Source organism: Streptomyces sp. AC555_RSS877 (assembly GCF_019049245.1).
In the GTDB taxonomy this organism is placed as follows: Bacteria; Actinomycetota; Actinomycetes; order Streptomycetales; family Streptomycetaceae; genus Streptomyces.
Window position 1 is genome coordinate 227,865 of record NZ_JAGMUK010000001.1, and the last position, 57,671, is coordinate 285,535.

Below are 57,671 nucleotides of genomic sequence, written 5' to 3' on the forward strand. Positions count from 1 at the left end.
CGCCATTGAGGCCCTGATCAGCACCACGGCCGACCCGGCGGCGCTCATGGGACTGCTCCCGGAGCACCAGCGGATCTGCCATCTGTGCCGCGAGGTGAAGTCGGTCGCCGAGGTTTCGGCGCTCCTGGCCATGCCGCTCGGCGTGGCCCGCATCCTCGTCGCGGACCTCGCGGAGGCCGGGCTCGTCGCCATTCACCAGCCGGGTGGCGACGACAGCACCGGTGCTCCGGACGTGACACTGCTCGAAAGGGTGCTCAGTGGACTTCGCAAGCTCTGACGGAGGCAGGACGACCACCTCCGCGAAGATCGTGGTGGCGGGTGGCTTCGGCGTGGGCAAGACCACGTTCGTCGGCGCCGTCTCCGAGATCAACCCGCTGCGTACCGAGGCCGTGATGACGTCCGCGAGCGCGGGCATCGACGACCTCACCCACACCGGAGGCAAGACCACCACCACGGTGGCCATGGACTTCGGCCGTATCACGCTGGACCAGGACCTGATCCTGTACCTGTTCGGCACGCCGGGCCAGGACCGCTTCTGGTTCATGTGGGACGACCTGGTGCGCGGCGCGATCGGCGCGATCGTCCTGGTGGACACCCGCCGCCTCGCCGACTGCTTCCCCGCGGTCGACTACTTCGAGAACAGCGGTCTGCCGTTCGTCGTCGCGCTGAACGGCTTCGAGGGGCATCAGCCGTACGCTCCCGAGGAGGTGCGCGAGGCGCTGCAGATCGGTCCGGACACCCCGATCATCACGACGGACGCCCGCCATCGTTCCGACGCGAAGTCGGCGCTGATCACGCTGGTGGAGCACGCTCTGATGGCACGGTTGCGCTAGCACGAAATCGGCAGTGGTGTACGGAAGTTGTCGTAGAAGCTCCGGAGCCGGCTGTGTCCTTTGACACGGTCGGCCTCGGTGTTCATAACGTTTCGGCAGAGGAATCGGGTGGTACGGCCACTCGTCGCGGTCGGGCGGTGTCGCTGCGCGCACAAAGGCCCCGTCTTTTGACGGGGCTCGCTCTTTATGACCGTTTTATCTGGGGCTTACATCACTCCGGATCCCCGGCCTCCACTGTTTGGAACTGCGCAGGGCCACGTGCTGGAATGCCTGAACTGCCCAATAGTCAAAGACGTACTCCCCAGTCGATGACATAGCGGGCTCTGAGACACTGCGGCACAACGTAAGGTGCCGACCGCCGGAAGGTTGTTGGTCGAGTGAGGCGAAGCAAGAACGGTCCCGAGCCGTCGGCCCGGGGCAACTTCACCCCGCCGCCGCGCGGAGCGGCGTCCGCCCATGTGCCAGGTTCGGAGCCGATGGCCACGCCCGCTTCCAGTGGCGGCCGTTTCTCCCCGCGCAACTGGCGGGTGCCGACCCGGCTGAACGCGATCCTGCTCATACCCGTGGTGGTCGGCCTCGTCATGGGCGGCTTCCAGGTGAAGAGCTCGATCGACACCTGGCAGGAGGCCCAGGACGCGGAGAACACCGCGCGTCTGGTACGGGCCGCGCTGACCTACGGCAACGAACTGCTCGTCGAGCGCGACGTGACCGCCGCGCCCCTGCTCCAGGGCAAGGGCGAGAAGAACAAGACGGTCGTCGAGGCCCGTGCGAACACCGACCGGGCGGCCGACGCCTTCGACGAGGCCGTCCGGAGCATGCCGGACCGGCCCAACCTGGTGCGGCGCCTGGAGCGCTTCCGCGAGGTGGAGCCGGACCTGGCGAAGCTCCGCAAGGCCGCCTACACCAGCCAGCTCTCCGGCGTCGAGACGGAAGAGGGCTACGTCAACCAGGAGCACCGGCTGCTGGAGTTCGCCAACGAGCTCGGTCTGGGCACCGGCAACATCACCAGCTACGGCCGTACGGTCTACGCCATCTCGCTGACCAAGGGCGCGGTCTCCCTGGACCGCTCCATCGGCATGCACATGCTGATCAAGCCCGGCCCCGAGGCCACCGACCTGGCCAAGCAGCGTGTCGCCCTCTCCTCGTACGCGTACCTGGAGGGCATCGCCATCCAGGAGTACACGAGCGGCGGCACCGCGCAGGACGTCGCCAAGCTGACGGCGGCCAGCACGCAGATCAAGGCCGACGGCGCGAAGATGGCCGCGGAGGCCAAGGCCAAGGACCCGGACTACGTTCCGCCGCCCTCCGACCCCACCACGATGGTCACGAAGCTCGCCTCGCTGCCCTCCACGGACACGAGCGACCGCGCCGCCCTGGCCCAGGAGGGCATCACCGCGGAGAACTGGTGGGCGGTCACCACGCTCAAGTTCAACGCGTACAACGCCATCGAGAAGGACCTGGCCGACACCGCGGTGAGCGAGGCCTCCGACATCGCCGACAGCGCCAAGCGTGACGCGCTGATCACCGGTGCCGCCGTCGTGGTCGCCCTGCTCGCCGCGTTCATCCTGGCCGGCATGGTGGCCCGCCAGATGAGCCGTGCGATGCGCCAGCTGCGCAACGCCGCCTTCGGTATCGCCGAGCAGCGCCTGCCGATGCTGGTCGACCAGCTCTCGCGCACCGACCCCGGCCGCGTCGACACCCGTGTGCAGCCGATCCCGATCACCACCAGGGACGAGATCGGCGAGGTCGCCCGGGCCTTCGACCAGGTCCACCGCGAGGCCGTCCGGCTCGCCGCCGAGCAGGCCCTGCTGCGGGGCAACATCAACGCGATCTTCACCAACCTGTCGCGCCGCAACCAGTCGCTGATCGAGGGCCAGCTGACCCTGATCACCGACCTGGAGAACAACGAGGCCGACCCGGACCAGCTGGAGAACCTCTTCAAGCTGGACCACCTGGCCACCCGTATGCGCCGCAACGGCGAGAACCTCCTGGTCCTCGCCGGCGAGGAGCCCGGCCGCCGCTGGGACCAGCCGGTCCCGCTGGTCGACGTGCTGCGCGCCGCCTCCTCCGAGGTGGAGCAGTACGAGCGCATCGAGCTGTCCGGCGTCCCGGAGGCCGAGATCCACGGCCGCGCGGTCACCGACCTCGTGCACCTGCTCGCCGAGCTGCTGGAGAACGCCACCACGTTCTCCTCGCCGCAGACCAAGGTCCGCGTCACCGCGACCCGGCTGCCCGACGGCCGCATCATGATCGAGATCCACGACAAGGGCATCGGCCTCACCGCCGAGGACTTCGCGGACATCAACCACAAGCTGGCCAACCCGCCGACCGTGGACGCCGCGATCTCCCAGCGCATGGGCCTGTTCGTGGTCGGCCGGCTGTCCGACCGGCACGGCATCCGCGTCCAGCTGCGCCCCTCCGGCGAGCAGGCCGGCACGACCTCGCTGGTCATGCTGCCCGACGCGATCACGCACGGCGGCAGCGGCGGCGAGCAGCAGCGCGACGAGTTCACGGTCTCGCAGATCATCCCGGAGCAGCAGAACTTCCAGGGCGAGAACTTCAACAACGGCCTGCCGATGCGCACGGCCGCGGAGCTGGGCTTCGACGACAGCCGCTACACCGAGGTCCCGGACGACATCCGGGAGCTGGACCCGGTGGGCCGCTCGCTGATGCGCGAGGAGCGCCGCGCGGCCCTGGAGTCCCAGGGCCCCCACGGCCAGCCCTCCGACCACCAGTCCGCCGAGTACGCCGAGAGCTTCGACGGCCCGGGCGGCTACCAGGAGCAGCAGCAGCCGTCGTACGACCACCAGACGGCGTACGAGGAGCAGCGGCAGCCGACGTACGAGGAGCAGCAGCAGACGGCTTACGAGGCCCCGCAGCAGCCCGCGTACGAGGAGCCGCAGCGCCCGTCGTACGACGAGGGGTACTACGCGCCGAACGGCGGCCTGCCGCAGAACGACGCCTTCTCCTCCAACGGTGGTTACCCGGAGCCGGCGTATCCGGAGCCGGTCCGCGAGGAGCCCGCGCGGGCCCATGCCGCCGCCCCGGAGACGTTCTCGGGCTTCGAAGAGCAGTCCTACCAGGACGACTGGCCGCAGCAGGACGGCTACCGCAACGGATACCCGGACCAGTACGCTCCGCAAGCGGAGTCCGTGCAGGCCGCTGACGTGAGTGAGCGGGACCGCGTAGGCTTCGAACGACCGGGACCGACCTCCTCCGCCAGCCACGACCTGACCGACGCCGGTCTCCCGCGCCGCGGATCCACCCCGAACGGCGCGAACGGCTCGGGCGGTGCACGGCAGGCGACCCAGGAGCCGTCGGCCCCTGCCGAGGGCAACGGCAACCCCGACTGGCGTTCGGCGAACGACGCGCGCTGGCAGCAGGCCTCGCAGCTCCGCAAGCCCAAGGCGGGCGGGGTCACCTCCTCCGGTCTGCCGCGGCGGGTGCCCAAGGCCAACCTGGTCGAGGGAGCCGCCGAGACCACCCCCCAGGGAGGCCCACAGGTCTCCCGCGCTCCCGAGGACGTCCGGGGCAGGTTGAGCAACCTGCGTCGCGGTGTCGAGCGGGGCCGCAGCGCAGGAAGCGAAACGAACGGTCAGGGCTTCGGTTCTGACAGCACCTACAACCAGGAGCGTTAGTGTGAGCCCGATGAGCCAGGCGGCGCAGAACCTGAACTGGTTGATCACCAACTTCGTGGACAACACCCCCGGGGTGTCCCACACCGTGGTGGTCTCCGCCGACGGACTCCTTCTGGCGATGTCCGAAGGCTTTCCGCGCGACCGTGCCGACCAGCTCGCGGCCGTCGCCTCCGGTCTGACGTCTCTGACGGCAGGCGCCTCCCGTATCTTCGAGGGTGGCAGCGTGAATCAGACGGTTGTGGAGATGGAGCGCGGATTCCTCTTCATCATGTCCATTTCCGACGGTTCGTCGCTCGCGGTGCTCGCGCATCCGGAGGCCGACATCGGCCTCGTGGGGTACGAGATGGCGCTCCTGGTCGACCGCGCCGGTACGGTCCTGACGCCCGATCTGCGTGCGGAGCTCCAGGGGAGCCTGCTCAACTAACAGACACACGGTGCGTTTTGGCGTCCCGAGGCCATAAGGTTTCGGGACGCGGCTCCACAGTGATGGGTGCGAGGCACAGTCGGAGGAGGACAGAAAGTGGCAACACCCCCAGGCGGTTCACCTTCGGGTAACTGGTCGTACGGCCCTGGCCAGGGCCAGGGCGACGGTTCCCAGAACCCCAACCGTTACAACTTCCCCTCCGCTCCGAGCCAACGGCGTCAGCAGCCGTACGCACCCCAGGGCCCCGGGCCGTCGCCGTACGACCAGCCGCCGGCCCCGCGCATCCAGCCCGTGCAGCCGCAACGACGTGCCCCTGAGCCCGCGCCCGCCGGGGCGGCGAACAACCCCCTGGTGCGCCCCTACGCCATGACGGGCGGCCGCACCAGGCCGCGGTACCAGCTCGCCATCGAGGCGCTGGTGCACACCACCGCGGCTCCGCACCAGATGCAGGGCCAGTTGCCCGAGCATCAGCGGATCTGCAACCTCTGCCGGGAGATCAAGTCGGTGGCCGAGATCTCGGCCCTGCTCACGATCCCTCTCGGCGTGGCCAGGATCCTCGTCGCCGACTTGGCGGAGGCGGGCCTGGTCGCCATCCATCAGCCCGGCGGCGACGAGAGCGCCGGCGGCCAGCCAGACGTGACACTGCTCGAAAGGGTGCTCAGTGGACTTCGCAAGCTCTAGCGGAGGGCCTTCCCGCTCCACCACCTCCGCGAAGATCGTGGTGGCTGGCGGCTTCGGCGTGGGCAAGACCACGTTCGTCGGCGCCGTCTCGGAGATCAACCCGCTGCGCACAGAGGCCGTGATGACGTCCGCGAGCGCGGGCATCGACGACCTCACCCACACCGGAGACAAGACGACCACCACGGTCGCCATGGACTTCGGCCGTATCACCCTGGACCAGGACCTGATCCTGTACCTGTTCGGCACGCCCGGCCAGGACCGCTTCTGGTTCATGTGGGACGACCTGGTGCGCGGCGCGATCGGCGCGATCGTCCTCGTGGACACCCGCCGCCTCGCCGACTGCTTCCCCGCGGTCGACTACTTCGAGAACAGCGGTCTGCCCTTCGTGATCGCCCTCAACGGCTTCGACGGCAACCAGCCGTACAACCCGGACGAGGTCCGCGAGGCCCTCCAGATCGGCCCCGACACCCCGATCATCACGACGGACGCCCGCCACCGCGCGGACGCGAAGTCGGCGCTGATCACGCTCGTGGAGCACGCTCTGATGGCACGCCTGCGGTAACGAGAGACTCCAACGGCCCCTGCGCCTCCCCCGGGAGGCACGGGGGCCGTTTGCGTCCCAGCGGATCTCCAGAGCCGCGCGGGCCCCAAGGGATGCGCGAAGGCCCCGGCCGCCCAAGGGGGCGGTCGGGGCCTTCGTCAGTTGTGCGCGGGGCTCAGTGCCAGCTGTGCGGGGCGCGGAAGCCGGGCTCGCGCTCCAGGCGGCGCCAGCCTGCCTTCGGGCGGCCTCGGCGGGTCGGGGCGGCAGGGGCGGCGGCCGCGCGGGCCAGGAGGATGGCCGTGATGGCGGCGACTTCCTCGGGCTCGGCGTGGCCCTTCTCGACACGAATGTCATGCGTGGTCATGGGTGTCAGTCTCCGTGAGAGAGGTTTCCGCGGGGGAACCGCAGAGGTTCCGCAGGGTTACTGCGGGGGGTTGCCGTGCTTGCGGGAGGGCAGGTCGGCGTGCTTGGTGTGCAGCATCGCCAGGGACTTGATCAGCACCTCGCGGGTCTCCGCGGGGTCGATGACGTCGTCGACCAGGCCGCGCTCCGCCGCGTAGTACGGGTGCATGAGCTCGGACTTGTACTCCTTGACCATGCGGGTCCGCATGGCCTCGGGGTCCTCGGCCTCGGCGATCTGGCGGCGGAAGATCACGTTGGCCGCGCCTTCCGCGCCCATGACGGCGATCTCGTTGGTCGGCCACGCGTAGGTGAGGTCCGCACCGATGGACTGGCTGTCCATGACGATGTAGGCACCTCCGTAGGCCTTGCGCAGGATCAGGGAGATCCTCGGCACGGTCGCGTTGCAGTAGGCGTAGAGCAGCTTCGCTCCGTGCCGGATGATCCCGCCGTGCTCCTGGTCGACGCCCGGGAGGAACCCGGGGACGTCCAGGAAAGTGATGATCGGGATGTTAAAAGCGTCGCACATCTGGACAAAGCGTGCAGCTTTTTCCGACGCCTCGATGTCCAGGACCCCGGCCAGGGACTGCGGCTGGTTGGCGACGATGCCCACCACCTGGCCGTCGAGGCGGGCCAGGGCGCAGATGATGTTGCGGGCCCAGCGCTCGTGGACCTCCAGGTAGTCGCCGTCGTCGACGATCTCCTCGATGACCTTGGTCATGTCGTACGGCCGGTTGCCGTCCGCCGGGACCAGGTCGAGCAGGATCTCGCTGCGGCGGTCCGTCTCGTCGCTCGGCTCCACCCGGGGCGGGTTCTCGCGGTTGTTCTGCGGGAGCATCGACAGCAGGTAGCGCACCTCGGCGAGGCAGGTCTCCTCGTCGTCGTAGGCGAAGTGCGCCACGCCGGACGTCTCGGCGTGCACATCCGCGCCGCCGAGGCCGTTCTGGGTGATCTCCTCGCCGGTGACCGCCTTGACGACGTCCGGGCCGGTGATGAACATCTGCGAGGTCTCGCGGACCATGAACACGAAGTCGGTGAGGGCGGGGCTGTAGGCGGCGCCGCCCGCGCACGGGCCGAGCATCACCGAGATCTGCGGGATGACTCCGGAGGCCTTGGTGTTGCGCTGGAAGATGCCGCCGTAGCCGGCGAGCGCGGAGACGCCTTCCTGGATACGGGCGCCCGCGCCGTCGTTCAGGGAGACCAGCGGGGCGCCGGCCGCGATGGCCATGTCCATGATCTTGTGGATCTTCGTGGCGTGGGCCTCGCCCAGCGCGCCGCCGAAGATGCGGAAGTCATGGGCGTAGACGAAGACCGTACGGCCCTCCACGGTGCCCCAGCCGGTGATGACACCGTCCGTGTACGGCCTCTTCGCCTCCAGGCCGAAGCCGGTCGCCCGGTGTCGCCGCAGTTGTTCGACCTCCCGGAAGGAATCCGGGTCCAGGAGGAGCTCGATGCGCTCCCGTGCGGTCAGCTTGCCCTTGGCGTGCTGCGCCGCGGTCGCCTTCTCGCCGGGGCCGGCCAGCGCCTGCGCACGGATCTCGTGCAGCTCGGCGACCCGTCCGCGCGCGTCCGTCGGTTCACCCGTCGGCTCGCCCGTCGCCTCGTCGGTCGACTCACCCGGCGCCTCATCCAAAACGGTCATGTAGCGACCTTACGAACACCACCAAGGAAAGCTCGCCGTCGACTCCGTACAGTCTCCGGACCGTTTCCTTGGTACCCCTGAACAGAACCGGGGCTGCATGCAGCCCTTCTGACTGCTCAGAGGGCACCGTGCTTGTAGGGGTCGTACAAACTCATCCGGTGAGAGTCACCTCACATTCATGGGTGGCACATGCCCTCCCCGGGGTGACACGCACACCCAGTCGGCGGCCTGTGGAGACCACCGACCGAGGGTCCGCGCGGATCACCGCGCCCATCGGGTGGTCCCAGCCGATCTCAGCGGCGCACCAGTGCGGGGCGGCGGCTCGCTCACGCAGAGGTTGACTTGCACCTCGGGCTGAAGCCCGAGGATTCTGGCCTTCTCGATCGTTGCTGTGCCGCTACGCGGCACGGGGTTCGGTCGGGAATCCGTGGCTTCCTGTTTCTTCGCAGTGTGCCAGAACGAGTTCTGGTCTTACCGGCGCTCCGCAGGCCGATACCGCCAGTCCGGCGGCCGTCTTCACGTTGATCGCGGCGTTGATGTCCCGGTCGTGGACTGTGCCGCAGGCGGCGCACGTCCATTCCCTCACGCCGAGGGGTTTGGGCCCGTCTTTGACGCCGCAGGTGGAGCAGACCTGACTCGTCGGCTCAAACCGGCCGATCTTGATCAGGGCCCGCCCGTACCGTTGTGCTTTGTACTCCCGCATGTTCACGAATGAGGCCCAGCCAGCGTCGTGGACGGACTGGGCCAGTCTGGTGCGTGCCAGTCCCGTCACCGACAGGTCCTCCACGGCGATCCCTTGGTTCTCGGAGATCAGCTTCGTGGAGAGCTGGTGGTGGAACTCATGGCGGGCGTCGGTGACCTTGACGTGGGCGCGAGCGACCTTGAGCCGGGCTTTTTCGCGGTTCTTCGAACCTTTCTGCTTGCGGGACAGTTCTCGCTGGGCCTTCTTCAGCTTCTTCTCCGCGCGGCGCAGAAACCGCGGGGAGTCGATCTTCGTACCGTCGGACAGGACGGCAAAGTGCGTCAGGCCGAGGTCGATGCCGATGGTGCGGTCGGTGGCGGGCACCCGCTCGGCATCCGCCTGTGGGTCGGTGTCGATGACGAAGGAGGCGAAGTACCGCCCGGCGGAGTCCTTGATGACGGTGACCGAGGTGGGGGTGGCGGGCAGCGTGCGGGACCACTTCACCTTCACCGGACCGATCTTCGGCAGGTTCAGCCGGCCGCTGTCGGTGAGGTGCCAGCGGGCGTTGGCGGTGAACCGGATCGACTGCCGGGCGTCCTTGCGGGACTTGAAGCGCGGGGCGCCCACCTTGGGGCCCTTGCGGGTGCCCTTGAGGGAGACGAAGAAGTTGCGGTACGCGGTCTCGACGTCGCGCAGGGACTGCTGCAGGACGACCGCGGAGACCTCGCCCAGCCAGGAGCGTGAGGTGGTCTGCTTCGCCTGGGTGATCAGGCGGGTGGACAGCTCGCCGATCTTCGGGAACGGCTGCTGGGCCTTGCGGGCGTCCTCGCGGGCGCGCACCGCGTCGTTGAACACGACGCGGGCGCACCCGAACGCCTTCGCCAACGCCCTCTGCTGGCCGGGGTCCGGGTACAACCGGAAGGCGTACCGGAGCTGCATGACGATCACGCTACATACTTGGGTTATGGGTGAGATGCAGAAGATCAGAACTGGTCGGCACATACTTTCGTGATGCATGTGCACTTGGTCTTCGTGACCAAGTTCCGGCACAAGGTGTTCACCGATGCCCACTTGAGGCGCATGGAGGAGATCATGCGGTCGGTGTGCGCGGACTTCGAGTGCGATCTGGTGGAGTTCAACGGCGAGAACAACCACGTCCACCTGCTGGTGAACTTCCCGCCCAAGGTCGCCGTCACCAAACGGGTCAACTCCCTCAAGGGTGTCTCCTCGCGCCGTCTGCGCCTGGGGGCACCTCCCGGCCGAAGGCTGGGGGAGAGTTCCCCTGCCTGGACGGCACTACTGGAGGGCCAACAAGCTGTGGTCCGGCTCCTACTTCGCCGGAACCGTCGGCGGCGCACTGCTCACCGTGGTCAGGCAGTACATCGAACAGCAGAACCGGCCGGTGTGAGCACAGCCCGGCTTTGCCGGGACCAGCGATCACGACGCTCCGCGCCGCGGGTGGTGAACATGCCGTGTCCGGCTCCGCCGGACCAGAAGCGGCGACGCTCCGCTCGCAACCATCAGATTCGCTTCACCACCGGGCTGAAGGCCCGATGCACTGCGAATGAACCCCGTAGCGGTGCGGCCTCGGCGGCGGGCCAGCACGCTCGCACCGGCGGACGCGGTCAGCCCGCCGGCCGTGCGGAAGCCGCGGGCGAGCTCGCCGGTTTCGGCGAGGCGGGAGGCGTACGGCTCGGTGGCGGGGTCGTAGCCGGTGCCGAGGGCGAGGTCGAGGTCGAGGTCGAGGTCGAGGTCGAGGTCGAGCCAGCGTCGGCGGAGGGTGTCGTAGGGGTCGGCGGCCGCGTCCGCAGGGAGCCGGGGGGCGGCGGCGATGGTCGTCGTGGTCGTCGCAGGCAGGGCGGCGGTGAGCAGGAGGGCCCGGCGGGTGGGGCCGGGCAGGGCGAAGGCTCGGCGCTGCGGATCCATGACCGTTTTGTCTACCACTTCCGCGCCATCGGCCCAGCACTCCGCCGAAAAGGTTGAAGCGTCACCGGAATAGGTCTACGGTCGTCTCTGTTGACCTGGTTGAACATTCAACATCACCCCGTCGATCCGCTAGGAGCACGTCATGGGCATCTTCGGCCGCAAGGACAGCGCCGACACGACCGCCGCGGCGCCCGCCGCCCTGAACCCCGACCTCGCCGCGCTGACCGGTGACTACACCATCGACCCGTCCCACACGACGCTCGGCTTCGTCGCCCGGCACGCCATGGTCACCAACGTCAAGGGCAAGTTCCTCGACTTCAGCGGCTCCCTGCACCTCGACGGCGGCGACCCGTCCGCGTCCACGGCGTCCATCGACGTCAAGATGGACAGCATCGACACGGGCTCCGCGGACCGCGACGGTCACCTCAAGGGCTCGGACTTCTTCAAGACGGACGAGTTCCCGACGATGACCTTCCGCTCGACCTCGGCCGAGGCCCTGGGCGGCGACGACTACCGCATCACCGGCGACCTCAGCGTCCTCGGCGTCACCAAGCCGATCACCATCGACCTCGAGTTCAACGGCGCCGCGAAGGACCCCTTCGGCAACGAGCGCGTCGGCTTCGAGGGCAAGGCGGAGATCATCCGCTCCGAGTGGGGCCTGACCTGGAACGCGGCGCTGGAGACCGGCGGCGTCCTGGTCTCCGACAAGATCAAGCTGAACTTCGACATCTCGGCGATCAAGAACGCGTGAGCCTGCCGGCGGCTGCCCCGAGGAGCCGCAACCCGGTGAGCCGTCGAGACACGTGAGCACCGAGCGCGCCCGCCCTCCGATCCCCACGGACCGGGAGGGCGGGCGCTCGGCGTGTCATCCCCGCGCCAGTCTGCCGACGGCCGCCGCCAGTTGAGCCTCGCGGCCCTCCGGCGTACGGGCCCGCAGGACGGGGAGCATGGCGAGGTACCGGTCCGTCTTGCCGAGGCGCTCGAAGGCGGCCTTGGCGCGGGGGTTCCGTTCCAGGGCGGTGATGAGGTCGTCGGGGACGGTGGCCTCGCGTTGCGACTCGTACGCGGCGGCCCATCTTCCGTCGGCCTTCGCGGACTCCACCTCGGCGAGTCCGGCGGGGCGCATACGGCCGCCCGCCGTCAGTTCCTCCACGCGCCGCACATTGACCATCGACCACAGGCTGCCGGGGCGACGCGGGGTGATCCGCTGCAGGTAGTGCGTGGCGTCGAGCGCCTTGCGCTGACCCGTGATCCAGCCGTGGCAGAGGGCCACGTCGTTGACGTCGGCGGCGGTGACGGAGGGCAGGCCCGAGGACTTCTTGGCGACCTTGACCCACAGGCCCGGGTGAGGGGCCGGGTGGGCGGTGAGCCAGTCGTCGAGGGCGGTCGTGGTGTCGAAGGCTCGGGGCTGCGGGTCCTCGGGGGTCATGGGGACACCGTAGGCGGCGAGCCGATGGGACGCGGCCGGTGAGCGCTGTGCGCGTGGCCGAATCCCACCCCTTGTGCGGGCGCTCACGGGGTTCTCATAATCCAGCAACAGATTTGACCTGCGCATGCCAGCAAGAGGCACTTCTTTGTTGCCCTTAATGACATGCGCGCGTCAATTTTGTGTCTCCTCGTACGTCTCGCACCGTCCCCAGGTCAACCCCCCACGGAAGGCATCACGTTGAAGAGACTCCTCACGGCACTCAAGAGATGCGCGGCCGTCGGTGCCGCCGCCCTCGCGATCGCCAGCCTTCAGCCCGTCTCGGCCGCCAACGCCGCCCCCGCCCCCGTCGTCGGCGGCACCCGTGCCGCGCAGGGCGAGTTCCCGTTCATGGTCCGGCTCTCGATGGGCTGTGGCGGCGCGCTGTACACCCAGCAGATCGTGCTCACCGCCGCGCACTGCGTGGGCGCGACCGGCAACAACACCAGCATCACCGCCACCGCCGGTGTCGTGGACCTCCAGTCCACCACCGGCCGGGTCCAGGTCAGGTCCACCAAGGTGTACCGGGCCCCCGGCTACAACGGCACCGGCAAGGACTGGGCACTCATCAAGCTCGCCGCGCCCATCAACCTGCCGACGCTGAAGATCGCCACGACCACGCAGTACAACACCGGCACCTTCACCGTCGCCGGCTGGGGCTCGGCCTCCGAGGGCGGCGCCCAGCAGCGGTACATGCTCAAGGCCAACGTGCCGTTCGTCAGCGACGCCACCTGTCGCTCCTACAGCGGCTACAGCGGCCTCGTCGCCGCCGAGGAGATCTGCGCCGGCTACGCGGCCGGCGGCGTCGACACCTGCCAGGGCGACTCCGGCGGCCCGATGTTCCGCAGGGACAGCGCCAACGCCTGGATCCAGGTGGGCATCGTCAGCTGGGGCATAGGCTGCGCACGGCCCAACGCCCCCGGCGTCTACACCGAGGTCTCCACCTTCGCCTCCGCGATCGCCTCGGCCGCGTCCACGCTCTGACGCACGCGCGCCTCACCTCGTCACCTCGTACGACCGGGCCCGGCGCTGTCCTGCGCCGGGCCCGTCCCGGAGCGTCAGAACCTGCGCCGGAGCGTCAGAACCCGCCGCCGAAGTCCCCGCCGCCTCCGCCGAAGTCGCCGCCTCCGCCGAAGTCGCCGCCTCCGCCGTAGTCCCCGCCGCCGAAGCCGCCGCCGAAGTCGTCGGTGTGGAAGTCCGCGCCGGACACGTCACCGCCCTCGTAGCCGCCGGCGCCGAAGTCGCCGTAGCCGGAGCCGTAGTCGGCGGCGTAGGCCGGGGTGGCCATCATGCTGCCGAGCATCGTGCCGATGAGCAGGCCGGGCAGGATGCCGCCGCCGAAGTAGCCGCCCGCCCAGGGACCGTAGGCGGGGCCCGCGTCCCAGTAGGGGCGGCGGCCCTGTTCCGTGTCGACCTCGCGGATCACCGGATCGCGGCCGTCCGTCAGGCGGGTCCGGTCAGCCGCGCAGACCGGGACCTCGCGCGGGGTGCCGTCCACCGGTGTCCAGGTCGCGTCGGCGACCGAGGGGCCGTGGCGCGGGTCGAAGAAGCAGGGGGCCCGGCGCTCGGGCAGCGGCCGGCCCTCGCGGCGGGCGGCGAGTCTGGCCAGTGAGAAGCGGCCGTCGTCGATGGACTGGGTGACGGCCCGGACGTCCTCCGGTTTCGCGGCCTGGGCCATGAACGTCTTCGCCTTCTCGTACGAGTCCAGCCCGCGTTCGTAGTCCTCGCGCATGGCGTCGGTGGCGCCCGGCTCCCCGGGATGGAAGTCGAGACGGTCCAGCTCCTCGCCGAAGGCGGTGATGTCCTCGTCGACCACGACGCGCAGCCTCTCCAGCGCGGCCCGCTGCGCCTCCTCGTGCCGGCGCCGCCTGCGCCGTACGAGCGCGTACGCTCCCCCGCCGCCCGCCACCAGGACCACACCGGCGGTGATCAGCCCGGCGGTGGACGCGCCGCCGCCGTCGGAGGTGTCCCAGCCTGCCGGGGCCGAGCCGCCCATGTTGGTCAGGGCGCGGTCGGTGAAGTCGTCGATCTGCGTCTCGGCGGCCTTCTCCGTCCCGACGCTGCTGACGAGATTCCGTACCGCCGTGGGCGACAGAACCGAGGAGTCGGCGCGGGCGTCGAAGTCGTCGCCGACGCGGATCGCGTACAGGCCGGTGATACCGGTGGCGGTGCGCAGGTCGGTGAAGAGCTGCTCGGTCGGCTGGTCGGCGGGCAGGACGGCGACGAAGAGGGGCTTGTCGGCGTCCTTGATCTGCTCGGCCAGCGCGTCGGCGTCGGCGGCGGAGAGCTGGTCGGAGGCGGCCGGGGCGACGTACACCGGATCCTCGCGCAGGGCCTCGGCGATCGTCGAGACGTCGGTGGCCGCAAAGGCGCGCGGGGCGCCCGCCGTCAGGACGGTCAGGGCCGTCAGGACGGCGAGCGCCAGTGCGGCGAGCAGTCCGGCAAGGCTTCGGGCCGATAGGGCGACCTTCATACTTCGAAGCTACCCGAAAGCCGACGAAAAAGGTCTCTTCGGACCAGCGGGAACCCGGTCGCTCAGGCCGCCGCCCGATAGGCCGCCGTCAGCTTCTCCACCGCCTCTCCGTACCGCCCGGTCAGCAGCAGATGGTCCGCGTCGGCGAAGGGCTTCGCGACCGCCGCCGTGACGTCCTGGCCCACCTTCTGCTGGACGATCAGCCGGGCCCTGGTGACGAGCGCACGGCCGGTCTCCTCGGCTCCGGCCCGCTCGGCCGCCCCGGCCGCGACGCCGAGTGCCTTCAGGGCCGTCGTGCCGCCCTCCGGGACCCGGCTCAGGGTCGTGAGTCCCCAGCCGTAGGGGAACTGCGGGTCGTACGCCGCGTCGCCGACGTTGATCGGCAGCTGCGCCTGGGACTTCGGCCAGGTCACCGGGAGCTGTCCGGTGAAGGGCCGCCTGCCGTACAGGACGTCGGCCACGCCGTCTCCCTGCGTGCCCGGCAGCCAGGAGGCGACCAGGGCGTCGATGTCGCCGAGCCGGTCCCCGAGGAGCTGGGGGCGCCCGGAGACGATCAGCACCGCGCACCTCATCGCGGCGCACACCGTGTCGACGGCCGCTCGGTCGGCGGCGGACAGCTCCAGGTCGTGGCCGTTGCCGACGTCGCCCATGCCCTCGGCGTACGGGGTCTCGCCGACGACGACCACCCCGACGTCGTGGCCGCCCGTCGGTGCCGAGGCGTCCTTGGAGTAGGTGACGTCACCGCCCGCCTCGCGCATCCCTTCGAGGATGGTCGTGCCGGGGGTGATGTCACCGGAGGAGCCCTGCCAGGTGACGGTCCAGCCGCCGCTCTGGTTGCCGATGTCGTCGGCGTTGGACCCGGCGACGTACACCTTCTGGCTCTTCCGCAGCGGCAGCAGCCCCGTGGAGTTCTTCAGCAGCACCTGCGACTCGGCGACCGCCTGGCGGGCCACGGCGCGGTGCCCGGCGGAGCCGATCCGGGACGCGCCGCTCGTGTCGGCGTACGGCTTCTCGAAGAGCCCGAGCTTGAACTTCTGGGTGAGGATGCGCGACACGGCGTCGTCGATCCGCCGCTCACCGACGCGGCCCGTCTCGACCTCGTCGAGGAGTGTGGCGTGGAAGTCCTGGTAGGCGTACGGGACCATGATCATGTCGAGGCCCGCGTTGACGGACGTGCGGACGTCGGAGGCGTAGTCGCCCGGGAGCTGGTCGATGGCCGCCCAGTCGCTGACGACGAAGCCGTCGAAGCCCATACGGCCCTTCAGGACGCCGTTCAGCATGTCGGCGCGGGCGTGCATCTTCACCGGGCCCCGGCCGTCGCCGGCGATGTCGAGCGAGGAGTAGGACGGCATGACCGTGCCGACACCTCGGTCGACGGCCGTCTGGTACGGCGCCAGGTGGACGGTCTCCAGCTGCCGCCGGGTGACCTTGGTGACGCCCTGGTCGATGGTGTACGTCCCGGTCGTGGACGAGCCGTACTCGGTGCCGCCGTCCCCGACGAAGTGCTTGGCGGTGGCGAGGACCTTGTCGCCGTCTTTGAGATCACTGCCGTCGGCGGCGCCTTGGAAGCCCTGGACGACCGTCTCCATGGCATCGACCAGTGCCGGGTCCTCACCGAAGGCCTCGTAGGAGCGGCCCCAGCGTTCGTCGCGGGTGACGCACAGGCAGGGGGCGAAGTCCCAGGGGATGCCGGTGGACCGGACCTCGGCGGCGGTGACGGCGGCCGTCTTCTGGGCGAGCCGGGGATTCCTGGACGCTCCGACGCCGATGTTGTGCGGCATGATCGTCGCGCCGACCAGGTTGTTGTGACCGTGCACGGCGTCGACGCCGTAGATCAGCGGGATCTGGAAGCGGGTCGCCTGTGCGCGCAGTTGGAACGCGTCGATCATCTTCGCCCACGCCTCGGGCGTGTTGGGCGTCGGTGTCGAGCCGCCGCCGGACAGGAGCGAGCCGAGGTCGTACGCGGCGATGTCACCGGGGTTGGTGACCGCTCCGCGCTCGGCCTGGGTCATCTGCCCGGCCTTCTCCTCGAGGGACATGCGGGACAGCAGGTCGGCCACGCGCTTCTTCACCGGCAACCTGGCGTCGAGATACGGCAGTCCGTGCGCGTCGATCACGATCTGCGGTGTCTCGGACGGGGGTTTGGCGCCGTTGACGGTCAGCTTGAGCGGGATCGTCTCGGCCGACTCCGCCTGCTTGTCCTTCAGGGTGCGGACCTTGACGGTGCGGGAGGTGCCGGAGGCGGTGCCCGCGGGGAAGGTGAACTCGCCCTTGAGGGGCGTGAAGTCGCCGTCGGTGCCCGTGCCGGTCGAGGTGGTCTCGTAGGCGATGGTGACGGGCTCGTCGATCGGGGCGGAGCCGGTGGTGGCGACGGTGAACCGGACGTCGGCCGTGCCGCCCTCCTGCACCGGATACACGGCGGCGTCGGTCGTCACGCTCGCGCGCAGCGACTGGTCGGCCCTGCCGTACAGCTCGACGCCGTCCATGGCGAAGTCGCCCTTGACGCCGACGGGGAGGGTGATGGCGTATCCCCACGTCTCGGTCAGGCCGAGGATCTGGTCGATGCCGCCGACGGGCTGGTAGTCCGTGCGGTACGCGAAGTCGGTGAAGGGGATCTCGATCTGTTTCCAGCCGCTGAAGTCGTCCGTGAAGGACGTCGTCCAGAGCTCGGAGGCCTCCCCGTCGGCGCCGCCGTCCTTGATCTCGAAGGCGATCCTCTTGCCGTTGTTCCGCCCGTCCCACCAGAGGCGGACGCCTTGGTGGGCGGACCAGTCGTGGGCGGGTTCGGCGAAGGCGAAGTCGTGGGTGAAGCCGCCGTAGCCGCTGATGTCGTAGGTGCCGGTGAGCACCTTGTCGCCCTCGGGGGCGTCGTCACGTGCGGTGAGTTCGAGGGCGGGCGGGTCGTCGGTGTCGCTGCCCCAGGTGAAGATGCCGCCGGCGGGCGGGGAGGCGAAGGGGACTTCGCCTTCGAAGCGGTCGACGGGGACGGGCGCCGGGTCGTCGGCGGCTCGCGCGGACGCCAGCGGGAGCAGTCCGGTCAGCAGGGCGGCGGAGGCTAAGAGGGCGGTTCTTCGCATGGAACATCCCCTGGCTCTCGTGGTCCAACGGTGTCTCGTGCATCGACGTGCGGCTCAGCACACGCCGTGAGTGAACCGGTGCCCCAGGAAGCCGTCAAGACCACATCAGGAGGGGCGGTACTCCGCTGCCCGGCCGAGGAACGGGCCGACGACCGGGCGTGAGCCTCGGCGAGTCGGGAAACTCGCCGAGGACTCCTGCTGAGCGGCCTGCTACTCGGCCGGCTCGACTCCCGCCCGCAGCAACCCGTACGTGTAGGCGTCCTCCAGGGCCTGCCAGGACGCGGCGATCACGTTCTCGGCCACGCCGACGGTGGACCACTCGCCCGCGCCGTCGGAGGTGGAGATCAGGACGCGGGTCGTGGACTGGGTGCCGTGGACGCCCTCCAGGATGCGGACCTTGTAGTCGACGAGGTCGAGCTTGGCGAGCTGGGGGTAGATCTGCTCCAGGGCGACGCGCAGGGTGCGGTCCAGGGCGTTGACCGGGCCGTTGCCCTCGGCCGTGGCGACGATGCGCTCGCCCTTGGCGAAGAGCTTGACGGTGGCCTCGTTGGCGTGGATGCCGTCGGGGCGGTCCTCGACGATCGCTCGCCAGGACTCGACCTCGAAGTACCTGAGGGGCTTGCCCTCCACCTCGGCCCGCAGGAGGAGTTCGAAGGACGCGTCGGCGGCCTCGTACGTGTAGCCCTTGAGCTCGCGCTCCTTGACCCGGTCGACCACCCGCTGGATCAGCGCGCGGTCGCCGCCGAGGTCGACGCCGAGTTCCTTGCCCTTGAGCTCGATCGACGCGCGGCCCGCCATGTCGGAGACCAGCATCCGCATGGTGTTGCCGACCTGCTCGGGGTCGATGTGCTGGTACAGGTCGGGGTCGACCTTGATGGCCGAGGCGTGCAGGCCCGCCTTGTGGGCGAAGGCGGAGACACCGACGTACGGCTGGTGGGTGGAGGGGGTGAGGTTCACGACCTCGGCGATCGCGTGCGAGATGCGCGTCATCTCGCGGAGCTTGCCGTCGGGCAGCACCTTCTTGCCGTACTTCAGTTCCAGGGCCGCCACGACGGGGAACAGGTTGGCGTTGCCGACCCGCTCGCCGTAGCCGTTGGCCGTGCACTGGACGTGGGTCGCGCCCGCGTCCACCGCGGCGAGGGTGTTGGCGACCGCGCAGCCCGTGTCGTCCTGGGCGTGGATGCCGAGGCGGGCTCCGGTGTCGGCGAGGACCGTGGCGACGACCGCCTGGACCTGCGCCGGGAGCATGCCGCCGTTGGTGTCGCAGAGGATGACCACGTCGGCGCCGGCCTCGGACGCCGCCCGTACGACCGCCTTGGCGTACTCCGGGTTTACGCGGTAGCCGTCGAAGAAGTGCTCGCAGTCGACGAAGACGCGGCGGCCCTGCCCCTTCAGGTGGGACACCGTGTCGCGGACCATCTCCAGGTTCTCGTCGAGCGTGGTGCGCAGGGCGAGTTCCACGTGCCGGTCGTGGGACTTGGCCACCAGGGTGATGACGTCGGCTCCCGAGTCCAGGAGCGCCTTGACCTGGGGGTCCTCGGCGGCCTTGGCGCCGGCCCGGCGGGTGGCGCCGAAGGCGACCAGCTGGGCGTGCTTGAAGTCGATCTCCTGCCGGGCGCGGGCGAAGAACTCGGTGTCGCGCGGGTTGGCGCCGGGCCAGCCGCCCTCGATGAAGCCCACGCCGAAGTCGTCCAGGTGCCGTGCGATGGCCAGCTTGTCCGCGACGGTGAGGTTGATGCCCTCCCGCTGCGCGCCGTCGCGCAGGGTGGTGTCGAAGACGTGGAACGAATCGTCGAGCTCGCTGGTTTCGGTCATGGTGTCAAGGCTCCTGTGTCGGATCTCGGTCTGTACCGGAATGACCGGCTCCACCGTCCTCACATGGTCCCTCGCGCTCTCGCCTCCGGCTGCGGGTGGGCCAGAAAAGCGAAAAACCTCTCGCGGGTGCGAGAGGTCTGCGCGCGGGTCGAAGACGACGGTGTCCGCCCGTACCTGGTCGTACGTGGCGGTCACTGCGGACCGGCGCGCCTGCTGCCAATAATCGTGGCGAACGAGAGCACGGAGGCAGTCTGGCACAGACCGTCCCCGTGCTCACCGTCCGTCTCAGGATGCGAGCACTCGGTTGATCACCGCAGGTGGCGCACGAAGACGTGCGTGGTGTCGGCGGAGTCGCCGGGCACGAGGTCGGCGGCGCTGCTGCTGAAGGCGACCTGGCGGCCGTGCCGGTCGATCACCGGGAAGGACACCCCGTAGGAGCCGCTCGGGCCGCCCTGCACCGAAGGGCTGGCGAGCACGGTGCGCCCGGTGCGCAGATCACGCACGTACGCCTGGCTCGCATGGTTCGGGTCGGCAGGGTCGGACGAACCGAACACGAGGTACCGGCTGTCGGCGCTGAGCCGGGGCTGGGCGGTGGAGGCGGCCGGGTCGGCGGCGTCGATCCGCCGCACCTTCCCGGTCTTCAGGTCGCGAACGAAGGCGTTGTGTCCGTTGTTGGTGTCGCCCGGCGTCAGCTGCGAGTCGAGCGAGTTGAAGACCGCGTACCGGCCGTCGGCGCTGACCTGCGGGTACTCGGTCTGCGCGTCGGAGGTCCTGCCGTCCGGTGCCTTGTCGGCCTGGAAGAGCTCGCCGCTCGGCACATCACGGACGTAGGCGTCGCTCCAGTCGCCCCGGGTGGGGTACGGGACGAAGAACTGGTAGCCGACCCGACTGCCGTCCGCGCTGATGGACGGACGGGTGGCGGCGGATTTCCAGGCGTTCTCGCCGGGCACCTGGCTGATCCGGACGGCCTCGCCGGTCACGCGGTCGACGCGGTAGACCCGGTTCGAGCCGTCCCCCGCCGGCGTGTCACCCGTGCGCAGGGCGACGAAGGCGACATAGCGGCCGTCGGCGCTGAGGGCGGGGCTGCTGCCGGCGCTGTAACCCGCGTCGACGGCGTCGTCGATCCGCTGGAGGGCGCCGGTCTTCAGGTCCTTGACGAAGACGTGGTTGTCGGCGGTGTCGTGGGTGGCGTTGGAGGTGAACGCCAGATACCGGCCGTCGGCACTCAGGGAGACGTCCAGGACGTGAGCGTCCCACGGACTGCCGTTCTCCGCGGTGCTCGCCAGACGGGTGGTACCGGTCGTCAGATCCCGCACGAAGGCGTCGGCGGTGCCGTTGGTGTCGCCCGCGACCAGGTTGTCGGCGTCGGAGACGAAGGCCAGGTGACGGCCGTTCGCACTCAGACTCTGGCCGCCGGAGGCGCCGTTGCCGTCCGTGCCGTCCGGGGCCACGCTCGCCTTCTCCGTGTACGGGACGCCGGGTGCGGCGCTCACCGGGGTGCCGGTGAGTGTCATGGCCGCGGTGGCCGCGACGACGGTGGCCGCCAAGGCGGCGCGATGCTTCTTCGTACGCATGGTTGTTCCCCCGTTGGTTTTGTCCATGGTTGTTCCCCCGTGGTCGTTCGTTGTCATTGCACTGTCCGCAGGAAGACGTCCGTCACCCCGTTGGTGTCTCCCGCCACCAGATCGGGTGACGCCGACTCGAACGCGACGGCCGTGCCGTCGGCGTTGACGGACGGGTGCCCGGCCGGGAGGTCGTTGCGGCCGCCCCAGCGGTCGACGCTGATCAACTGCCGCTTCCCGGTGGCGAGTTCGAGCAGGTACACGGAACGGCCCGAGGTGTACGCGACACGGGTCCCGTCCCCCGAGAGCGAGGGCTGCGCGCCCTCGGCCCGGGTCGTGGTGCCGGTGTCGAGGTCGCGGACGTGGACGTCCCGGCCGTGCTGGAAGGCGATCTTGCGCCCGTCCGAGCTGAGGGAGGGGGCCGAGGAGTCGCCGGCGACCTTCTCCAGGGCGCCGGTGTCCAGGTCGCGGACGTGGATGTCACCGTCCTGCTCGAAGGCGATGTACCGGCCGTCGTAGGTGATCGACGGGTTGCCCGCCGCCTCGCCCGAGGGCTCGCTGACCAGGTCCGTGGTGCCGCCGTTGAACCGGAAGCGGTAGACGTGGGGCTGAGGGTGCGGGTCGGCGTCGGTGCCGGGCAGGGTGGCGGCGTAGGTGATCCACTGGCAGGTGGGGTCCACCGCGGGCTGTCCCATCCAGGTGAAGCGGACGCCCTGGTAGGAGCTTAGGCTGGTCAGCTTGCCGACCGAGCGGTTGCGGATGTGGACGCCCGGGCCGCCGTCGGATGCGAGCGGGGCCACGTAGCCGACCATGCGTCCGCTGTAGCAGGGCGTGCCCTCGTGCGCGGGGCCCTGCGTACCGGAGTCGACCTGGGAGATGCCCTCGGTGGCGTTGACGAGGACGTTCGTGTCCTTCGGGCTGTCGGTGCCCTGCGAGGTGAAGGCGACGACCTTGCCCTCCCCCATCGCCGGGTCGTGGGACGCCCCGGCACGTTGCCGCCCGTCCGGCGTCGTGCTGATCCGTTCGGTGACGGACGGCATCGGGTCCGGGTTCTCCCGGAGGCCGCCCGAGAGGACGAACACGTCCGGCTCCCGGTTGGTGTCGCCCGCCACCAGGTGGGACGCCCGCGAACCGAACACCACCGCACGCCCCTGGGCGGCCAGCATCTGAGATCCCGACTGGGCGTCCGCAGGGAGAGCCGCCCCGCGCCGGCCCGTCCGCAGGTCGCGCACCCGCATCCCGTCCTCGCCGCCGACGACGGCGTACCCGCCGTCCGCCGTGGCCGAGAAGGGCCGCCCCTCGGCCACGCGCCGCGACTCGCCCGTGCTCAGGTCGTGGACGTACAGGCCGCTCTCGGCGTCCAGGAGGACGCGGCGGCCGTCCGCGGTGATGCGGACCAGGTAGGCGACGCCGAGGCCCTTGTCGACCTGGGTCCGCTCGCCCGTCGCCCGGTTCTTGACGAACACGTCGACCGGGTCCGTCTCGGAGTCGACGCGGACGCCGTAGGCCACCTGCTTGCCGTCGCCGCTCACCGAGGCCCCGGCCTTGTCGCCCTCCTCGGCCGGTGAGATCAGCTCGTCGGTGCCGGTGGCCGTGTCGCGGACGTACAACAGCCGGAAGTTCTCGTCGCCGTTGCGGTTGCCGATGGTGTACGCGACGTGCGTGCCGTCCGGGCTGATCGACTGCGCGCGGCCCAACTCGTGGGGACCGGGCGGGTTCTCGGGCCACAGCCGCTCCGAGCGGCCGGTGGCGCGGTCGTACAGGTACGGGGCCAGGAACCGGGTGCCCGCGGAGTAGGCGATACGGCCCCCGTCGGCGCTCGGCAGCGGCGAGCCGTAGGTGTGGCCGCTGCCGAGGTCGATCCTGGTGACCCCGCCGGTGGCCAGGTCCTTCACGAGCAGGCACGGCGAGAAGTGCGCGCAGCCGAAGCTCGGCGCGTTGGACGTGAACGCGACCCGCCGGCCGTCGGCGCTGATCGCGGCGCCGTCGGACGGCCCGTCGGCCTGGGCGCCGTCGGCGGCGGTGCTGACCCGTTCGACGCGCGGTGCGTGCGGTGCCTGCGGTGCTGCGCCGGCACTCGGAACGGCGGCTCCGGCGAGCACCAGCAACAGCACCGCGCCTAACGAGCCTCTGGACACATGTACGGCTCTGGACATGTTCCCCCCTGTGGTCCCCGTGGACGCTTCACCCCCGGCCCCGCGCCAAGGGCTCCGTTCGAGGCAAACGCACCAGCGGCCACCGGGTCAATCGGCCTTATTGCGTACAACCCGGGCGGGGGGTCACGCGTCCGCGAGGAGGCTTTCGTCCAGGAAGTCCCGACCGTGGCCGAGAATCGTCCCCGGTGACGGAGTGCGTGCTCGTCGGCCGCCGGTCCTGGCTTCCTGTCGTCGGGGGCGGCGCCGGACGGGCCGGCGCACCCGTCGGCGACGGGCCGGGAACGCGTGCGGGCCGCCGCGGACACAAAGTCCACGACGGCCCTGACTTCTGGCGCAGGACACTAGCGTCTGTCCGGCGGATCATGCCGCAGACGCGGGGCCTGGCCCGCCGATCTGCGGCGTTGGTCGCCGGTTGCCGACTCCCCCACTCTCGACCTCGCTCGAGCGGGGGGACCCCCATCACGTCGACGCCCTCCTCCGCCTTGCAGCTCGACGCACCAGGCCCCGCTCACCTGCGTCGACGAGGCGCCGCGGATGTCCTGCGGCCTGATCCGCCGGACAGACCCTCTAGCCCAGCTTGTGCATCCAGCCGTGCCTGTCCTCCGCCGTCCCGCGCTGGATGTCCAGCAGGGCCTGGCGCAGCCGCAGCGTGACCTCGCCGGGCTCGCCGCCCGCCTGCTGCCACTCGGCGGTGGCGCGCTTGACCGTGCCGACGGGGGTGATCACGGCCGCCGTGCCGCAGGCGAAGACCTCGGTGAGGGTGCCGGCCTCGGCGTCGCGCTGCCACTGGTCGACGGAGACGCGGCCCTCCTCGGACTCGTACCCGAGGTCGCGGGCGACGGTGAGCAGGGAGTCGCGGGTGACGCCCTCCAGGATGGAGCCGGTGAGGGCGGGCGTGACGATCTTGTCGCCGTACACGAAGTACAGGTTCATGCCGCCGAGTTCCTCGACCCACGTGTGCTCGACCGCGTCGAGGTAGCAGACCTGGTCGCAGCCCTTGGTCGCCGCTTCGGCCTGGGCGAGCAGGGAGGCCGCGTAGTTGCCGCCCGTCTTCGCGTCGCCCATGCCGCCGGGGACGGCACGGACGCGGTCCTCGGACAGCCAGATGGAGACCGGCTTGACGCCACCGGGGAAGTAGGCGCCCGCGGGGGACGCGATGACCAGGAAGAGGTACTCGTTGGCGGGCTTCACCCCCAGGCCGACCTCGGTCGCGATCATGAACGGGCGCAGATAGAGGGACTCCTCGCCGCCGTGCGCCGGGACCCATGCCTGGTCCTGGCGGACGAGCGCGTCGCACGCCTCGATGAACGTCTCGACCGGCAGCTCCGGCATGCCGAGGCGGCGGGCCGAGGACTGGAAGCGCCTGGCGTTCTTCTCGGGGCGGAAGCTGGCGACGGAACCGTCGGGCTGGCGGTAGGCCTTGAGTCCCTCGAAGATCTCCTGCGCGTAGTGCAGGACCATGGTCGCCGGGTCGAGGGAGATCGGCGCGTACGGGACGAGCTGGCCGTCGTGCCAGCCGCGGCCCTCCGTCCACTTGATGATCACCATGTGGTCGGTGAAGTGGCGGCCGAACCCGGGGTTGGCCAGGATCGCGTCGCGCTCCGCGTCGGAGAGTGGCGAGGCCGAGGGCTTGAGCTCGATCGTGGGCGTCGTCATGAGTGGTTGTCCTTCACCGGTCGGATAGTGACGGGCCGCGCTCACGCCCGTACTGCCAGTGGCCAGTGCTAGGACGTCCGAGCATTCCCTCATTCCGCGGCTCCGCGTTCGATTATCTCGCGACGGAGGCCGTGGACGAAAAACAGCGTGAAATGCGGCCCAGGGGATGATGGTGGCACCCCGGCGGGGACATGCGAAAGCCGCCGGGTGGTGAGTGGACCCGGCGGCTTCGAGAGGTTCGCGACAGCGCGGCGGGTCAGCCGGCTACTCGTACGGCGAGCGCGTCGCCGATCTCGGAGGTGGAACGGGCGGGCTTGCCGGTGCGCTCCGCGAGGTCGGTGGAGACGGCGTCCTCGATGCGGGCGGCCTCGGACTCGTAGCCGAGGTGACGCAGCAGGAGGGCGACGGACAGGACCGTGGCGGTGGGGTCGGCCTTGCCCTGACCTGCGATGTCCGGGGCCGAGCCGTGGACCGGCTCGAACATGGACGGGAACTCGCCGGAGGGGTTGATGTTCCCGCTCGCGGCGACGCCGATGCCGCCGGAGACGGCTGCGGCGAGGTCGGTGATGATGTCGCCGAAGAGGTTGTCGGTGACGATCACGTCGAAGCGCTCGGGCTGCGTGACCAGGTAGATGGTCGCCGCGTCCACGTGCATGTACTCGGTGGTGACGTCGGGGAACTCCGTGGCCACCTTGTTGAAGATGTTCGTCCACAGGTGACCCGCGAAGGTCAGCACGTTGTTCTTGTGGATCAGCGCGAGCTTCTTGCGGGGGCGGGCCTGGGCGCGGGCGAAGGCGTCGCGGACCACGCGCTCGACACCGAAGGCCGTGTTGACGGAGACCTCGGTGGCGACCTCGTGCGGAGTGCCCTTCCTGATGGTGCCGCCGTTGCCGGTGTACGGCCCCTCGGTGCCCTCACGGACCACGACGAAGTCGATCTCGGGCTCGCCGGCCAGCGGGGTGGCGACACCCGGCAGCAGCTTCGACGGGCGCAGGTTGACGTGGTGGTCGAAGAGGAAGCGGAGCTTCAGCAGGAAACCGCGCTCCAGGACACCGGACGGGACCGACGGGTCGCCGATCGCGCCGAGCAGGATGGCGTCGTGCTGCTTGAGGGCCGCGGCGTCCGCGTCGGTGAGGGTCTCACCGGTGGCGTGGTAGCGCGCGGCGCCGAAGTCGTACTCCTTGGTCTCCAGCTTCACATCCTGCGGGAGGACGGCGGAGAGGACCTTCAGGCCTTCGGCCACGACTTCCTGCCCGATGCCGTCACCGGGGATCACTGCGAGATTGAGGCTGCGAGACATGTCGGCACCGTACTCCCTCGTCCCATGTGATGACACGCGCCGTCCGCGATACGGACACGCAGACGGCGGACAACGTCATCCTGTCGGATTGCGTTCACCCGTACGTATGGCGGGTGTTGGGCTGCGCTGGGAAGTTCACCACCATGGAAACCCCCGACTTCGGCATCCCGCCCGCGCTCGCCCGCCGGATGAGCATGGCGGAACAGCACGAGTACCTGCGCACCAAGCTGTCCCGGCGCCGCACGCTGGTGACGGCCGGCGCGGTGGCGGGAGGGCTGCTGACCGGCTGTTCGGGCGACGGATCGCCGCATGCGACCGCCGGCGCGACGACCGCGACGGCCGCGACGGCCGCGTCCCGGGTGCACGGCTCCGTCGTCACCCCCTTCGGCCGCCATCTCGCCTTCGGCGCCGACCCGAAGACGCAGATGCGGGTCTCCTGGCAGGTGCCGCTCGCGGTGCGGAAGCCGTACCTCCGGATCGGGACCCGGCCCGACGGCCTCGACCGCAGGATCGAGGCCGAGGTCCGCGACCTGCACACACCCGGGCTGACCGGGGTGCGCCCGGCGCTCGACCAGTACTACCTGCACGCAACCCTGGACGGCCTGCGCCCCGGCACGACGTACTACTACGGCGTCGGCCACGACGGCTTCGACCCGGCGTCGCCCGAGCGCAGGAAGACCATCGGCACCTTCCGCACCGCCCCGAAGAGCCCCGAACGGTTCGTGTTCACCGCGTTCGGCGACCAGGGAGTCGGCAAGGCCGCGGCTGCCAACGACCACGTGCTGCTGCGCCAGGACCCCGCCTTCCACCTCCACGCCGGCGACATCTGCTACGCCGACGTCAACGGCCGCGGCGAGAAGTCCGACGGCTACGACCCCGCCTTCTGGGACCTGTTCCTCCAGCAGAACGAGCCGGTGACGAGGTCGGTGCCGTGGATGGTGACGACCGGCAACCACGACATGGAGGCCTGGTACTCGCCGGACGGCTACGGCGGCCAGCTGGCCCGCTGGTCCCTGCCGGACAGCGGCTTCGACCCGCGCGCGGCGCCGGGCGTGTACGCGTTCACGTACGGCAACGTCGGCTTCGTGGCTCTGGACGCGAACGACGTGTCGTACGAGATCCCCGCCAACTTCGGCTACACGGAAGGCAAGCAGACGGCCTGGCTGGACCGGAAGCTGGGCGAGCTGCGGGCGGACGCCACGGTGGACTTCGTCGTCGTCTTCTTCCACCACTGCGCGTACTCGACCTCCACGCACGCCTCCGACGGCGGGGTCCGTGCCGAGTGGCTGCCCCTGTTCGCCAGGCACCAGGTGGACCTGGTGATCAACGGACACAACCACGTCTACGAGCGCACCGACGCGATCAAGGACGGCGAGGTCGGCAGGCCGGTCCCGATCGGCGCGTCCACGGACCCCACGCGGGACGGGACGGTGTACGTCACGGCGGGCGGCGGCGGCAAGGACCTGTACGGCTTTCCGACGGGCGTGAAGGAGAGCTACGAGGGGCACGTCACGGGCCGCGAGCCGGTCGAGACCTTCCGGTGGACGAAGTCGAAGGAGTCCGAGAAGGAGACCGTGGAGTGGTCGCGGGTGCGCTACCGGGGCTTCTCCTTCCTCTCGGTGGAGGCGGAGAGCGGGGCGCGGCCGCGCCTCAAGGTGTCGGCGCTGGCGCAGAGCGGGGAGCGCGTCGACCATTTCGAGGTGCGGCGCGGCGTCTGAGACCGCGCCGCACCTCGCGGGTGCGGCTCCCGGCTTGTATGAGGACTGGACGCTCGAGGACTGGGCCCGGCTCAGTGGCCGGTCGAGCCGCCGTTGTCGCGGCGGTCGAGGGCGGCCTGGAGGGCAGCCGCTGCGTTCTTGCGGTCGGACTCGCTCGTACGGGAAATACGGCGGACTCGGCGGCGGGCGGTCGTCTCGGCCATGGGAAATCGACTCCTTCGAGTTTCCTGGAGTGCACAGGGGGTTGCGAGACGCCGGAAGGGGCGGGGAGCGGACCGCAGGGGTTACCTGCACGGGGCCCGGCTCACGACCGCCATTCGCTTGGTCGAGCGAGACGTTCGGCTCCTACAAAGCTAAGCGAGGAGCGCGCGCCTGTCTCCACAATTACTCGGACTTCCTACTATCTGAGACGGCACACCGGCTGGACACGCGGACGGGCCGGGTCGACGACGACCCGGCCCGTTTCCCCGTGGGGGAGGTCAGCCCATGTGCGGGTAGGTGTAGTCGGTCGGCGGCACCAGCGTCTCCTTGATGGCGCGGGTCAGCGTCCAGCGCATCAGGTTCTGCGGGGCGCCCGCCTTGTCGTTGGTGCCCGAGGCGCGGCCGCCGCCGAAGGGCTGCTGGCCGACGACGGCGCCGGTCGACTTGTCGTTGATGTAGAAGTTGCCGGCCGCGTAGCGCAGCTTGTCCATGGTGTACGCCGTCGCCGCGCGGTCGGCCGAGATGACCGAGCCCGTGAGCGCGTAGGCGGAAACCGACTCCATCTGGGTCAGCATCTCGTCGTACCTGTCGTCCTCGTAGACGTGCACGGCGAGGATCGGGCCGAAGTACTCGGTGGTAAAGACCTCGTTCGCCGGGTCGGCGCACTCGATGACGGTCGGGCGGACGAAGTAGCCGGTCGAGTCGTCGTACGAACCGCCCGCGACGATCGTGCAGGCGGGGTCCGCCTTCGCGCGGTCGATGGCCGCCTTGTTCTTGGCGAAGGCCCGCTCGTCGATGACGGCGCCGATGAAGTGGGACAGGTCGGTGACGTCACCCATGGTGATGTGGTCGACCTCGGCGGCGAACTCCTCGCGGAATCCGCTGTTCCAGATCGACGCCGGGATGTACGCCCGGGAGGTCGCCGAGCACTTCTGGCCCTGGTACTCGAAGGCACCGCGGGTCAGGGCCGTCTTCAGGACGGCGGGGTCGGCGCTCGGGTGGGCGACGACGAAGTCCTTGCCGCCGGTCTCACCGACCAGGCGGGGGTAGGAGCGGTACTGCTCGATGTTGGCGCCTACCGTCTTCCACAGGTACTGGAAGGTCTTGGTCGAGCCGGTGAAGTGGATGCCGGCCAGGTCGCGGTGGGCCAGGGCGACCTCGGAGACCTCGATGCCGTCACCGGTGACGAGGTTGATGACGCCCTTGGGCAGACCGGCCTCCTCCAGGAGCCGCATGAGCAGCACGGCGGCGTGGGTCTGCGTCGGGGACGGCTTCCACACGACCACGTTGCCCATCAGGGCCGGGGCCGTCGGCAGGTTGCCGGCGATCGCCGTGAAGTTGAACGGCGTGATCGCGTAGACGAAGCCCTCGAGCGGGCGGTGGTCGAGGCGGTTCCAGACGCCCGGGGAGTTGGCCGGGGGCTGCTCGGCGAGCAGGTCACGGGCGTACTTGACGTTGAAGCGCCAGAAGTCGACCAGCTCACAGGGGGTGTCGATCTCGGCCTGCTGCGCGGTCTTGGACTGGCCCAGCATGGTGGAGGCGGCGAGCGTCTCGCGCCAGGGGCCGGCCAGCAGGTCCGCCGCGCGCAGGATGATCGCCGCACGGTCGTCGAACGACATCGCACGCCAGCCGGGCGCGGCGGCGAGGGCCGCGTCGATGGCGTCCTGGGCGTCCTGCCGGGTGGCGTTGCCGTAGGTACCGAGGACGGCCTTGTGGTTGTGCGGCTGCACGACGTCGAAACGCTCGCCGCCACCGAGCCGCTGCTCACCGCCGATGGTGCACGGCAGGTCGACCGGGTTCTCGGCCAGCTCCTTCAGCCTGGCCTCCAGCCGGGCGCGCTCGGGCGAGCCAGGGGCATAGCCGTGCACCGGCTCGTTGACGGGGGTGGGGACCTGGGTCACAGCGTCCATGGGTTCCGTAACTCCTTAACTGAGCGGTGTTGCGAGCGGTGTGCGGCTCAGTCCTTGGTGAGGATCGAGCGGGCGAAGAAGCGCAGGTTGGCCGGCTTCTCCGCCAGGCGGCGCATGAAGTAGCCGTACCAGTCGGTGCCGTAGGCGGTGTAGACGCGCATCCGGTGGCCCTCGGCGGCGAGCCGCAGGTGCTCGTCGCCCCGGATGCCGTACAGCATCTGGAACTCGTACTCGCCGGGCTTGCGGCCGGAGCGCCGGGCCAGTTCCTGGGCGATGGAGATGATGCGCGGGTCGTGGGACCCGATCATCGGGTACCCCTCCCCCTGCATCAGGACCTTCAGGATCCGGACGTACGCCTTGTCGATCTCGTGCTTGCGCTGGTACGCGACCTCGGCGGGTTCCTTGTACGCCCCCTTCACCAGCCGGACCCGGCTGCCGTTCCCGGCGAGGCGGCGGGCGTCGGCCTCGGTGCGGAAGAGGTAGGCCTGGATCACGCAGCCGGTCTGCGGGAAGTCCTTCCGCAGCTCGTCGTGGATGGCGAACATCGAGTCGAGGGTGGTGTGGTCCTCGGCGTCGAGGGTGACGGTCGTGCCGATGGCGGCGGCGGCCTCGACGACGGGCCGGACGTTGCCGAGGGCCAGCTCGTGGCCACCGGACAGTGCCTGGCCGAACATCGACAGCTTCACCGACATCTCGGCGCGGGCGCCCAGCTCCAGCTGCTTCAGCCGGTCGACGAGCTCCAGGTACGCGTCCCGCGCGGCGGCGGCCTGCCCGGGGGTGGTGATGTCCTCGCCGACGACGTCCATCGTCAGCTCGAGGCCCCGGTCCGTCAGCGACCGGACGACGGGCACGATCTCGTCGACGGTCTCGCCCGGGATGAAGCGGTCGACGACCCGCTTGGTCACCGGGGCCGCCGAGATCAGGTGGCGCATCCGGTCGCTGCGCGACGCGGCGAGAATCACGGGACCCAGCACGGGGAACCTCCACATACCAACCCAGACGAGGCCGCTTCCCTACGTTCCGGGAACGGCACGGAGAACCACCGTGAAACCTAAGGATCCCCCCGATCGTCTGCCATCGACAGCTGTCACGCATCCGTGCCCCGGATCTCAGACAGATGTATGAAGGGCTTGCGGAAATGCGGGAGAATGCCCGGGTGACGTCGGATTACAAGGACCACAAGGGCGACTACCAGGAGCTGGTCGACGAGGTCTCGGAGATCCTCGGCGCCCCGGCGACGCTGGAGAGCCGTGACTTCGAGCTGATCGCCTTCGGCGCGTACGACAGTGAGGGCGAACTCGACGCCGCCGCCCTGGACCCGGTGCGCACCCGCTCGATCCTGACCCGCCGCTCGACGTCCGCGGTCCGGACGTGGTTCGAGGGCTTCGGCATCACGCGGGCGACCGGCCCCGTCCGCATCCCGCCGACGCCGGAGGCGGGGGTGTACCGGGGGCGCGTCTGCCTTCCCGTACGCCATCGGGGTGTCGCCCTCGGCTACGTCTGGCTGCTGGCCGACGACCCGGGGCCCACCGAACGGCAGCTGACGGCGGCCATGGAGGTGACCGCCCGCATCGGCGCGCTGCTCGCGGACGAGGCGCAGCACGGGGCGGACCTCTCGCGGGAACTGAGGGCGGTGCTCACGGCCGAGCGCGACTGGCAGCGCGACATGGCCGTCGCCGAACTCCGCAGCGCCCTCGGGCCGCGCACCGACACCCTGCACACGGTGGTGTGCGTGGCCCCGTGGCCCGCGACCGGCCCGGACGACGCCCCTTCGGTCCGTACCGTGCCGGGGGCGACCGCCCTGTGCACGGTGCCGTGGGGGACGACGGCCACGTCCCTGGCCCTGCTGGTGCGGCTGCGCTCGGCGGACGTCCTGACACCAGCCGCGTCGGCGGCGGGGCGGCTGCTGGAGCGGGCGCACGGCGCGACGGCCGCCGCCGGCGTCGCGGCGGCCCGCGCCGGGCTCGCGGAACTGGGCACGGCCTGGCAGGAGGCCTCGGCCGCCGCCCGCGCGGCCCTGGCGGAACCCCGCCTCGGCCCGGTCGCCGAGTGGGCGTCGATCGGCCCGTACCGCCTGCTGACGGCCCTGTCGCCGCAGACGGCCCACGACCCCGCCGTACGCAGGCTCCTCTCCCCCGCCCACCGCGAACTTGCCCGCACGGCCGAGGTCTACCTCGACTGCGCGGGCCAGGCGGGCCGGACGGCGGCGGAGCTGCGGATCCACCGGCAGACCCTTTACTACCGGTTGTCGCGGGTCGAACAGCTCACGGGGCTGGACCTGGACGACGGGGAGGACCGGCTGCTGCTGCACATGGCGTTGAAGGGGGCTCGGCTGTAGCCGGCCAGGCCGCCGGGACGGCTTCGGATGTTCTCCCGGCAGCGGACCGACCCGTGCCGAGGGGCACGCAACGCAAGGCAAGAATCCGCAGGGCAGGACAGATCGGACGGTGACAGTAGTGACGGTGACAGACGGCGATTCCCCGGACCCGGCCGACGGGGCGCCGGTGCCTCGGGTCCTGTTCGACACCGGAACGCTGGAGACGCTCGACCAGGCATCGACAGGCGCCGTGTGGCGGCTGGCGGAACCCGGCCGCCAGGTCGACGCCAACGTCGTCCGGATCCCGCCCGGCCGGCACGTCGATCCGCACACCGAGCCGGACCTGGATGTCCTCCTGCTGGTGGTGGCCGGAGACGGCACCTTGGCCACCTCCGACGGACCGTGCCCCCTGAGCGAAGGCAGCCTCGCCTGGCTGCCCCACGGCTCCAGTCGGGGCCTGGCCGCGGGCGAGCGTGGCATGGCGTACCTGACCGTCCACCGGCGCCGTCCCGGCATGTGGATCCGGCCCGCCGAAACCCGGGAGTGAGCAGGCCGTTCCGTGTCCGGCGGACACCGGACGGTCACCCGGGGCGGGCGCCGATTCGGGCGCCGATCGGGCAGCGGCGGAGGGATTGTTGAAAACGATTGTCATCGTGCTACGGTCACTGCACTCACCCTTGACCGCCCCTTTACCCGGAGGGTCCCGTGCGCCTGCCCGCCCACCGCCTGCTCCCCGCCACCGCCCTCACGGCCGCCTCCGCCCTGCTCACCGGCTGCTTCGCCGGCGCGGAGTCGGCCACGGGTGACGAGGGGGACGGCAAGCGAATACGTGTCGCGATGATGCTCCCCCCGCGCTCCGGGCTGTCCCCGCTGTCCGACGACGCGTTCAAACTGTCCCGCTGGTCGACGGCCGAGACGCTGGTCAAGCTGGACAAGGAGGGAGACGCCGAACCCGCGCTGGCCACCAAGTGGACCCAGTCGGGGAAGAGCTGGACCTTCACCGTCAGAGACGGGGTCACCTTCCACGACGGCACACAGCTGACCGCCGAGACCGTCGTCCGTTCCCTCACCACGGCCGCCGGTGCCGCCCCCAAACCCCGCATCCTCGACGGCGTCGAACTGACGGCGAAGGCCGAGGGCCAGGACACGGTCGTGGTCACCACCGGCGTCGAGGACCCCCTCGTCCCGCAACGCCTCAGCTCCCCGCAGCTGTCCATCCTCGCGCCGAAGGCGTACGCCGGGAAGACCGTGAACCCCGTCGGCGCCGGCACCGGCCCCTTCGAGCTGACCAAGGTCAACGGCACCTCGTCCGCCACCCTCGACCGGTACGACGACTACTGGGGCGACAAGGCCAAGTCCCCCGGGATCGACGTCAGGTTCGTGCCGGACGGCACCGCCCGCGCCGCCGCCCTGCGCAGCGGCGAGGCCGACATCGTCGAGGCGGTCCCCGTCTCGCAGGCCGCGCTGCTCGACGAGGACCTGATCACCGAGGTCCCGATGCCGCGCACCAACACCCTGTACCTGAACACCGAGAAGGGCGCCTTCAAGAACGCCTCGCTGCGGGCCGCCGCCCGCGAGGCGATCGACGCCGCGACGATCGTGAAGAGCGTGTACGAGGGTCGCGCGGACGTCGCCGAAGGGCTGCTGGGGCCCGCGCTGCCGTGGGCGGCCGGACTGCGCGCGCCGGTGTCCCGCGCCAAAGCGGGCGACCCGTCCGGGAAGACCATCACCATCGGCACCTTCACCGACCGCGCCGAACTTCCCGAGGTGGCGGCCACACTCCAACAGCAGCTCCAGAAGGCCGGCTTCAAGGTGAAGCTGGACGTCCGCGAGTACGCCAACATCGAATCCGACGCGCTGGCGGGCGAGTTCGACGCGTTCATCCTCTCCCGGGCCACCGTCCTCGACTCCGGCGACCCGGCCGCCTACCTCTACAGCGACTTCGCCTCCGACGGCTCCTTCAACATCTCCCAGCTCGCGAACCCCACCGTGGACAAGGCGCTGACCAAGGCGGGCGGAACCAAGGCCGGCGACACCCGCCGCAAGGCCGTCATCGAGGCCGAGGCCGCCGTGCTGGCCACCGACGCGGCCGTGCCGATGCTCCACGAGCGGGTGATCCAGGGCGACGCCGCCGGGGTCGTCGACGCCGCCCACGACCCCCGCGAGCGGGAGCTGGTCACGGCCGACACGCACCTCAGGTGAAGCTCCGCACCAGAGCGGCCGGGGCGACCCGGGCCCTTTGCCTGCTCGCCGTCCTGACCACCGTGGGCCTGCTGCCCTGGCTCTCCGGCCGCGACCCCGCCCTGACGGTCCTGCGGGCACGCTCCGCCGAACAGGAGCCGACCGAGCAGGCCCTGGACGCCATCCGACAGGATCTCGGTCTCGACGCCGGTCCCCTCTCCCTGCTCGGGAGCTGGGCCTTTGACCTGCTGCACGCGGACCTCGGCACGTCCTGGGTCTCCGGCACCGACGTCCTGCCGTCCGTCGTCTCCGGGCTCCAGGTGTCGCTGGCGCTGATGGGGGCGGCCTTCGCGGTCGCGGTGCTGCTGGCGTGCGCGCTGGTGGCGCCCGTGCTGGTGCGGGGGCGGGGCTCGTCCGGGGCGTGGGCCGCGATGCTGGCGGCCGTGCCCGAGTTCCTGCTGGCCACCGTCGCGTTGCTGGTCTGTGGGGTGTGGCTGGGGTGGCTGCCGACGTCCGGCTGGCAGGGCCCGCAGTACATGGTCCTGCCCGCGCTCGCCCTCGGCGTCCCCGCGGGCGGTCTGCTCGGCCGGCTGTTCGCGGACGCGCTGCCCGCCGTGCTGGACGAGCGGTGGGTGGAGCTGTGGCGAGGAGCCGGAGTGGGCCGCGGGAGCGTCTCGGCGGCCGCCCTCAAGCGCGTACTGCCGCCGCTGGTACCGCAGTTCGGGATGGTGGCCGTCGGGCTGACCGGTGGCGCGGTCGCCGTCGAGACCGTGTTCGCCGTACCCGGCATCGGCCGTACGGCGCTCGGCGCGGCCAAGTCACAGGATCTGCCGCTGCTCCAGGGCGCGGTCCTCGCCCTGCTGCTGCTCGGCCTGGTCACGGGCGCGATCGCGGCGCTCGTACGGCGTCGGCTGCTGGGCCCGGCCCTGCGGGACGCCGGGCTGTCCCTGCCGCCGGTCCGGCCGGTCCGCGCACACCCGGCGATCCCGGCCGCCCTCGCCGTCCTGCTCGCGACGGCGATCGGCTGGGGTTTGCTGCGCGACCCGTACGTCCTCGACCCGGCCGCCCGGCTGGCCGCGCCCTCCTGGTCACACCCGCTCGGCACCGACGGCCTCGGCCGGGACGTGCTCGCCCGGCTCGGGCACGGCGCCGCCCCGACGGTCGGCACGGCGGCGGCCGTGTGCCTGCTGAGCCTGCTGCTCGCGCTGGCCCTCGGCTTCCTGCCCGGTGTCGCGGCCGGCGCGGCGGACATCGCGAACGCCCTGCCCCCGGTGATCGTCGGCATCCTGGTCGCCGCGGTGTCCGGACCCGGCACCGGCGGAGCGGCCCTCGCCGTCGCGCTGATCTCCTGGCCGCCCCTGGCCGCGCACGCGGCGGCGCTGGTGCAGGAGGTGCGGGCGTCCTCCTTCCTCACCGCGCAACGGGCCATCGGCGCGACCCCGCTGTGGATCCTCACCCGGCACGTCCTCCCGTCGGTGGCGGCGCCCGTCGCCCGGCACGCCCTGCTGCGCCTGCCCGGCATCGCCCTCGCCCTGGCCTCCCTCGGCTTCCTGGGCCTCGGAGCCCAGCCGCCCGCCCCCGAGTGGGGCCTGCTCCTCGACGAATCCCGCGCGTACGTGGAACGCGCCCCGTGGGCGGCCCTCGCCCCGGCGGTGGCTCTGGCCGTGCTGGCGGGGCTGGCGGTGTCGGGAGCGGCGTACGCGCAGGGCCGGCGAGTCACCCGCGACACCCGGAAGGCGGCCCCCGTTGGAGTCTGAGGCACTTCTCTCCGTACGCGATCTCCGGATCGCCTTCGACGGCGTCGAGGCCGTGCGCGGCCTGTCCTTCGACGTCCGCCCGCGCGAAGTGCTGGCCGTCGTCGGCGAGTCGGGCGCGGGCAAGTCCCTCACGGCGCGGGCCCTGCTGGGCATGCTGCCACCCGGTGCGACGACGAGCGGGAGCATACGACTGCTCGGCGAGAGTGATCTCGCCGCCCAGCGCGGCCGCCGCATCGCCCTCGTGCCGCAGGACGCCCTCTCCGCCCTCTCCCCCGTGCACCCGGTGGGCGACCAACTCGCCGTCGCCGTACGGTCGGTGGCCGGGGTGTCCCGCAGGGAGGCCCGGGCCCGGGCGGTGGCCGCGCTCGACCGCGTCGGCATTCCGGACGCCGCCCGCAAGGCGCGCGCGTACCCGCACGAGTTCTCCGGCGGCATGCGGCAGCGGGCGGTCATCGCGATGGCGACGATCAACGAACCCGACGTCCTCGTCGCCGACGAGCCGACCACCGCGCTGGACGAGGAGCGCCGGGACCAGGTGCTCCGGGTGCTCGGCGAACAGCGGGAAGCGGTCGGGGCGGCACTCGTCCTGGTCACCCACGACCTGGACGTCGTACGAGAGCACGCGGACCGCGCGCTGGTCATGTACGCCGGACGCCTGACCGAACTCGGCCCGGCACACGAGGTGTTGAACCGCCCGTCGGCCCCCTACACGGCGGGTCTGCTGGCGTCCCTGCCCCAGTTCGCTCCCGCCGGGCGCCGCCTGCCCACCCTTCCGGGCACCCCGCCCGCACCGGGCATGCTGCCGCCGGGCTGCGCCTTCGCCCCGCGCTGCCCGCTCGCCGCGGACGCCTGTCACCACGAGGAACCGGAGCCGCGCCCGGTGGACGGACGACTGGTCGCCTGTCACCGCTGGGCCGACGTCCCGCACCCCGCCGTCGAGTTGTTCCTGGAGAAGCCGTATGCCTCTTCTTGACGTCCACGACCTCGTCGTCCGCCACGGACCGGTCACGGCGGTGGACCACGTCTCCTTCGCCCTGCACGCCGGAGAGACGCTGGCCCTGAACGGCCCCTCCGGCTGCGGCAAGTCCTCCACCGCCCTGGCGGTCCTGCAACTGCGCCGCCCGGACAGCGGCGAAGTGCGCTTCGAGGGCCGGGAGCTGACCACTCTCCCCGAACGCGAACTCCGCCCGCTGCGCCCCCGCATGCAGCCCGTCTTCCAGGATCCGTACGGCTCCCTCAGCCCCCGTCACCGCATCCGCGACGCGGTCGCCGAACCGCTGAGGGTCCAGGGTCGCTGGAACCCGGACGACGGCCCCGCCCGGGTGGCCGACCTCCTCGACCGCGTCGGCCTCGACCCGTCGTACGGCGACCGCCACCCGCACGAACTCTCCGGCGGCCAGTGCCAGCGCGCCGGCATCGCCCGCGCCCTGGCCTCCGAGCCGCGTCTGCTGGTCCTCGACGAACCGGTGTCGGCCCTCGACCCGTCCGTCCGGGCCGGCGTGCTGAACCTGCTCGCCGACCTCCAGGACGAGCTGGGGCTCGGCTACCTGTTCATCTGCCACGACCGGGCGGTCGTACGGCACTTCGCGGACCGGGTGCTGGAGATGCGGGACGGACGCGTCAGCGCTTCGTGACTCCGGCGATCACCTGGCGCAGGCCCTCGGCCAGCTGCTCGGCGCCGGGGGCGGTCTTCGGGTCGAAGGTCCACTGCGCGATGAGGCCGGTCATCAGGGTCAGATAGAACGCGCCGAGGGTGTCCACGGTCTCGTCCGAGACGTCCTCCTCCCGGCCGCCCATCAGCAGCGGGATGAGCCCGCGCGCCGCCTCCCGCTGGGCCAGCGCCAGGTGATCGCGCACCTCGGGCATCTCGTCGCCCATGACCAGGACCTCCATGCTGAGGTGCCAGATCGAACCCGGATCCCGCATGGTGCCGACGATGTTCGACCACACCGCCTGGAACCGTTCGACGGAGCCGGGCTCGGTGGCGCTGGTGGCGATCCCGTCCCCCTCGAAGGCATCACCCATTGCCTCGACCAGCGCCACGTAGGCCTGCGCGAGCAGTGCGCCCTTCGAGCCGTAGTGGTACCCGATGGACGCCAGGTTCGTCCCCGACTCCTTGACGATGTCGCGCGCCGTCGTCCGCGCGAACCCCTTCTGCAACAGGCAGCGCTTGGCGCCTTCGAGCAGATCCTCACGGTGTCCCATGCAGAGCAGCGTACCCGGGTCCATACAACCGTCCCAGACGGTCGACCTATACATCCGTACTAGACAAGCGTTTAGGACGCTCGTACAGTCCTCGCCATGACGAATCCGACGAGCACTTCCGCGGGCTCCCGTGCCGGGCGCCGCGAATGGACCGCCCTCGCCGTGCTGATGCTTCCGCTGCTCCTGGTCTCCATGGACGTCTCGGTGCTCTACTTCGCCATCCCGGCGATCGGCGCCGACCTGGAGCCGAGCGGCACCCAGCAGCTGTGGATCTTCGACATCTACGCGTTCGTGCTGGCCGGTCTGCTGATGACGATGGGCTCCCTCGGCGACCGCATCGGCCGCCGCAGGCTGCTGCTCGGCGGCGCGGTCGCCTTCGGCGCCGCATCCCTGCTCGCCGCGTACGCGAACAGCGCCGAGACCCTCATCGCGGCCCGCGCGATCCTCGGCATCGGCGGCGCGACCCTGATGCCCTCGACGATGGCCCTGATCCGCACGATGTTCGTCGACCCCGCCCAGCGCGCCAAGGCGATCGGCATGTGGTCCGGCGTGATGACGGCGGGCATCGCCCTCGGCTCGGTCATGAGCGGTGTGCTGGTCGAGTACTTCTGGTGGGGTTCGGTCTTCCTGGTCAACCTGCCCGCGATGGTGCTGCTGCTGATCCTCGGCCCGGTCCTGCTGCCGGAGTCGCGCGACCCCGCCCCCGGCCGCTTCGACTGGCCGAGCGTCCCGCTGTCGATGGCCGCCGTGCTCCCCGTGATCTACGGCCTGAAGGAACTGACCTCCGACGGCTGGAACGTGCGGTACGTCCTCTCGATCACCGTCGGCCTGCTCTTCGCGGCCCTCTTCGTCCACCGCCAGCGCACCGCCGCCTCACCGATGATCTCCCCCGCCCTGTTCCGCGGACCGGGCTTCGCTCCCGCCGTCGTCCTCAACATGATCTCCGCGTTCGGGATGCTGGGGTCCGCGTTCTTCACCACGCAGTACCTGCAGTCGGTGCTCGGCAAGAGCGCACTGGAAGCGGCCCTGTGGGGCCTGCTCCCCTCGGTGCCGATCGGCCTGGTGGCCCCGCTGGCGACCGCCCTGGTCCAGCGGGGCGTGGGGCGCGCCCACGTCGTGACGGCCGGCTTCGCCATCGGCGCCGCCGGCTACGGCATGCTCGCCCTCGCCGGTACGGACTCGATGTGGCTGGTGCTGGCCGCCTGCGGGGTCCTCGCCTCCGGAATCGTCATGGTCATCTCCCAGATGACGGACCTGGCCATCGGCACGGCCCCGGTCGAACACGCGGGCTCCGCCTCCTCACTCCTGGAGACCGGAACGGAGTTCGGCGGCGCCCTCGGCATGGCGGTGCTCGGCTCCATCGGTACGGCGATCTACCGGCACGACATGCCGAGCTCGGCGCCCGAGGCGGCCAAGGAGACGCTGGGCGGGGCACTGGCGGCCGCCGAGCATGTCCCCGGCCTGGCGACGGCCGCCCGCGAGGCGTTCACCAGCGGGATGCAGGGGGCGGCGATCGCGGGAACCGTGGTGCTCGCCGGTGCCGCCGTGCTGGCGGCGGTCGCGCTGCGGAAGGTGCGCCCGGACAGCAGAACGCCGGACGAGCCGAGTCACCTCAGCCCGTCCGGCGTGTGAGAGCAGCCTCAGACGAGGTTCACCGCGCGGGCGGACGTCGCGCCGATCTCCTCCGCGACCTCCGCCAGCGTATTGGCGGGCACGGTGTCGTCCACGGTCAGGACGGCCAGCGCCTCACCGCCCGCCACCGCACGCGACACCTGCATGCCGGCGATGTTGATGCCGGCCTCGCCGAAGACACGGCCCACGGTGCCGACGACACCCGGACGGTCCTCGTACCGCAGGACGACCATGTGGTCGGCGAGCGCGAGGTCGACGTCATACTCACCGACGGCGACGAGCTTCTGCAGGTTCTTGGGGCCGGCCAGGGTACCGGACACCGCCACCTCCTCGCCGTTGCCGAGCGTGCCGCGCACGGTCACCACGTTGCGGTGGTCGGCCGACTCGGAGCTGGTCGTCAGGCGCACCTCGACACCGCGCTCCTGCGCGAACAGCGGGGCGTTGACGTACGACACCGTCTCGTCGACGACGTCCTCGAAGACACCCTTGAGGGCGCTGAGCTCCAGCACCTTCACGTCGTGCTGGGTGATCTCGCCGTACACCTCGACGTCGAGGCGGACCGCGACCTCACCGGCGAGCGCGGTGAAGATACGGCCGAGGCGCTCGGCGAGCGGCAGGCCCGGCTTGACGTCCTCGGCGATGACCCCGCCCTGGACGTTGACCGCGTCCGGGACCAGCTCGCCGGCCAAGGCCAGGCGCACCGACTTGGCGACGGCGATACCGGCCTTCTCCTGCGCCTCGTCGGTGGACGCGCCGAGGTGCGGGGTGCACACGACCTGGTCCAGCTCGAACAGCGGGGAGTCCGTGCAGGGCTCCTTCGCGTACACGTCCAGGCCGGCGCCGGCGACGCGGCCCTCCTTGAGCGCCGAGTACAGCGCCTCCTCGTCGACGATCCCGCCGCGCGCGGCGTTGACGATGCGCACCGACGGCTTGACCTTGTGCAGCGCCTCGTCGCCGATGAGACCGAGGGTCTCGGGCGTCTTCGGCAGGTGCACGGTGATGAAGTCGGCGACCTCGAGCAGCTCGTCCAGCGACAGCACCTTGACGCCCATCTGCGCGGCCCGCGCGGGCTGCACGTAGGGGTCGTAGGCGACGACCTTCATGCCGAAGGCCGACATCCGCTGGGCGACGAGCGCGCCGATGCGGCCCAGACCCACGACACCGAGGGTCTTCTCCGCGAGTTCGACGCCCGTGTACTTGCTGCGCTTCCACTCGCCGTTCTTCAGAGCCGTGTTGGCCTGCGGAATGTGGCGGGCGGTGGCGAGCAGCAGACCGCAGGCCAGTTCGGCGGCGGTCACGATGTTCGAGGTGGGGGCGTTGACGACCATCACGCCGGCCTTGGTGGCGGCGGAGACGTCGACGTTGTCCAGGCCGACGCCGGCTCGTGCGACGACCTTCAGCTTGTTGGCAGCGGCGACGGCCTCGGCATCGACCTTGGTGGCCGAGCGGATCAGGATCGCGTCGACGTCGGCGATGGCCGGAAGCAGCTCGGCGCGGTCGGCGCCGTTGCAGTGCCGGATCTCGAAGTCGGGGCCAAGCGCGTCGACAGTGGCGGGCGACAGCTCTTCAGCGATGAGTACGACAGGTTTCGAGCTCACGTGAGTCCTCACATGTCCAATGCGGACGGCCGTCCCGACGGCCGCATGCGGTGGAGGGTTGCTAGCCGCGTGGAAGACGCACGACGCTGTGGGCCTGACGCGTATGTAATGCAGCAGTCTAGTGCCGCAACGGAAGTCGTCTTACGCCTCCACGGAAGGATCACTCGTCCGTGGCTGGACACCGTGGACAAGCGGTTACCCGTGGTTCGGCGACGGGGCCGCGACGACATCGCCGCGGCCCCGCCCCTGCGGCTCACGCCTCGTCGTTCACCCACGACATGAGCTTGCGCAGCTCCTTGCCGGTGGTCTCCAGGAGGTGGTTCTCGTCCTGGGTCTTGTACTCGTTGTACTTCTTCAGACCGCCGTGGTACTCGGCCATCCACTCACGCGCGAAGGTGCCGTCCTGGATCTCGGCGAGGACCTTCTTCATCTCGGCCTTGGTGGCGTCCGTGATGATCCGCGGGCCGGTGACGTAGTCGCCCCACTCGGCGGTCTCGGAGATGGACCAGCGCATCTTGTCCAGGCCGCCCTCGTACATGAGGTCGACGATCAGCTTCAGCTCGTGCAGGCACTCGAAGTACGCGATCTCCGGCTGGTAGCCGGCCTCGGTCAGCGTCTCGAACCCGGCCTTGACCAGCGCGGCCGTACCACCGCACAGAACGACCTGCTCACCGAACAGGTCGGTCTCGGTCTCCTCGGTGAAGGTCGTCTTGATGACGCCGGCGCGGGTGCCGCCGATGCCCTTGGCGTAGGAGAGGGCCAGCTCGAAGGCGTTGCCGGTCGCGTCCTGCTCGACGGCCGCGATACACGGAACGCCGCGGCCCTCCTCGTACTGGCGGCGCACCAGGTGGCCCGGGCCCTTGGGGGCGACCATGCAGACGTCGACGCCCGCCGGGGGCTTGATGAAGTCGAAGCGGATGTTCAGCCCGTGGCCGAAGAAGAGGGCGTCGCCGTCCTTGAGGTTGTCCTTGATGGACTCCTCGTAGACCTGGGCCTGGATCGGGTCCGGGACCAGGATCATGATGACGTCGGCCTCGGTGGCGGCCTCGGCCGGGGTCACCACGCGCAGGCCCTGCTCCTCGGCCTTCGCCTTGGACTTGGAGCCCTCGTGCAGACCGACACGCACGTCGACACCCGAGTCACGGAGCGACAGCGCGTGGGCGTGGCCCTGGCTGCCGTAACCGATGACCGCGACCTTGCGGCCCTGGATGATGGACAGGTCGGCGTCGGCGTCGTAGAACAGCTCGGCCACTTTGGGTTCTCTCCTTGTGTGCAGGTGTTGCGTCCCACCGTATGACGGGGGGCGGAAGTGACGTTTCGGGGTCTCGGTATACGGGCGGTCGGTGGACGCCGACCGCCCGTTCCCTCTCCTAGGCGGACCGGTCCAGGGCGCGCAGCGACCGGTCGGTGATCGAACGCGAACCGCGGCCGATCGCGATCGTGCCGGACTGGACGAGCTCCTTGATGCCGTACGGCTCCAGCATCTTCAGCATCGCCGACAGCTTGTCGCTGCTGCCGGTGGCCTCGATGGTGACGGCCTCCGGGGAGACGTCGACCGTCTTGGCGCGGAACAGCTGGACGATCTCGACGATCTGGGAGCGCGTCTCGTTGTCGGCGCGCACCTTCACCAGAACGAGTTCGCGCTGAACGGCGGATCCCGCCTCCAGCTCGACGATCTTCAGCACGTTGACGAGCTTGTTGAGCTGCTTGGTGACCTGTTCGAGGGGCAGTTCCTCGATCACGTTCACCACGATGGTGATCCGGGAGATCTCGGGATGCTCGGTGACGCCGACCGCGAGCGAGTCGATGTTGAAGCCGCGGCGGGAGAACAGGGCGGCGATCCGGGCGAGGATGCCGGGCGTGTTCTCCACCAGGACGGAGAGCGTGTGCTTGGACATGTCTCTTGGGTCTTCCTCGCTCAGTCGTCTTCGTTGTCGCCGAAGTCGGGGCGGACGTCCCGAGCGGCCATGATCTCGTCGTTGGAGGTGCCGGCGGCGACCATCGGCCACACCATGGCGTCCTCGTGGACGATGAAGTCCACGACGACCGGGCGGTCGTTGATGGAGTTGGCCTCTTCGATGACCTTGTCGAGGTCGTCCGGGGACTCGCAGCGGATCGCGTAGCAGCCCATGGCCTCCGACAGCTTCACGAAGTCGGGGACGCGGGTGCCGGCGCTCGGCTGCTTGCCGTCGGCGTCGGGGCCGGAGTGCAGCACGGTGTTGGAGTAGCGCTGGTTGTAGAAGAGGGTCTGCCACTGGCGGACCATCCCGAGGGCGCCGTTGTTGATGATGGCGACCTTGATCGGGATGTTGTTCAGGGCGCAGGTGGTGAGCTCCTGATTGGTCATCTGGAAGCAGCCGTCGCCGTCGATGGCCCAGACCGTGTGGTCCGGGGCTCCGGCCTTGGCGCCCATCGCGGCCGGGACCGCGTAGCCCATCGTGCCCGCGCCGCCGGAGTTCAGCCAGGTCGCCGGCTTCTCGTACTGCACGTAGTGCGCGGCCCACATCTGGTGCTGGCCCACGCCCGCGGCGAAGATCGTGCCCTCCGGCGCGAGCTGTCCGATGCGCTCGATGACCTGCTGGGGCGACAGCGAGCCGTTGTCGGGCTGGTCGTAGCCCAGCGGGTACGTCTCGCGCCAGCGGTTGAGGTCCTTCCACCAGGCGCTGTAGTCGCCCTGGTGCCCCTCGCTGTGCTCCTTCTGCACCGCCTGGACCAGATCGGCGATGACCTCGCGGGCGTCACCGACGATCGGCACGTCGGCCGCGCGGTTCTTGCCGATCTCGGCCGGGTCGATGTCGGCGTGGACGATCTTGGCGTGCGGGGCGAAGCTGTCCAGCTTGCCGGTGACGCGGTCGTCGAAGCGGGCTCCGAGGGCGACGATCAGGTCGGCCTTCTGCAGCGCGGTGACGGCGGTGACCGCACCGTGCATGCCCGGCATTCCCACGTGCAGCGGGTGGCTGTCGGGGAATGCGCCGAGCGCCATCAGGGTGGTGGTGACGGGCGCTCCGGTGAGTTCCGCGAGGACCTTCAGTTCGGCGGTGGCATTGGCCTTCAGGACGCCGCCGCCGACGTACAGCACGGGCCGCTTGGCGGCGGTGATCAGCTTGGCGGCCTCACGGATCTGCTTGGCGTGCGGCTTGGTCACCGGGCGGTAGCCGGGCAGGTCCATGACCGGCGGCCAGGAGAAGGTCGTCCGCGCCTGGAGGGCGTCCTTGGCGATGTCGACCAGGACCGGGCCCGGGCGGCCGGTGGAGGCGATGTGGAACGCCTGCGCGATCACCCGCGGGATGTCCTCGGCCTTGGTGACCAGGAAGTTGTGCTTGGTGATCGGCATGGTGATGCCGACGATGTCCGCCTCCTGGAAGGCGTCCGTTCCGATCGACGCGGAGGCGACCTGGCCGGTGATCGCGACCATCGGCACGGAGTCCATGTGGGCGTTGGCGATCGGCGTGACGAGGTTGGTCGCACCCGGGCCGGACGTCGCCATGCAGACCCCGACCTTGCCGGTGGCCAGGGCGTAGCCCTCGGCCGCGTGGCCCGCGCCCTGCTCGTGCCGGACCAGAACGTGGCGCACCCGGGTGGAGTCCATCAGCGGGTCGTACGCCGGGAGGATCGCCCCGCCGGGAATCCCGAATACCGTCTCGGCGCCGACCTCCTCGAGAGAGCGGATGAGGGACTGCGCTCCCGTGACGTGCTCGGGCGCGGACTGGTGTCCTCCGGAACGGGGCCGCGGCTGCGGATGATGGGCCCCGGTGGCCTGCTCGGTCATCGGCATTCTCTTCTCGATGCTGAGGGTTTTTGCGAAGTTTGTGCGGTGTACGGCTTTTGTACGGCAGGTCTCTGTGCAACAAAAAACCCCTCGTGCCGTGAGGCAAGCGAGGGGAGCGCGCCGGGTGCGGTCGCTGGGAGTTCCGGGTCCGTCCGGAGGTCACCAGCGTCAGCCGACGCGCTTTCCAAGTACGAGAATTCGGGTGCGCATGGCACAGACCCTCCCCCCGGCGCGCACTCACTGTCAAGTGGGTGGGACGGGAGTCTCATTATGTGAGCGGAGGGCTGTTCCGCCACCGAGGACCGCGGGCACACCACTGGTGTACACCCCCGCCCCGCCGCCCGCGAACGCGGGCTCCGCCGGTCCGTGCGGGACCGGATAGTGGCCGGATCCGAGCGCTCTGCGCAGCCGGTACTCGTCCAGCGGGCCGGAGAACGCCATGCCCTGTCCGTGCGTGCACCCCATCGCGCGCAACGCCACGACCTGCTCGGGCAGGTCCACGCCGTCGGCCACGGACTGCAGCCCGAGATCGCCGGCGATCCGCAACAGGCCACTGGTGATCTTGTGTAGCCGGGCGGACTCGACGACTCCCTCGACCAGACCGCGGTCGAGCTTCAGTACGTCGACGGGGAGCCTGCGAAGGGCCGTGATGGCCGCGTATCCGCTCCCGAAGCCGTCAAGGGCGATCCGGACGCCGAGCCTGCGCAAGGCGCTCAGACGGCGCTCCAGCTCGTCCAGCGGAACCCGGGGGTCCGTGTCGGACAGCTCGATCACCAGTGACCCGGACGGCAGCCCGTGCCGGGTCAGCAGAGCCTCGATCGAGCCGAGCGGCATCGAGCGGTCCAGCAGCCGGCGCGCACCCATCCGGACGGTCACCGGCACGGACAGGCCGTTCGTGGCGCGCTCGGCGGCCTGCTCGACGGCCTCCCCGAGGATCCACCGGCCCAGCTCGGCGGTCTTCTCGCTGTCCTCGGCCACCCGCAGGAACTCGGCCGGCGTGAACAGCACGCCCTGCGAGGAGCGCCAGCGCGCCTGTGCGGCGACCGACGTGATCCGGCCGTCCTCCAGGCACACCACCGGCTGATGCAGCAGGGTGAACTCGCCGTCGTTCAGGGCGGCACGCAGGCGCGTGGCCAGCTCCGCCTTGCGTACGACGTCCTGCTGCATCTGCGGGGCGTACAGCTCGACGCGGCCCTTGCCGCCCGCCTTGGCGCGGTACATGGCCAGGTCGGCGTTGCGCAGGATCTCGCCCGCGCCGAGGCCCGGCTCGGCGAAGGCGACGCCGATGGAGGCGTTGACCCGGACATCGTTGCCGTCGATGAGGTAGGGCTGGGAGAGCGTGACCCTGAGGCGGTCGGCGAGGTCCAGGATGTGCCGCTCCCGGGCGGGGCGGTCACGGGCGCCGTCCCCGACGATCAGGGCCGCGAACTCGTCGCCGCCCAGCCGGGAGGCGGTGTCCCCGTGCCGGACCGCGTCCTGGAGTCTGCGGGCGGCCTGGACGAGCAGTTCGTCGCCGGCCTGGTGTCCGATCGTGTCGTTGACGGCCTTGAAGCCGTCGAGGTCGATGAAGAGGACCGCCGTGCCGCGCAGGGCGGCGCCCCGGTCGGAGGAGCGGCGGCCGGACAGGGCCTGCTGGACGCGCCGGGTGAACAGGGCGCGGTTGGGCAGGTCGGTCAGCGGGTCGTGCTCGGCGTTGTGCTGGAGCTGCGCCTGCAGGCGCACCCTTTCGGTCACGTCCCGGCTGTTGAAGATGAGGCCGCCGTGGTGCCGGTTGACGGTGGACTCGACGTTGAGCCAGCCGCCGTCGCCGGAGCGGAAGCGGCACTCGATGCGCGTGGTCGGCTCCTCCTGCGGGCTGGCGGCGAGGAAGCGGCGCACCTCGTGCACCACGCAGCCCAGGTCCTCCGGGTGGATGAGGCCGGCCAGTTCCGTGCCCACGAGCTCCTCCGCTGGGCGGCCGTAGACACCGGCGGCGGCCGGGGAGACGTACCGGAGGATGCCGTTCGGTGCGGCGATCATGATGACGTCGCTGGAGCCCTGCACCAGGGAGCGGAAGTGGTTCTCCTTCTGCGCCAGCTCCTGGGTGAGGGTGATGTTGTCGAGCAGCATGATGCCCTGGCGCACCACGAGGGCGAGCACGACGGTGCCGCCGGTGAGGAGCACCACGCGGTCGACGCTCCTGCCGCTGAGGACGTTGTAGAGGATCCCGAGCGTGCAGACGGCGGCGGCGAGGTAGGGCGTGAGGGCGGCCAGCGAGCCGGCGATGGGCCGGGCCGCCGGATACCGGCTGTGATCGGCTCCCGGGGCGGGCGGGCGGTGATGCGGTCCCGTGCGCTGTCCAGGCAGATGTTCGTGCACCACGCGCGTGTGCCCCTCCGTCCGGCGCCGGTCGGGGCGCTGCCTCAGGGGATCCGGCCGGCCGCGCCGCGGGGCCGCCCAGGGGGCGTAGGCGAGCAGCATCGAACCGGCGAACCAGCCCGCGTCGAGCAGCTGCCCGGAGCGGTAGGTGTGGTGCAGCAGCGGTGAGGTGAACAGCGCGTCGCACATCACGGTCAGGGCGAGCGCCCCGATCGCGGTGTTGACCGCCGTACGGTTCACCGCCGAGCGCCGGAAGTGCAGCGCGAGCACCATGCTGACCAGGGCGATGTCGAGCAGCGGATAGGCGAGCGACAGCGCGGTGTGCGCCACGCTCGACCCCTCGGACTTCGCCGCCTGCGCGAGGGCCAGGCTCCAGGACAGGGTGAGCAGCGAGCCGCCGATCAGCCACGCGTCCAGGCCGAGGCAGACCCAGCCCGCCTTGGTCACCGGCCGCTTGGCGAGCACCAGCAGTCCCACGATCGCGGGCGGCGCGAAGCACAGGAAGAAGAGATCCGCGGAACTGGGGCTGGGCACGGGCCGCTGCAGGACGACTTCGTACCACCCCCAGATGAGGTTGCCGACGGCCGCCATCGCCGAGGAGAGGGCGAAGAGCAGCCAGGCGGGCCGGAAGAGGATGCGGCGCCTGCGGGCGTAGAGGAAGCAGGACACCGCGGCGGCGCCCGCCGCGGCACTCAGCCCGAAATCGCCCATGATCAGGGCGAGTTGGCGTGATCCCCAGCCGAACGCGGAACCGAGGGCGTATCCCGCGCACACCAGGGCCAGCGCGAGTTGGCGGACCGTGCTCGACGCGCGGCCGAGGGCCGGTGGGCGGGCCGCCGGCCTCGCCCCCGGCGCGGGCTGGGCCCGCCGCGCCCCGTCAAGGGCGGTCGTGGAAGGCGGGGGCGAACTCACCGGGCCCTCCCGGTCCGCGCCGCTCCCGGGTCCCGGGGGTCCCGGTGCGCCGGGTGCGCATGCCTCCTGCGGCTGCTGTGCCTGCGGTGGTGATGGCTGTGGTGGTGATGGCCGAGATGACCGTCGTGCTGACCGTGATGACCGCCGTGGCTCCCGTGATGGCCGCGCCTGCGCGCAGCCGTGTGCCAGGGTCGCCGCCGACGGCCCCGCCGCGTCGGATCACTCGTCCATAGACCGTGCATCGCCCGTCGCCCCCCTCACAGTCTCAAAACGTCCATCCCCGGCGCCGAACGGTGCGCGGCGCAGCCCCTGTCGGGACGATACACCAGTCTCGTCACTCAGGGACATAGTTCCTCTACGCTCCGTGACGACCAGCGGCGATGCGAGCACGGACCGCGTCCGCAAGGTTGCGGAGGGTACCGGAAACGGATGACACGCTTGTTGCGCCGGTCGTGCGGGGCGTGCGCGCGGCGCTCATCTCACAGGCGTCACGCGCCCGTTGGGCCCGTCGTAAGGATCACGTTGCGCAGGGGCTCCTGGTTCACGAATCGGCTCAACTGGTCCACCAGCAGTCGCTTGGCGCGGGGCAGGAACGCGGAGGTGGGCCCTCCGACGTGCGGGCTGACGAGCACCCCGGGCGCCTGCCACAGAGGGTGCCCCGGGGGCAGCGGTTCGGGGTCGGTGACGTCGAGGGCGGCGGTGATACGGCCGCTCTCCAGCTCGGCGAGCAGCGCCTTGGTGTCGACGACCGGGCCCCTGGCCACGTTGACCAGCAGCGCACCGTCCTTCATGCGGGCCAGGAAGTCGCTGTTCACCAGGTGACGGGTGGTCTCGGTGAGGGGCGTGGCGAGGACGATCACGTCTGCCTCGGGGAGCAGGGCGGGAAGTTCGGTGAGCGGATGCACCGGACCGCGCGCCGTGGTGCGCTCGGAGCGCGCGACGCGCGCCACCCGCGCGACCTCGAAGGGAACGAGCCGGTCCTCGATCGCTGATCCGATCGAGCCGTACCCCACGATGAGGACGTTCCGGTCGGCGAGCGCGGGCCGGAACCCGCCGCGCCACTCCCCCTTGTCCTGGGCCCGCACGAAGTCGGGGACACCGCGCAGCGAGGCGAGGATCAGGGTGAGGGCGAGCTCGGCGGTGCTGGCTTCGTGCACCCCGCGCGCGTTGCACAACCGCACGCCGTCGGGCAGGTACTTGAGGCCCGGTTCGATGGCGTCGGTGCCGGCCGACAGTGTCTGCACGACCTGCACCGAGCTCAGGCGGGGCACCGGCCGCAGTACGACCTCGACGGGCTTCATGTAGGGGACGACGTAGTACGCGCAGTCGGCCGGATCCGCGGGAAAGTCCTCACCACCGTTCCAGAAGCGGTAGTTCGGGCCTGCGGGGAGCCCTTCGATGTCTTCCGGCGGAATGGGGAGCCACACGTCTGCAGTCATGGTCAGGAGGCTATGTCAGGCGCTGCCGGGCGCAGAGGTTAGGTTGGGGGGCCAGGAGAGGGAGGGTCACGGCCAGGTGGAGCGCAGGACGATCGGCGCGGCGGCGCTCACGGTGGGGGCCGTCGGACTCGGGTGCATGCCGATGAGCTGGGCGTACAGCGGTTCGCGGCAGCGTGGTGACGAGTCGCTGCGGGCCGTGCACCGGGCGCTGGACCTGGGCTCGACCCTCCTGGACACGGCGGACATGTACGGCCCGTTCACCAACGAGCTGCTGCTGGGGCGGGCACTGAAGGAGCGGCGCCGGGACGCCTTCGTGTCGACCAAGGTCGGCCTGCTGGTGGGCGAGCAGCACATCGTGGCCAACGGCCGCCCCGGCTATGTGACGCGTGCCTGCGACGCCTCCCTGCGCCGCCTGCAGACGGACGTCATCGACCTCTACCAGCTCCACCGGGCGGACCCCGAGGTGCCCGTCGAGGAGACCTGGGGTGCGATGGCGGAACTCGTCCAGGCCGGAAAGGTACGGTCGTTGGGGCTGTGCGCGATGGGCGCGCGGGGCGGCCGCAGGTCCGGGGCCCGGTTGCACGACGCGACGATCCGGCAGTTGCAGCGCGTCCAGCAGGTCTTCCCGGTGAGCGCGGTGCAGGCCGAGCTGTCGGTGTGGTCGCCGGAGTCGAAGGAGTCCCTGCTGCCGTGGTGCGAGGCGCGCGGCATCGGCTTCCTCGCGGCGATGCCCCTCGGCAACGGGTACCTGACCGGCACGCTCACCCCCGGCGGCGGATTCGAGCCGGACGACGTCCGCGCCCGCCATCCCCGCTTCACCGCGGAGATGATGGCCGCGAACCAGCCGATCGTGGCCGGCCTGCGCCGGGTGGCCCGCCGCCACGGCGAGGACGTCACCTGCGCCCAGGTGGCCCTGGCCTGGGTGCTGGCGCAGGGACGGCACGTGGTCCCGGTGCCGGGCTCGAAACAGGAGCGCTGGGTGACACAGAACGCGGGGGCGGCGACCCTGCGCCTGACGGCCCAGGACCTGGCCGAGGTGGCGGAGCTGCCGGGGGCGCAGGGATCCTGGGAGTAGGGATCGAGGGTCGCCGCGTTGCGTTTTCGGGGATCGGGTTGCGGTGATCGGGAACCTGTGAGGCGCGAGCGGTGTATGACAAGGAGAACCTGCCGCGAGACCGCCCCGTCGAAGGGACCATGATCGTGCAACGTCGAGCTGTGTCGGCCGTATTGGCCGCGACCGCGCTCGTGCTGACGGCCGGCTGCTCCTCCGACAGCGGAGGTGAATCGTCCAGCGGCAGTGACAGCGCCCCACCGAGCAGTACGACTTCGGGGTCGTCGTCGCCCGCGGAACGGACCGCCGACCCCACACCCCCCGCCACGGGCTCGGTGAAGGTCGTCCGCACCGTCGCCGAGGGCCTGAGCACCCCCTGGGGCCTGGCCCCGATCCCGGACGGCGACCTGCTGGTCTCCTCCCGCGACGAGGCCACCCTCACCCGGGTCGACGAGGAGACGGGCAAGAAGACCGAGCTGGGCGAGGTGCCCGGGGTGTCCCCGGCCGGCGAGGGCGGTCTGCTGGGCATCGCCCTCTCCCCGGACTTCGCCTCGGACCACATGGTCTACGCGTACTTCACCTCGGCCTCCGACAACCGCATCGTCCGCATGCTGTACGACGAGGAGAAGCCGGCCGGCGAACAGCTGGGCGCACCGGACACGATCTTCAAGGGCATCCCCAAGGGTGTGATCCACAACGGCGGCCGGATCGCCTTCGGGCCGGACAGGATGCTGTACGCGGGCACGGGGGAGAGCGGTGACACCGGTCTGTCCCAGGACACCAAGTCCCTCGGCGGCAAGATCCTGCGCATGACCCCGGAGGGCGAGCCCGCTCCGGGCAACCCGTTCCCGGGCTCGCCGGTGTATTCGTACGGCCATCGCAATGTGCAGGGCCTCGCCTGGGACGACAAACAGCGACTGTTCGCCTCGGAGTTCGGCCAGGACACCTGGGACGAGCTGAATGCGATCAAGCCCGGCGACAACTACGGCTGGCCGGAGGCGGAGGGCAGGTCGGGCGGCTCCGAGTACCACAACCCGGCAGCCCAGTGGGGCACGGACGAGGCCTCCCCCAGCGGTGTCGCCTACGCGGAGGGCTCCGTCTGGATGGCGGGGCTCAAGGGTCAGCGCCTGTGGCGCGTTCCTCTGAAGGGCACGGAGGCCTCGGCCGATCCGCAGGCGTTCCTGGAAGGCGAGTACGGCCGTCTGCGGACGGTGGTCGCGGCGGGCGGCGACAAGCTGTGGCTCGTCACCAGCAACACGGACGGCCGGGGAGACCCGAAGGCGGGCGACGACCGGATACTGGAGATACAGGTCAGCTAGGGCCTGAGCCGTCCGTGGAGGAGTCTTCCTCGTCCGGCTGCGGCGGCCGTACGACGACTTTCCCGGACGTGAGGTCTATCGGCCCGCGTCCGGGGTCGGCGTCGCCGACGTCCTCCCGGGTGAGCTCCAGCCGTTTCTGCTCGTCGCGGGTGTGTTTGCGGCCGGGGGCGAACAGTTCCTCGAAGGGGTTGAACACGGAGTCTCCCTCAGCCGGTGTCCTGTCCAGCGTAGGCCTCAGGGCGCCGTCCGCATCGTGAGAGTTTTCTCGGACGGGAACAGCCCCAGCCGATGCGCCACCGCCGCCGCCTCGCCGCGGCCGGAGACACCGAGCTTGGCCAGGATGTTCGAGACGTGCACGCTGGCCGTCTTCGGGGAGATGAAGAGCGCCTCGGCTATCTGGCGGTTGGTGCGGCCCGCGGAGACCAGCCGCAGGACGTCGCGTTCCCTGCCGGTGAGGCCGAGGGTGTCGGGCGGGTCGGCGGGGGCGGGCGCCTGCTCGGAGGACCGGTTCACGGGGAGGCGGGCGCGTTGGGCGAGGAGCATGACGGAGTCGGCGAGCGGGCGGGCGCCGAGGTGGGAGGCGACGGCGTGGGCCAGGCGGAGAAGTTCCGTCGCGCGGTCGCGGTGGTCGCCGCCCTCCTCCGACAGCAGCAGGGCCTCGGCCAGGCGGTGGCGGACGCGGGCGAGGTCGTAGGGGCGTTCCAGGACCTCGAAGGCGGTGACCACCTCCGTCCAGGTGTCGGCGCAGGCGCCGCCCTCGGCTCGGAACAGTTCGGCGCGAACCCAGCGTTCGTAGGCCTGCCAGACGGGGACGTGGGTGGGCAGGGACTTGGCCGTGGTGCGGATGCGTTCGAGGATCTCGGGGCGGCCGGGATCGGCGGCGGGCAGGTCGCGGGCGTCGGCCTCCGCGGCGGCCGCGCTGAGCAGCATCCGCCAGACGTAGCGCTGGGTGGCCGGCGGGAAGCCGGCGTCCATGGCGCGTGCGAGTTCGGCGCGGGCGTCCAGGAGGCGGCCCTCGCCCGCGGCGATGCCGATCGCGATGCGGACCAGGGGCAGCTCGTGCTGGGGTGCGCGGTCGTGGTTGCCGAAGTGGCCGCGGGCGGCGGCCAGATGGCCGGCGGCGGCGGTCAGCTCTCCTCTGGCCAGGGTGAGTTCGGCGCGGAGGGTGGCGTGGAAGCCGCGGGGCTTCGCGCTCTGGCCGACGCGTTCGGCCTTGGTTCCCGCTTCGGCGGCGCGGTCCCAGCGGCCCAGGGAGTACAGGGTCTCGGCGTAGTTCCCCCAGATCCAGGCCTCGGAGTCCAGCAGCCCGAACTTCTGGGAGTAGGCGAGGCCTTCCTCCAGGATCGGAACGGCCTGCGTGGAGCGGCCGACGGATTCGAGGGCGTCGGGCAGGTTCACATAGGCGCGGGCCGCGATGGCGGAGATGCCGTACTCGACGGTCCGCCGTTTGACCTCGGACATCTCGGCGAGACCCGCCTCGACGTCACCGGCCTCGACCATGAGCCCGCCGAGTGTGAGGCGGGCGTTCATCTCGGTCTCGCGGACGCCGACCATGCGCGCGTACTCCACGGCGCGTTCGGCGGCCGTGAAGGCATCGGGTCCCGGGGCGTGCACCATGGACCAGTTGGCGACGTTGGCGAGGACCTCGGCGTGCACCTCCGACGGCGGCAGACCGCGTACCAGTTCCTGCGCGGTGGCCAGTTCGGCCCAGCCGTCGCCGCGGGACAGCGCCTGGATCAGTCGCGAGCGCTGGGTCCAGAACCAGGCGGCGCGCAGCGGGTCGTCCTCGTCCTCCAGCAGCCGCAGCGCCCGCTTGGTGATCTTCAGGGCGCGTTCGCGTTCCGAGCACAGCCGTCCGGCGACCGCGGCCTCGGCCATCAGGTCGAGGTAGTGCAGCGAGGCGGTGGCCGGGTCGCAGCCGCCGGAGGTCCCCCCGCGCCTTTCGGGCAGTGCGGGAGCGTGGATCTCGGTGTAGTCGGCGGGCCGGAGCCTGCCGCGGACTTCTTCGGGGGTGGTGTCCCACAGTTCCATCGCGCGTTCCAGCAGCCGCAGTTGTTCGGAGTAGGCGTGCCGGCGGCGGGCGATGACGGAGGCGTCCAGGACGGCGGGCAGGGCCTTGGCGGGGTCGTGGGCGTGGTACCAGTAGCTGGCCAGGCGCATCACGCGTTCACCGGCGGGGACGAGCGTGGGGTCGGCCTCCAGGGCTTGCGCGTAGCGGCGGTTGAGACGGGAGCGTTCGCCGGGCAGCAGGTCGTCGGCGACGGCCTCGCGGACCAGGGAGTGGCGGAAGCGGTAGCCGTCGCCGTCGGGTGCGGCGAGCAGCAGGTTGGCGTTGACGGCGGCCCTGAGCGCCTCGATGAGGTCGTCCTCGGCGAGCCGGGCGACGGCGGCGATCAGCCGGTACTCGACGGTGGAGCCGCCCTCGGCGACGATCCGGGCGACCCGTTGGGCGCTGTCGGGCAGGCTCTCGACGCGGACCAGGAGCAGGTCGCGCAGGGAGTCGGTGAGGCCGGTGCGGCAGCCCTCGTGGGCGGCGACGGCGAGTTCCTCGACGAAGAAGGCGTTGCCGTCGGAGCGTTCGAAGATGTCGTCGACCTGGTCCGGGTCGGGTTCGTGGGCGAGGATGCCGGCGATCTGGCGGCCGACCTCGGCGCGGTTGAAGCGGCCCAGTTCGATGCGGTGGACGGTGCGCAGCCGGTCGAGTTCGGCGAGCAGGGGGCGCAGCGGGTGGCGGCGGTGGATGTCGTCGGCGCGGTAGGTGGCGAGGACGACGAGGCGGCCGGTGCGCAGGGTGCGGAAGAGGTAGGCGAGGAGGTGGCGGGTGGAGGCGTCGGCCCAGTGCAGGTCCTCCAGGGCGACGACGACCGTGCGGTCGGCGGCGACGCGCTCCAGGAGGCGGGCGGTGAGTTCGAAGAGGCGGGCCATGCCCTCCTCGTCGTGCCGGCCGGGGGCGAGCTCGCCGAGTTCGGGCAGCAGCCGGGCGAGTTCCTCCTCCTGTCCGGCGGCCGCGGCGGCCAGCTCGTCGGGCAGCTCGCGGCGCAGGGCCCGCAGGGCGGTGGAGAAGGGGGCGAACGGCAGGCCGTCGGCGCCGATCTCGACACAGCCGCCGAGTGCGACGACGGCACCGCCCCGGCAGGCGGCGGTGGCGAACTCCTCGACGAGGCGGGTCTTGCCGACACCGGCCTCGCCGCCGAGCAGTAACGCCTGCGGCTCGCCCGCGGCAGCGCGGGCGAGCGCGTCGTTCAGCGTGTCCAGCTCATCGATGCGACCGACGAACACCGGACTGACGGACCTGGTCTCCACGGGCCCGAGCATCGCACGCGGGTCCGACAGTGCGGCACCGGTTTTCGCGGGGAGACCCTCCCCCGCCCCGGCGGTCATGCCGTGCGCGGGAACCGGTGCCTGCGGGGGCGGCCGGTATGCACCTCGCCCTCGGCGGCACGTTCGGCCGCCTCGCGGCGGGCGGCGCGGCGGCCGTTGACGGCCTCGCGGGCCAGGCGCTCGTGCTCGGCCCGGCGGATCAGTTCGGCGGAGCGGAGCTGGGCGATCTCGTACTCGTACATGGTGTGTCCCCTGTGTCCCTGGTGAGGCGCCGGTTTCGGCTTCGCTTGCTGCGATGTCTCCACCTTCGTCTCCCAGGCGGGTCCGCCACATCGGGAGAGTTCCGCATCTTCGGCGGCGGGCGGGGCCTTAGACGTGCGTGAGGGGCCTTAGGAGGGCCGTAAGACGCTCACGGCATTCCTAAGACCCCTCGGGTCACGTGGTGTGTCAGCTCGCCGACGGCAGTCCCAGCAGGAAGTCCGTGTACTTCAGGACGGCCAGGAGCAGGCCGATGACGCCGAGCGCGACACCGCCCCAGGCGACCGACTTGATCCACACGGCCTGCGGCTTGCCGGGCGTCCCGAAGGCGGGGCGGGCGAGGACCACGGCACCGACGATCAGCGCGGCGAGGGCGAACAGGCCGGCCCACAGCGCGGTGGTCTTCCAGGCGTCGCCGTACACCTCCTTGACCTGCGTGGCGACGTTCGCGGTGGACGAGGTCCCCAGCTGGCCGATGAGGGTCTCGCGGGCGGCGGCGATGGTGGAGATCCAGCCGCCGGTGAGCGAGACGACGCCGAGCGCGGCGGAGACGACGGCACCGGCACCCTGTCCCACGCCCGTCGGGCCTTCCGCCACGACCGGCTCGAGCTCCTCGTCCAGGTCGTCGGCGTCGGTGCCGGCCTCGGCCTCGGCGGCGGCCTCGGTCTTCGTCACCTCGTCGGTCTTGGTGAGGTCGGTGGCGCCCGTCTTCTCCTCGTCGGTCGTGGCCTCGGCACCCGTCGTGGCACCGGTCTCGTCAGCTGTCTTGGTTCCCATGTCCGGCACCGTACGGATCCTGTCTGAGAGGTTTCTTAACGTTGGCTGTGGGCGGTACGCGCGCGTGCGTCCCGCCACTCGGGCGCGAGAACGGACCACACCTCGAGGTCGTGCCGCACCCCACGATAGGGGTGCGTCTCGCGCCGGACTCCCTCCAGGGTCATCCCCAGCCGCCGGGCCACGTTCAGGCTGGGCGTGTTCCCGGCGGCGGCGATCCACTCGACGCGGTGGATACCGCGCTGCTCGATCGCGAAGTCGAGGAGCACCCGCATCGCCCGGGTGACCAGGCCGCGTCCGGTGCCGGCGGGCTCCAGCCAGCAGCCGACCTCGCAGTTGCCGGTGTCGGCGTGGAAGTTCAGGAAGAGCACACCGCCCACGAGCTGCCCGTTCAGCCACAGGCCGTGCAGGGATCCGGTGTCGGCGGCGCGCATGTCGGCGTACCGCTGGAGCGTCTCGCGCGCGGAGTCCACGTCCGTCGCCTGGGAACCGAAGCTGATGAACTGTCCGATGAACTCGCGCCCCCGGTTCAGGTGCGCCAGGAACTCCTCGGCGTGCCACGGCTCCAGGGGACGCAGTTCGGCTCCGTCGTCACCCAGGGATATCGCGTACATCCTCTTTTTCCCGCCCCTTCGCCAGTACGTCCGCCGCCTCGGCGTCCGTCGCGGCGGCCAGCCTTTC

The 57,671-nt window shown here is 70.9% G+C and carries 47 protein-coding genes and 1 pseudogene (2 of these 48 cut by a window edge); 19 read left to right on the plus strand and 29 right to left on the minus strand.

Annotated elements, in window-relative coordinates:
• The 6 genes from KUM49_RS01045 to KUM49_RS01070 all read left to right on the plus strand — a co-directional run.
• Positions 1-277, plus strand: the 3' portion of a protein-coding gene (locus KUM49_RS01045; RefSeq protein ID WP_030045307.1) for a DUF742 domain-containing protein. Its footprint begins 119 nt before the window's first position; only the last 277 of its 396 coding nucleotides appear in the window; its start codon lies beyond the left edge, outside the window; it ends in the stop codon at positions 275-277.
• On the plus strand, positions 258-833 hold the full coding sequence (locus KUM49_RS01050) for an ATP/GTP-binding protein (RefSeq protein WP_217234706.1): 576 nt from the start codon (positions 258-260) through the stop codon (positions 831-833). Before KUM49_RS01045 ends, KUM49_RS01050 begins: the two co-directional genes overlap by 20 nt.
• 377 nt (positions 834-1,210) lie before the next feature.
• Complete coding sequence (locus KUM49_RS01055; RefSeq protein WP_217234707.1) at positions 1,211-4,471, plus strand: nitrate- and nitrite sensing domain-containing protein; 3,261 nt, start codon at positions 1,211-1,213, stop codon at positions 4,469-4,471.
• A 10-nt stretch (positions 4,472-4,481) separates the two neighbouring features.
• Positions 4,482-4,895: a roadblock/LC7 domain-containing protein gene (locus tag KUM49_RS01060; RefSeq protein WP_033321188.1), complete on the plus strand. Its 414-nt coding sequence runs from the start codon at positions 4,482-4,484 to the stop codon at positions 4,893-4,895.
• Positions 4,896-4,991: 96 nt separating this feature from the next.
• The gene (locus KUM49_RS01065) at positions 4,992-5,576 is read left to right on the plus strand and encodes a DUF742 domain-containing protein (protein WP_217234708.1); all 585 of its coding nucleotides are present in this window, start codon (positions 4,992-4,994) and stop codon (positions 5,574-5,576) included.
• A complete protein-coding gene (locus KUM49_RS01070; RefSeq protein WP_026248371.1) occupies positions 5,557-6,138 on the plus strand; it encodes an ATP/GTP-binding protein in 582 nt (193 codons plus the stop codon). The genes KUM49_RS01065 and KUM49_RS01070 overlap by 20 nt, the downstream gene beginning before the upstream one ends.
• 154 nt (positions 6,139-6,292) lie before the next feature.
• Here the strand turns inward: KUM49_RS01070 and KUM49_RS01075 are convergent, their stop codons facing one another.
• The 3 genes from KUM49_RS01075 to KUM49_RS01085 all read right to left on the minus strand — a co-directional run bounded on the left by KUM49_RS01075 (position 6,293) and on the right by KUM49_RS01085 (position 9,779).
• On the minus strand, positions 6,293-6,481 hold the full coding sequence (locus tag KUM49_RS01075) for an acyl-CoA carboxylase subunit epsilon (RefSeq protein ID WP_217234709.1): 189 nt from the start codon (positions 6,479-6,481) through the stop codon (positions 6,293-6,295).
• 57 nt (positions 6,482-6,538) lie between these two features.
• Complete coding sequence (locus tag KUM49_RS01080) at positions 6,539-8,158, minus strand: acyl-CoA carboxylase subunit beta (RefSeq protein WP_217234710.1); 1,620 nt, start codon at positions 8,156-8,158, stop codon at positions 6,539-6,541.
• Between the two features lie 397 nt (positions 8,159-8,555).
• On the minus strand, positions 8,556-9,779 hold the full coding sequence (locus KUM49_RS01085; RefSeq protein WP_217234711.1) for an RNA-guided endonuclease TnpB family protein: 1,224 nt from the start codon (positions 9,777-9,779) through the stop codon (positions 8,556-8,558).
• Positions 9,780-9,804: 25 nt separating this feature from the next.
• Between KUM49_RS01085 and tnpA the strand changes: the two are divergent.
• Positions 9,805-10,248 (plus strand): annotated as a pseudogene (gene tnpA / locus KUM49_RS01090) (IS200/IS605 family transposase).
• A gap of 29 nt (positions 10,249-10,277) precedes the next feature.
• On the opposite strand, the gene KUM49_RS50590 reads toward tnpA, so the two are convergent.
• The gene (locus KUM49_RS50590; protein WP_374200116.1) at positions 10,278-10,766 is read right to left on the minus strand and encodes a hypothetical protein; all 489 of its coding nucleotides are present in this window, start codon (positions 10,764-10,766) and stop codon (positions 10,278-10,280) included.
• 142 nt (positions 10,767-10,908) lie between these two features.
• Between KUM49_RS50590 and KUM49_RS01100 the strand changes: the two genes are divergently transcribed.
• Positions 10,909-11,517 carry a YceI family protein gene (locus tag KUM49_RS01100; protein WP_217234712.1) on the plus strand — a complete coding sequence of 203 codons (609 nt, stop codon included), beginning with the start codon at positions 10,909-10,911 and terminating at the stop codon, positions 11,515-11,517.
• Positions 11,518-11,631: 114 nt separating this feature from the next.
• On the opposite strand, the gene KUM49_RS01105 is transcribed toward KUM49_RS01100, so the two are convergent.
• Entirely contained in the window at positions 11,632-12,195 is a 564-nt protein-coding gene (locus KUM49_RS01105) for a YdeI family protein (RefSeq protein ID WP_217234713.1), read from the minus strand.
• 237 nt (positions 12,196-12,432) lie between these two features.
• Between KUM49_RS01105 and KUM49_RS01110 the strand changes: the two genes are divergently transcribed.
• The gene (locus KUM49_RS01110) at positions 12,433-13,215 is read left to right on the plus strand and encodes a serine protease (protein ID WP_217234714.1); all 783 of its coding nucleotides are present in this window, start codon (positions 12,433-12,435) and stop codon (positions 13,213-13,215) included.
• Between the two features lie 94 nt (positions 13,216-13,309).
• On the opposite strand, the gene KUM49_RS47955 is transcribed toward KUM49_RS01110, so the two are convergent.
• The 7 genes from KUM49_RS47955 to KUM49_RS01145 form a co-directional block, all read right to left on the minus strand.
• Positions 13,310-14,704: a hypothetical protein gene (locus KUM49_RS47955; protein ID WP_254400529.1), complete on the minus strand. Its 1,395-nt coding sequence runs from the start codon at positions 14,702-14,704 to the stop codon at positions 13,310-13,312.
• Between the two features lie 62 nt (positions 14,705-14,766).
• Positions 14,767-17,781: a glycoside hydrolase family 3 N-terminal domain-containing protein gene (locus KUM49_RS01120; RefSeq protein WP_217234715.1), complete on the minus strand. Its 3,015-nt coding sequence runs from the start codon at positions 17,779-17,781 to the stop codon at positions 14,767-14,769.
• A 210-nt stretch (positions 17,782-17,991) separates the two neighbouring features.
• Positions 17,992-19,596, minus strand: coding sequence for a citramalate synthase (cimA, locus tag KUM49_RS01125; RefSeq protein ID WP_217234716.1), 1,605 nt, complete (start codon positions 19,594-19,596; stop codon positions 17,992-17,994).
• Between the two features lie 308 nt (positions 19,597-19,904).
• Positions 19,905-21,170 (minus strand): hypothetical protein, encoded by a 1,266-nt coding sequence (locus KUM49_RS01130; protein ID WP_217234717.1) that lies wholly within the window; start codon positions 21,168-21,170, stop codon positions 19,905-19,907.
• Positions 21,171-21,223: 53 nt separating this feature from the next.
• Positions 21,224-23,314, minus strand: a complete 2,091-nt coding sequence (locus tag KUM49_RS01135; protein WP_254400530.1) for a hypothetical protein — start codon at positions 23,312-23,314, stop codon at positions 21,224-21,226.
• Positions 23,315-23,881: 567 nt separating this feature from the next.
• Positions 23,882-24,970 carry a branched-chain amino acid aminotransferase gene (locus tag KUM49_RS01140; RefSeq protein WP_217234718.1) on the minus strand — a complete coding sequence of 363 codons (1,089 nt, stop codon included), beginning with the start codon at positions 24,968-24,970 and terminating at the stop codon, positions 23,882-23,884.
• Between the two features lie 256 nt (positions 24,971-25,226).
• Positions 25,227-26,270, minus strand: a complete 1,044-nt coding sequence (locus tag KUM49_RS01145; protein ID WP_217234719.1) for a 3-isopropylmalate dehydrogenase — start codon at positions 26,268-26,270, stop codon at positions 25,227-25,229.
• Positions 26,271-26,413: 143 nt separating this feature from the next.
• Here KUM49_RS01145 and KUM49_RS01150 point away from each other — a divergent pair, with 143 nt between their 5' ends.
• On the plus strand, positions 26,414-27,988 hold the full coding sequence (locus KUM49_RS01150) for a metallophosphoesterase family protein (RefSeq protein WP_217234720.1): 1,575 nt from the start codon (positions 26,414-26,416) through the stop codon (positions 27,986-27,988).
• 71 nt (positions 27,989-28,059) lie between these two features.
• On the opposite strand, the gene KUM49_RS49695 is transcribed toward KUM49_RS01150, so the two are convergent.
• The 3 genes from KUM49_RS49695 to KUM49_RS01160 all read right to left on the minus strand — a co-directional run bounded on the left by KUM49_RS49695 (position 28,060) and on the right by KUM49_RS01160 (position 31,073).
• Complete coding sequence (locus KUM49_RS49695; RefSeq protein ID WP_302185381.1) at positions 28,060-28,191, minus strand: hypothetical protein; 132 nt, start codon at positions 28,189-28,191, stop codon at positions 28,060-28,062.
• Between the two features lie 276 nt (positions 28,192-28,467).
• Positions 28,468-30,099, minus strand: coding sequence for an L-glutamate gamma-semialdehyde dehydrogenase (gene pruA, locus KUM49_RS01155; RefSeq protein WP_217234721.1), 1,632 nt, complete (start codon positions 30,097-30,099; stop codon positions 28,468-28,470).
• 47 nt (positions 30,100-30,146) lie between these two features.
• Complete coding sequence (locus KUM49_RS01160) at positions 30,147-31,073, minus strand: proline dehydrogenase family protein (RefSeq protein ID WP_217234722.1); 927 nt, start codon at positions 31,071-31,073, stop codon at positions 30,147-30,149.
• Between the two features lie 164 nt (positions 31,074-31,237).
• Here KUM49_RS01160 and KUM49_RS01165 point away from each other — a divergent pair, with 164 nt between their 5' ends.
• From KUM49_RS01165 to KUM49_RS01190, 6 genes are all read left to right on the plus strand, one after another.
• Positions 31,238-32,437, plus strand: a complete 1,200-nt coding sequence (locus KUM49_RS01165) for a CdaR family transcriptional regulator (RefSeq protein ID WP_217234723.1) — start codon at positions 31,238-31,240, stop codon at positions 32,435-32,437.
• Positions 32,438-32,555: 118 nt separating this feature from the next.
• Positions 32,556-32,963 (plus strand): hypothetical protein, encoded by a 408-nt coding sequence (locus tag KUM49_RS01170; protein WP_217234724.1) that lies wholly within the window; start codon positions 32,556-32,558, stop codon positions 32,961-32,963.
• A gap of 158 nt (positions 32,964-33,121) precedes the next feature.
• Entirely contained in the window at positions 33,122-34,618 is a 1,497-nt protein-coding gene (locus KUM49_RS01175) for an ABC transporter substrate-binding protein (RefSeq protein ID WP_217234725.1), read from the plus strand.
• The gene (locus KUM49_RS01180) at positions 34,615-36,354 is read left to right on the plus strand and encodes an ABC transporter permease subunit (RefSeq protein ID WP_217234726.1); all 1,740 of its coding nucleotides are present in this window, start codon (positions 34,615-34,617) and stop codon (positions 36,352-36,354) included. Before KUM49_RS01175 ends, KUM49_RS01180 begins: the two co-directional genes overlap by 4 nt.
• Positions 36,344-37,327 (plus strand): ABC transporter ATP-binding protein, encoded by a 984-nt coding sequence (locus tag KUM49_RS01185; RefSeq protein ID WP_217234727.1) that lies wholly within the window; start codon positions 36,344-36,346, stop codon positions 37,325-37,327. Before KUM49_RS01180 ends, KUM49_RS01185 begins: the two co-directional genes overlap by 11 nt.
• Positions 37,314-37,988: a dipeptide/oligopeptide/nickel ABC transporter ATP-binding protein gene (locus KUM49_RS01190; protein WP_217234728.1), complete on the plus strand. Its 675-nt coding sequence runs from the start codon at positions 37,314-37,316 to the stop codon at positions 37,986-37,988. Before KUM49_RS01185 ends, KUM49_RS01190 begins: the two co-directional genes overlap by 14 nt.
• Here KUM49_RS01190 and KUM49_RS01195 read toward each other — a convergent pair.
• Positions 37,975-38,559: a TetR/AcrR family transcriptional regulator gene (locus KUM49_RS01195; protein WP_217234729.1), complete on the minus strand. Its 585-nt coding sequence runs from the start codon at positions 38,557-38,559 to the stop codon at positions 37,975-37,977. The two genes, KUM49_RS01190 and KUM49_RS01195, sit on opposite strands and share 14 nt — an antisense overlap.
• A gap of 96 nt (positions 38,560-38,655) precedes the next feature.
• Between KUM49_RS01195 and KUM49_RS01200 the strand changes: the two genes are divergently transcribed.
• Positions 38,656-40,191 carry an MFS transporter gene (locus tag KUM49_RS01200; RefSeq protein ID WP_217234730.1) on the plus strand — a complete coding sequence of 512 codons (1,536 nt, stop codon included), beginning with the start codon at positions 38,656-38,658 and terminating at the stop codon, positions 40,189-40,191.
• Positions 40,192-40,199: 8 nt separating this feature from the next.
• On the opposite strand, the gene serA is transcribed toward KUM49_RS01200, so the two are convergent.
• The 7 genes from serA to KUM49_RS01235 all read right to left on the minus strand — a co-directional run bounded on the left by serA (position 40,200) and on the right by KUM49_RS01235 (position 50,267).
• Positions 40,200-41,789, minus strand: coding sequence for a phosphoglycerate dehydrogenase (gene serA / locus KUM49_RS01205; protein ID WP_217234731.1), 1,590 nt, complete (start codon positions 41,787-41,789; stop codon positions 40,200-40,202).
• A 253-nt stretch (positions 41,790-42,042) separates the two neighbouring features.
• Positions 42,043-43,041 (minus strand): ketol-acid reductoisomerase, encoded by a 999-nt coding sequence (ilvC, locus tag KUM49_RS01210; protein ID WP_217234732.1) that lies wholly within the window; start codon positions 43,039-43,041, stop codon positions 42,043-42,045.
• A gap of 118 nt (positions 43,042-43,159) precedes the next feature.
• Complete coding sequence (gene ilvN, locus KUM49_RS01215) at positions 43,160-43,687, minus strand: acetolactate synthase small subunit (RefSeq protein ID WP_217234733.1); 528 nt, start codon at positions 43,685-43,687, stop codon at positions 43,160-43,162.
• 20 nt (positions 43,688-43,707) lie between these two features.
• A complete protein-coding gene (locus tag KUM49_RS01220) occupies positions 43,708-45,564 on the minus strand; it encodes an acetolactate synthase large subunit (RefSeq protein ID WP_217234734.1) in 1,857 nt (618 codons plus the stop codon).
• Between the two features lie 237 nt (positions 45,565-45,801).
• Positions 45,802-48,828, minus strand: a complete 3,027-nt coding sequence (locus tag KUM49_RS01225; RefSeq protein ID WP_217234735.1) for a bifunctional diguanylate cyclase/phosphodiesterase — start codon at positions 48,826-48,828, stop codon at positions 45,802-45,804.
• Positions 48,794-49,051 (minus strand): hypothetical protein, encoded by a 258-nt coding sequence (locus KUM49_RS01230; RefSeq protein WP_217234736.1) that lies wholly within the window; start codon positions 49,049-49,051, stop codon positions 48,794-48,796. The genes KUM49_RS01225 and KUM49_RS01230 overlap by 35 nt, the downstream gene beginning before the upstream one ends.
• A gap of 265 nt (positions 49,052-49,316) precedes the next feature.
• A complete protein-coding gene (locus tag KUM49_RS01235; RefSeq protein ID WP_217234737.1) occupies positions 49,317-50,267 on the minus strand; it encodes a 2-hydroxyacid dehydrogenase in 951 nt (316 codons plus the stop codon).
• A 76-nt stretch (positions 50,268-50,343) separates the two neighbouring features.
• Between KUM49_RS01235 and KUM49_RS01240 the strand changes: the two genes are divergently transcribed.
• Entirely contained in the window at positions 50,344-51,342 is a 999-nt protein-coding gene (locus tag KUM49_RS01240; protein WP_217234738.1) for an aldo/keto reductase, read from the plus strand.
• Positions 51,343-51,461: 119 nt separating this feature from the next.
• Positions 51,462-52,637 (plus strand): sorbosone dehydrogenase family protein, encoded by a 1,176-nt coding sequence (locus tag KUM49_RS01245; protein WP_217234739.1) that lies wholly within the window; start codon positions 51,462-51,464, stop codon positions 52,635-52,637.
• On the opposite strand, the gene KUM49_RS01250 is transcribed toward KUM49_RS01245, so the two are convergent.
• From KUM49_RS01250 to KUM49_RS01275, 6 genes are all read right to left on the minus strand, one after another.
• Entirely contained in the window at positions 52,630-52,833 is a 204-nt protein-coding gene (locus tag KUM49_RS01250; protein ID WP_217234740.1) for a DUF6191 domain-containing protein, read from the minus strand. The two genes, KUM49_RS01245 and KUM49_RS01250, sit on opposite strands and share 8 nt — an antisense overlap.
• Before the next feature lie 38 nt (positions 52,834-52,871).
• A complete protein-coding gene (locus KUM49_RS01255; RefSeq protein ID WP_217234741.1) occupies positions 52,872-55,952 on the minus strand; it encodes an AAA family ATPase in 3,081 nt (1,026 codons plus the stop codon).
• A 62-nt stretch (positions 55,953-56,014) separates the two neighbouring features.
• Entirely contained in the window at positions 56,015-56,200 is a 186-nt protein-coding gene (locus KUM49_RS01260) for a hypothetical protein (protein WP_217234742.1), read from the minus strand.
• A 205-nt stretch (positions 56,201-56,405) separates the two neighbouring features.
• Positions 56,406-56,993, minus strand: coding sequence for a hypothetical protein (locus tag KUM49_RS01265; RefSeq protein ID WP_217234743.1), 588 nt, complete (start codon positions 56,991-56,993; stop codon positions 56,406-56,408).
• Positions 56,994-57,028: 35 nt separating this feature from the next.
• Positions 57,029-57,604 (minus strand): GNAT family N-acetyltransferase, encoded by a 576-nt coding sequence (locus KUM49_RS01270; protein ID WP_217234744.1) that lies wholly within the window; start codon positions 57,602-57,604, stop codon positions 57,029-57,031.
• Positions 57,582-57,671: the 3' end of an MMPL family transporter gene (locus KUM49_RS01275; RefSeq protein ID WP_217234745.1), read on the minus strand. 2,157 nt of this gene lie beyond the right edge of the window; only the last 90 of its 2,247 coding nucleotides appear in the window; the start codon falls outside the window, past its right edge; the stop codon is at positions 57,582-57,584. The genes KUM49_RS01270 and KUM49_RS01275 overlap by 23 nt, the downstream gene beginning before the upstream one ends.

Coding starts and splice junctions, on each gene's coding strand:
- KUM49_RS01195 (WP_217234729.1), bottom strand. CDS start 38,559: ATGGGACACCGTGAGGATCTGCTCGAAGGCGCCAAGCGCTGCCTGTTG.
- ilvN (WP_217234733.1), bottom strand. CDS start 43,687: ATGTCCAAGCACACGCTCTCCGTCCTGGTGGAGAACACGCCCGGCATC.
- KUM49_RS01140 (WP_217234718.1), bottom strand. CDS start 24,970: ATGACGACGCCCACGATCGAGCTCAAGCCCTCGGCCTCGCCACTCTCC.
- KUM49_RS50590 (WP_374200116.1), bottom strand. CDS start 10,766: ATGGATCCGCAGCGCCGAGCCTTCGCCCTGCCCGGCCCCACCCGCCGG.
- KUM49_RS01080 (WP_217234710.1), bottom strand. CDS start 8,158: ATGACCGTTTTGGATGAGGCGCCGGGTGAGTCGACCGACGAGGCGACG.
- KUM49_RS49695 (WP_302185381.1), bottom strand. CDS start 28,191: ATGGCCGAGACGACCGCCCGCCGCCGAGTCCGCCGTATTTCCCGTACG.
- KUM49_RS01105 (WP_217234713.1), bottom strand. CDS start 12,195: ATGACCCCCGAGGACCCGCAGCCCCGAGCCTTCGACACCACGACCGCC.
- KUM49_RS01120 (WP_217234715.1), bottom strand. CDS start 17,781: ATGCGAAGAACCGCCCTCTTAGCCTCCGCCGCCCTGCTGACCGGACTG.
- KUM49_RS01085 (WP_217234711.1), bottom strand. CDS start 9,779: ATGCAGCTCCGGTACGCCTTCCGGTTGTACCCGGACCCCGGCCAGCAG.
- KUM49_RS01165 (WP_217234723.1), top strand. CDS start 31,238: ATGCGGGAGAATGCCCGGGTGACGTCGGATTACAAGGACCACAAGGGC.
- KUM49_RS01255 (WP_217234741.1), bottom strand. CDS start 55,952: ATGCTCGGGCCCGTGGAGACCAGGTCCGTCAGTCCGGTGTTCGTCGGT.
- KUM49_RS01235 (WP_217234737.1), bottom strand. CDS start 50,267: ATGACTGCAGACGTGTGGCTCCCCATTCCGCCGGAAGACATCGAAGGG.
- KUM49_RS01145 (WP_217234719.1), bottom strand. CDS start 26,270: ATGTCTCGCAGCCTCAATCTCGCAGTGATCCCCGGTGACGGCATCGGG.
- KUM49_RS01135 (WP_254400530.1), bottom strand. CDS start 23,314: ATGTCCAGAGCCGTACATGTGTCCAGAGGCTCGTTAGGCGCGGTGCTG.
- KUM49_RS01075 (WP_217234709.1), bottom strand. CDS start 6,481: ATGACCACGCATGACATTCGTGTCGAGAAGGGCCACGCCGAGCCCGAG.
- KUM49_RS01130 (WP_217234717.1), bottom strand. CDS start 21,170: ATGCGTACGAAGAAGCATCGCGCCGCCTTGGCGGCCACCGTCGTCGCG.
- KUM49_RS01265 (WP_217234743.1), bottom strand. CDS start 56,993: ATGGGAACCAAGACAGCTGACGAGACCGGTGCCACGACGGGTGCCGAG.
- cimA (WP_217234716.1), bottom strand. CDS start 19,596: ATGACCGAAACCAGCGAGCTCGACGATTCGTTCCACGTCTTCGACACC.
- KUM49_RS01260 (WP_217234742.1), bottom strand. CDS start 56,200: ATGTACGAGTACGAGATCGCCCAGCTCCGCTCCGCCGAACTGATCCGC.
- KUM49_RS01100 (WP_217234712.1), top strand. CDS start 10,909: ATGGGCATCTTCGGCCGCAAGGACAGCGCCGACACGACCGCCGCGGCG.
- KUM49_RS01220 (WP_217234734.1), bottom strand. CDS start 45,564: ATGCCGATGACCGAGCAGGCCACCGGGGCCCATCATCCGCAGCCGCGG.
- KUM49_RS01245 (WP_217234739.1), top strand. CDS start 51,462: ATGATCGTGCAACGTCGAGCTGTGTCGGCCGTATTGGCCGCGACCGCG.
- KUM49_RS01150 (WP_217234720.1), top strand. CDS start 26,414: ATGGAAACCCCCGACTTCGGCATCCCGCCCGCGCTCGCCCGCCGGATG.
- KUM49_RS01200 (WP_217234730.1), top strand. CDS start 38,656: ATGACGAATCCGACGAGCACTTCCGCGGGCTCCCGTGCCGGGCGCCGC.
- KUM49_RS01060 (WP_033321188.1), top strand. CDS start 4,482: ATGAGCCAGGCGGCGCAGAACCTGAACTGGTTGATCACCAACTTCGTG.
- KUM49_RS47955 (WP_254400529.1), bottom strand. CDS start 14,704: ATGAAGGTCGCCCTATCGGCCCGAAGCCTTGCCGGACTGCTCGCCGCA.
- pruA (WP_217234721.1), bottom strand. CDS start 30,099: ATGGACGCTGTGACCCAGGTCCCCACCCCCGTCAACGAGCCGGTGCAC.
- KUM49_RS01190 (WP_217234728.1), top strand. CDS start 37,314: ATGCCTCTTCTTGACGTCCACGACCTCGTCGTCCGCCACGGACCGGTC.
- KUM49_RS01270 (WP_217234744.1), bottom strand. CDS start 57,604: ATGTACGCGATATCCCTGGGTGACGACGGAGCCGAACTGCGTCCCCTG.